At 71.1% G+C, this 56,704-nt stretch carries 48 protein-coding genes and 1 pseudogene (1 of these 49 cut by a window edge); 23 read left to right on the forward strand and 26 right to left on the reverse strand.

Going from position 1 to position 56,704, the window contains the following annotated elements; genetic code table 11:
* Window positions 1–1,408 precede the first annotated feature (1,408 nt).
* Entirely contained in the window at window positions 1,409–1,969 is a 561-nt protein-coding gene (locus ABZ876_RS34845; RefSeq protein WP_361789331.1) for a hypothetical protein, read from the reverse strand.
* Window positions 1,970–2,111: 142 nt separating this feature from the next.
* Window positions 2,112–2,618, reverse strand: coding sequence for a hypothetical protein (locus ABZ876_RS34850; protein ID WP_361789333.1), 507 nt, complete (start codon window positions 2,616–2,618; stop codon window positions 2,112–2,114).
* Between the two features lie 151 nt (window positions 2,619–2,769).
* Between ABZ876_RS34850 and ABZ876_RS34855 the strand changes: the two are divergent.
* Window positions 2,770–3,542: pseudogene (locus tag ABZ876_RS34855) on the forward strand (LysR family transcriptional regulator); the annotation flags it as partial.
* Window positions 3,543–3,820: 278 nt separating this feature from the next.
* Here ABZ876_RS34855 and ABZ876_RS34860 read toward each other — a convergent pair.
* The 5 genes from ABZ876_RS34860 to xylB all read right to left on the reverse strand — a co-directional run bounded on the left by ABZ876_RS34860 (window position 3,821) and on the right by xylB (window position 10,573).
* On the reverse strand, window positions 3,821–5,344 hold the full coding sequence (locus ABZ876_RS34860) for an aldehyde dehydrogenase family protein (protein ID WP_361789335.1): 1,524 nt from the start codon (window positions 5,342–5,344) through the stop codon (window positions 3,821–3,823).
* 126 nt (window positions 5,345–5,470) lie between these two features.
* Complete coding sequence (locus tag ABZ876_RS34865; protein WP_361789337.1) at window positions 5,471–6,787, reverse strand: GAF domain-containing protein; 1,317 nt, start codon at window positions 6,785–6,787, stop codon at window positions 5,471–5,473.
* A 93-nt stretch (window positions 6,788–6,880) separates the two neighbouring features.
* Window positions 6,881–7,495 (reverse strand): N-acetylmuramoyl-L-alanine amidase, encoded by a 615-nt coding sequence (locus ABZ876_RS34870; RefSeq protein ID WP_361789339.1) that lies wholly within the window; start codon window positions 7,493–7,495, stop codon window positions 6,881–6,883.
* Window positions 7,496–7,901: 406 nt separating this feature from the next.
* Window positions 7,902–9,110 carry an ROK family transcriptional regulator gene (locus ABZ876_RS34875; RefSeq protein ID WP_361789341.1) on the reverse strand — a complete coding sequence of 403 codons (1,209 nt, stop codon included), beginning with the start codon at window positions 9,108–9,110 and terminating at the stop codon, window positions 7,902–7,904.
* A gap of 17 nt (window positions 9,111–9,127) precedes the next feature.
* Window positions 9,128–10,573: a xylulokinase gene (gene xylB / locus ABZ876_RS34880; protein WP_361789343.1), complete on the reverse strand. Its 1,446-nt coding sequence runs from the start codon at window positions 10,571–10,573 to the stop codon at window positions 9,128–9,130.
* A 198-nt stretch (window positions 10,574–10,771) separates the two neighbouring features.
* Here xylB and xylA point away from each other — a divergent pair, with 198 nt between their 5' ends.
* The gene (gene xylA / locus ABZ876_RS34885; protein ID WP_361789345.1) at window positions 10,772–11,938 is read left to right on the forward strand and encodes a xylose isomerase; all 1,167 of its coding nucleotides are present in this window, start codon (window positions 10,772–10,774) and stop codon (window positions 11,936–11,938) included.
* A 308-nt stretch (window positions 11,939–12,246) separates the two neighbouring features.
* Window positions 12,247–12,591: a hypothetical protein gene (locus ABZ876_RS34890; protein ID WP_361789347.1), complete on the forward strand. Its 345-nt coding sequence runs from the start codon at window positions 12,247–12,249 to the stop codon at window positions 12,589–12,591.
* 105 nt (window positions 12,592–12,696) lie between these two features.
* Here the strand turns inward: ABZ876_RS34890 and ABZ876_RS34895 are convergent, their stop codons facing one another.
* Complete coding sequence (locus tag ABZ876_RS34895) at window positions 12,697–14,034, reverse strand: esterase-like activity of phytase family protein (protein WP_361789349.1); 1,338 nt, start codon at window positions 14,032–14,034, stop codon at window positions 12,697–12,699.
* A gap of 423 nt (window positions 14,035–14,457) precedes the next feature.
* On the opposite strand from ABZ876_RS34895, the gene ABZ876_RS34900 reads away from it, so the two are divergent.
* The gene (locus tag ABZ876_RS34900) at window positions 14,458–14,640 is read left to right on the forward strand and encodes a hypothetical protein (RefSeq protein ID WP_361789351.1); all 183 of its coding nucleotides are present in this window, start codon (window positions 14,458–14,460) and stop codon (window positions 14,638–14,640) included.
* A gap of 3 nt (window positions 14,641–14,643) precedes the next feature.
* Here the strand turns inward: ABZ876_RS34900 and ABZ876_RS34905 are convergent, their stop codons facing one another.
* Window positions 14,644–16,020, reverse strand: coding sequence for a tannase/feruloyl esterase family alpha/beta hydrolase (locus tag ABZ876_RS34905; protein WP_361789353.1), 1,377 nt, complete (start codon window positions 16,018–16,020; stop codon window positions 14,644–14,646).
* Between the two features lie 289 nt (window positions 16,021–16,309).
* Window positions 16,310–17,152, reverse strand: a complete 843-nt coding sequence (locus ABZ876_RS34910; RefSeq protein WP_361789355.1) for a hypothetical protein — start codon at window positions 17,150–17,152, stop codon at window positions 16,310–16,312.
* A gap of 277 nt (window positions 17,153–17,429) precedes the next feature.
* Between ABZ876_RS34910 and ABZ876_RS34915 the strand changes: the two genes are divergently transcribed.
* Complete coding sequence (locus tag ABZ876_RS34915; RefSeq protein ID WP_361789357.1) at window positions 17,430–18,335, forward strand: oxygenase MpaB family protein; 906 nt, start codon at window positions 17,430–17,432, stop codon at window positions 18,333–18,335.
* Window positions 18,336–18,435: 100 nt separating this feature from the next.
* On the opposite strand, the gene ABZ876_RS34920 is transcribed toward ABZ876_RS34915, so the two are convergent.
* Window positions 18,436–19,035, reverse strand: coding sequence for a class I SAM-dependent methyltransferase (locus ABZ876_RS34920; RefSeq protein ID WP_361789359.1), 600 nt, complete (start codon window positions 19,033–19,035; stop codon window positions 18,436–18,438).
* A 151-nt stretch (window positions 19,036–19,186) separates the two neighbouring features.
* Between ABZ876_RS34920 and ABZ876_RS34925 the strand changes: the two genes are divergently transcribed.
* The 5 genes from ABZ876_RS34925 (at window position 19,187) to ABZ876_RS34945 (ending at window position 24,182) form a co-directional block, all read left to right on the forward strand.
* Window positions 19,187–19,960: an MHYT domain-containing protein gene (locus tag ABZ876_RS34925; protein ID WP_361789361.1), complete on the forward strand. Its 774-nt coding sequence runs from the start codon at window positions 19,187–19,189 to the stop codon at window positions 19,958–19,960.
* A gap of 49 nt (window positions 19,961–20,009) precedes the next feature.
* Window positions 20,010–22,514 (forward strand): nitrate- and nitrite sensing domain-containing protein, encoded by a 2,505-nt coding sequence (locus ABZ876_RS34930; RefSeq protein ID WP_361789363.1) that lies wholly within the window; start codon window positions 20,010–20,012, stop codon window positions 22,512–22,514.
* Window positions 22,511–22,948 carry a roadblock/LC7 domain-containing protein gene (locus ABZ876_RS34935; protein WP_361789365.1) on the forward strand — a complete coding sequence of 146 codons (438 nt, stop codon included), beginning with the start codon at window positions 22,511–22,513 and terminating at the stop codon, window positions 22,946–22,948. The genes ABZ876_RS34930 and ABZ876_RS34935 overlap by 4 nt, the downstream gene beginning before the upstream one ends.
* Before the next feature lie 19 nt (window positions 22,949–22,967).
* Window positions 22,968–23,381 carry a DUF742 domain-containing protein gene (locus tag ABZ876_RS34940; RefSeq protein WP_361789367.1) on the forward strand — a complete coding sequence of 138 codons (414 nt, stop codon included), beginning with the start codon at window positions 22,968–22,970 and terminating at the stop codon, window positions 23,379–23,381.
* A 195-nt stretch (window positions 23,382–23,576) separates the two neighbouring features.
* A complete protein-coding gene (locus tag ABZ876_RS34945) occupies window positions 23,577–24,182 on the forward strand; it encodes an ATP/GTP-binding protein (protein WP_361789369.1) in 606 nt (201 codons plus the stop codon).
* Window positions 24,183–24,186: 4 nt separating this feature from the next.
* Here ABZ876_RS34945 and ABZ876_RS34950 read toward each other — a convergent pair whose 3' ends face one another.
* Window positions 24,187–24,615 carry a PPOX class F420-dependent oxidoreductase gene (locus ABZ876_RS34950; protein WP_361789371.1) on the reverse strand — a complete coding sequence of 143 codons (429 nt, stop codon included), beginning with the start codon at window positions 24,613–24,615 and terminating at the stop codon, window positions 24,187–24,189.
* Between the two features lie 94 nt (window positions 24,616–24,709).
* Here ABZ876_RS34950 and ABZ876_RS34955 point away from each other — a divergent pair, with 94 nt between their 5' ends.
* Together ABZ876_RS34955 and ABZ876_RS34960 are read left to right on the forward strand one after the other, a co-directional pair.
* Window positions 24,710–25,123, forward strand: a complete 414-nt coding sequence (locus tag ABZ876_RS34955) for a roadblock/LC7 domain-containing protein (RefSeq protein ID WP_361789373.1) — start codon at window positions 24,710–24,712, stop codon at window positions 25,121–25,123.
* Window positions 25,124–25,317: 194 nt separating this feature from the next.
* On the forward strand, window positions 25,318–26,307 hold the full coding sequence (locus tag ABZ876_RS34960; protein ID WP_361789375.1) for a DUF6397 family protein: 990 nt from the start codon (window positions 25,318–25,320) through the stop codon (window positions 26,305–26,307).
* 48 nt (window positions 26,308–26,355) lie between these two features.
* Here the strand turns inward: ABZ876_RS34960 and ABZ876_RS34965 are convergent, their stop codons facing one another.
* On the reverse strand, window positions 26,356–27,228 hold the full coding sequence (locus tag ABZ876_RS34965; RefSeq protein ID WP_361789377.1) for an acyl-CoA thioesterase II: 873 nt from the start codon (window positions 27,226–27,228) through the stop codon (window positions 26,356–26,358).
* Between the two features lie 19 nt (window positions 27,229–27,247).
* Window positions 27,248–29,761, reverse strand: coding sequence for a DUF3516 domain-containing protein (locus ABZ876_RS34970; protein WP_361789379.1), 2,514 nt, complete (start codon window positions 29,759–29,761; stop codon window positions 27,248–27,250).
* A 145-nt stretch (window positions 29,762–29,906) separates the two neighbouring features.
* Between ABZ876_RS34970 and ABZ876_RS34975 the strand changes: the two genes are divergently transcribed.
* Window positions 29,907–30,701 (forward strand): metal-dependent hydrolase, encoded by a 795-nt coding sequence (locus ABZ876_RS34975; protein ID WP_361789381.1) that lies wholly within the window; start codon window positions 29,907–29,909, stop codon window positions 30,699–30,701.
* Window positions 30,702–30,944: 243 nt separating this feature from the next.
* Here ABZ876_RS34975 and ABZ876_RS34980 read toward each other — a convergent pair whose 3' ends face one another.
* The 4 genes from ABZ876_RS34980 to ABZ876_RS34995 all read right to left on the reverse strand — a co-directional run bounded on the left by ABZ876_RS34980 (window position 30,945) and on the right by ABZ876_RS34995 (window position 35,580).
* Window positions 30,945–31,220 carry a type B 50S ribosomal protein L31 gene (locus ABZ876_RS34980; RefSeq protein WP_361789383.1) on the reverse strand — a complete coding sequence of 92 codons (276 nt, stop codon included), beginning with the start codon at window positions 31,218–31,220 and terminating at the stop codon, window positions 30,945–30,947.
* Window positions 31,221–31,253: 33 nt separating this feature from the next.
* Window positions 31,254–31,718, reverse strand: coding sequence for a DUF5709 domain-containing protein (locus tag ABZ876_RS34985; RefSeq protein WP_361789385.1), 465 nt, complete (start codon window positions 31,716–31,718; stop codon window positions 31,254–31,256).
* A 266-nt stretch (window positions 31,719–31,984) separates the two neighbouring features.
* Window positions 31,985–33,766: an ABC transporter ATP-binding protein gene (locus tag ABZ876_RS34990; protein ID WP_361789387.1), complete on the reverse strand. Its 1,782-nt coding sequence runs from the start codon at window positions 33,764–33,766 to the stop codon at window positions 31,985–31,987.
* Window positions 33,763–35,580: an ABC transporter ATP-binding protein gene (locus ABZ876_RS34995; RefSeq protein ID WP_361789389.1), complete on the reverse strand. Its 1,818-nt coding sequence runs from the start codon at window positions 35,578–35,580 to the stop codon at window positions 33,763–33,765. Before ABZ876_RS34995 ends, ABZ876_RS34990 begins: the two co-directional genes overlap by 4 nt.
* 607 nt (window positions 35,581–36,187) lie before the next feature.
* Here ABZ876_RS34995 and ABZ876_RS35000 point away from each other — a divergent pair.
* Window positions 36,188–36,862: a hypothetical protein gene (locus ABZ876_RS35000; RefSeq protein WP_361789391.1), complete on the forward strand. Its 675-nt coding sequence runs from the start codon at window positions 36,188–36,190 to the stop codon at window positions 36,860–36,862.
* A 98-nt stretch (window positions 36,863–36,960) separates the two neighbouring features.
* Complete coding sequence (locus ABZ876_RS35005; RefSeq protein ID WP_361789393.1) at window positions 36,961–38,568, forward strand: peptide-N4-asparagine amidase; 1,608 nt, start codon at window positions 36,961–36,963, stop codon at window positions 38,566–38,568.
* 89 nt (window positions 38,569–38,657) lie between these two features.
* Here ABZ876_RS35005 and ABZ876_RS35010 read toward each other — a convergent pair whose 3' ends face one another.
* A complete protein-coding gene (locus ABZ876_RS35010) occupies window positions 38,658–39,128 on the reverse strand; it encodes a MarR family transcriptional regulator (RefSeq protein ID WP_361789395.1) in 471 nt (156 codons plus the stop codon).
* A 161-nt stretch (window positions 39,129–39,289) separates the two neighbouring features.
* On the opposite strand from ABZ876_RS35010, the gene ABZ876_RS35015 reads away from it, so the two are divergent.
* Complete coding sequence (locus tag ABZ876_RS35015; RefSeq protein ID WP_361789397.1) at window positions 39,290–41,092, forward strand: ABC transporter ATP-binding protein; 1,803 nt, start codon at window positions 39,290–39,292, stop codon at window positions 41,090–41,092.
* A 43-nt stretch (window positions 41,093–41,135) separates the two neighbouring features.
* The gene (mltG, locus tag ABZ876_RS35020; protein ID WP_361789399.1) at window positions 41,136–41,963 is read left to right on the forward strand and encodes an endolytic transglycosylase MltG; all 828 of its coding nucleotides are present in this window, start codon (window positions 41,136–41,138) and stop codon (window positions 41,961–41,963) included.
* Between the two features lie 69 nt (window positions 41,964–42,032).
* Here mltG and ABZ876_RS35025 read toward each other — a convergent pair whose 3' ends face one another.
* On the reverse strand, window positions 42,033–43,118 hold the full coding sequence (locus tag ABZ876_RS35025; protein WP_361789401.1) for an NAD(P)-binding domain-containing protein: 1,086 nt from the start codon (window positions 43,116–43,118) through the stop codon (window positions 42,033–42,035).
* Window positions 43,119–43,347: 229 nt separating this feature from the next.
* Here ABZ876_RS35025 and ABZ876_RS35030 point away from each other — a divergent pair, with 229 nt between their 5' ends.
* Window positions 43,348–43,770, forward strand: coding sequence for a YjbQ family protein (locus tag ABZ876_RS35030; protein WP_361789403.1), 423 nt, complete (start codon window positions 43,348–43,350; stop codon window positions 43,768–43,770).
* A gap of 320 nt (window positions 43,771–44,090) precedes the next feature.
* Here the strand turns inward: ABZ876_RS35030 and ABZ876_RS35035 are convergent, their stop codons facing one another.
* From ABZ876_RS35035 to ABZ876_RS35045, 3 genes are all read right to left on the reverse strand, one after another.
* The gene (locus tag ABZ876_RS35035; protein ID WP_361789405.1) at window positions 44,091–45,797 is read right to left on the reverse strand and encodes a DEAD/DEAH box helicase; all 1,707 of its coding nucleotides are present in this window, start codon (window positions 45,795–45,797) and stop codon (window positions 44,091–44,093) included.
* Window positions 45,798–45,884: 87 nt separating this feature from the next.
* Entirely contained in the window at window positions 45,885–46,088 is a 204-nt protein-coding gene (locus ABZ876_RS35040) for a cold-shock protein (RefSeq protein WP_361789406.1), read from the reverse strand.
* A gap of 153 nt (window positions 46,089–46,241) precedes the next feature.
* The gene (locus tag ABZ876_RS35045) at window positions 46,242–46,463 is read right to left on the reverse strand and encodes a hypothetical protein (protein ID WP_361789408.1); all 222 of its coding nucleotides are present in this window, start codon (window positions 46,461–46,463) and stop codon (window positions 46,242–46,244) included.
* Between the two features lie 60 nt (window positions 46,464–46,523).
* Here ABZ876_RS35045 and ABZ876_RS35050 point away from each other — a divergent pair, with 60 nt between their 5' ends.
* Window positions 46,524–47,975, forward strand: a complete 1,452-nt coding sequence (locus ABZ876_RS35050) for an SMI1/KNR4 family protein (protein WP_361789410.1) — start codon at window positions 46,524–46,526, stop codon at window positions 47,973–47,975.
* Window positions 47,976–48,051: 76 nt separating this feature from the next.
* Here ABZ876_RS35050 and ABZ876_RS35055 read toward each other — a convergent pair whose 3' ends face one another.
* The gene (locus ABZ876_RS35055; protein ID WP_361789412.1) at window positions 48,052–48,789 is read right to left on the reverse strand and encodes a class I SAM-dependent methyltransferase; all 738 of its coding nucleotides are present in this window, start codon (window positions 48,787–48,789) and stop codon (window positions 48,052–48,054) included.
* Between the two features lie 79 nt (window positions 48,790–48,868).
* Window positions 48,869–49,447: a TetR/AcrR family transcriptional regulator gene (locus ABZ876_RS35060; protein WP_361789414.1), complete on the reverse strand. Its 579-nt coding sequence runs from the start codon at window positions 49,445–49,447 to the stop codon at window positions 48,869–48,871.
* A 289-nt stretch (window positions 49,448–49,736) separates the two neighbouring features.
* Between ABZ876_RS35060 and ABZ876_RS35065 the strand changes: the two genes are divergently transcribed.
* Genes ABZ876_RS35065 through ABZ876_RS35080 form a run of 4 tightly spaced genes read left to right on the forward strand, consistent with a single transcriptional unit; the run spans window position 49,737 to window position 54,568 of the window.
* The gene (locus tag ABZ876_RS35065) at window positions 49,737–50,309 is read left to right on the forward strand and encodes a 2Fe-2S iron-sulfur cluster-binding protein (protein ID WP_361789415.1); all 573 of its coding nucleotides are present in this window, start codon (window positions 49,737–49,739) and stop codon (window positions 50,307–50,309) included.
* Window positions 50,306–51,298 (forward strand): xanthine dehydrogenase family protein subunit M, encoded by a 993-nt coding sequence (locus ABZ876_RS35070; protein WP_361789417.1) that lies wholly within the window; start codon window positions 50,306–50,308, stop codon window positions 51,296–51,298. Before ABZ876_RS35065 ends, ABZ876_RS35070 begins: the two co-directional genes overlap by 4 nt.
* Entirely contained in the window at window positions 51,295–53,433 is a 2,139-nt protein-coding gene (locus tag ABZ876_RS35075) for a xanthine dehydrogenase family protein molybdopterin-binding subunit (protein ID WP_361789419.1), read from the forward strand. The genes ABZ876_RS35070 and ABZ876_RS35075 overlap by 4 nt, the downstream gene beginning before the upstream one ends.
* Complete coding sequence (locus ABZ876_RS35080) at window positions 53,426–54,568, forward strand: XdhC/CoxI family protein (protein ID WP_361789421.1); 1,143 nt, start codon at window positions 53,426–53,428, stop codon at window positions 54,566–54,568. Before ABZ876_RS35075 ends, ABZ876_RS35080 begins: the two co-directional genes overlap by 8 nt.
* Before the next feature lie 109 nt (window positions 54,569–54,677).
* Here the strand turns inward: ABZ876_RS35080 and ABZ876_RS35085 are convergent, their stop codons facing one another.
* A protein-coding gene (locus ABZ876_RS35085) for a hypothetical protein (protein WP_361789423.1) crosses the window boundary here: on the reverse strand, window positions 54,678–56,704 show its 3' portion. The gene runs 145 nt beyond the window's last position; the window shows 2,027 of its 2,172 coding nt (coding positions 146–2,172); the start codon falls outside the window, past its right edge; its stop codon occupies window positions 54,678–54,680.

Consider the following 56,704-nt stretch of genomic DNA (forward strand, 5'->3'; position numbering starts at 1 on the left):
GCCCACCTTCGGCAAGGGGCGGCGCGGCTTTCAGCTCGGGATGCGGATGACTCATACCCTGACGGTACCCGGAGAGCGGGACAGGGTGATCCACTGCCTGTGTGACCTCCTTTTCCGGACGGAGCGGGATACCCGCAGCGGGTGCCTCGGCATGATCGGATCACGCCGGCGGCCGGAACAGGCAGGGGTGAACGCGGTACCACCTTCCGTGGCCGAACCGTTCGCCCGGTGCTGGAGAAGATCTCGTGCACCCTGTCGTGTTTTCCGGCGTTCGCCACCTCCCGGTGGGCCTCGGCACTGGTCCACTCGAAGTAGTCGGGACGCAGGTGCCCTCGGCGCTCAGGACCAAGTGGGCCGAGAGCGCCCCGAGGCAGCTTCCTTCGCCGGGCAGACAGTTGGCGGTGTCCCCGAAGCGCTCGCCGCCCCCGCCAGCCATGCCGGAACCCGATGTGGTGCCCCATGAACTCGACGACGAGGTCGGGCGGGGCGGCTCGGCCGTGGTCTCGAGCCGGTCCCGGGAAGTCGAAGGTGACGTCCGTGACCGCGAGGAGCAGCCCCGCACGACGTCCGGGTGGCGTGGGACTGCGGCGCAGCCGCAGCGATACGCGAAGCCCCCGTCCGCGATCACACAGAAGAAACACGTCACCCGCTGAGAGCCAATGCGACGGTCGGTGCGCGAGTGATGGGACGCACGCCCGGCATTCGATCTGATGCGGTGCCAGGAGGCGTTCTCATGGACTCGCGGCGCTCATGAGCGGCTCGTGGGGTGATGTCGTTCGGCGCCGTCTGGTCCACGACTGGTCCGGGAGAGACTCCCTTGGGTGTCAGACAGTAGCGCGAAGGCTCCAGTTAATCACAGAGTGTAGGCGTTATTTCGGGTTGCCTGGAGCACAACGATGCCTCCAGGCAACCCGGCTTCAGGCTCTAGAAGAAGCCAGGCTTCTGAGGGCTGTAGGAACAAAGAATGTTCTTCGTCTCATGCTGGTACACGAGCAGTACCCACGCTGACCTGCGGTGACGGCACGCCGTCGGCGGGCGGCTGACAGCGTGGTCCGGGAATGGCCCGGATCTTGGTCTCGGACATGTGGCCGGGACTACCCCTCGACCTCCTCCGTACGAGCGTTGACCGCGCAGCTGCCGCCGGCCGGGGGTGCGGGGAGCACTTGACGACTTCGACGACCGTCGTCGTCCTCCAGGGGCCATCCCCGCGACCGTGGAGGCGGAACTGGCCGACGGCGAGGAGGCCAAGCTGATGCGCTTGCGCCAGACGTGGCCATCAGCAAGTGCTTCGGCGGCCCCGAAGGCGCCCTCGACTGAAGATTCCCCGTGATCTCGGAGCCGGTTCTGTCACGCGGCGAGGGCATCCGTGGCCTTCACACACCTCGTCGGCGTCCGGTTCGCCGCACCCTCAGATGCGGGCGAAGACGTTGACTACCACTCCGATGTAGAGAATGACGAGGATGGTCCAGAAGGTGTAGACGATGCCGGGATACCGGATGTAGAGAGGTATCCGGATAGTCGGGTAACGCTTACGAAGTTCACGTGGGGTCGGCGTACCTCCGAACTGCTGCTGAAGAGCCGCCTTACGCCACACCTTGTCGAGTTCGGCCTCACGCCACTGGCGGGGATTGATCATGACGGCGGCGCGGTCGTCACCAACGACGAGCACCGCGCCGGCGATGCCGCTGGACTTGATATGGGTCCGGGCCACGAAGCCGGGCCCTTCGATGACGGTCAGCCGGCGCGCCCAGTCACGCACCAGGACGGCGCCGTCCACGAGTGCCACATACGTGTTCAGGGTGTGCAGGACCGCATAGGCCACATACCACAGGAAGGGGAGAGCGACGAGGGCCATGGCCGCGGGTACCGCCATCGGCCCGAGCCCCTCACTGGTGCCGCGCCCGCCCGCGAACATGCGCGCCATGCTTATACCCGGCACGATGACCGCCGGTACGATTGCCAGTGCCACGCGCCCGAACCGGCTCTTGTCCGGGGATACGAAAAGCTCTGTACGGCGGTCACTCACAGCTGCTCTCCGGTCTCTCCACATGCAGCGACAAAACGAAGGTCGTCACAGACATCATCCGCCCCCAACTCCGTTCCACTCCTGTTCACTTCTGCGCTCCTTCAGTGAATCCCGGTGCCCCCGGTAGGCACAACTGCCTTCGCTGCAGGTCGGATTCAGACCGCAGAGGGCTGAGATCCCTCATCTCGAACACCGGCTCCGGCAGGCGCTCGAACCGCTCGAACCTCGCCTGTAAACGAGCCGTGAGGTGAGGTGAGGTGAGGGGCCAGGGCAGGGTTCCTTGCGCTTGGCGGTGATGCCGGTGGCACGGACCGTAGGTCGTCTTCCGCCACTCCTGGACCGCGTCCCACGCCTGCTGGGCCTGGGCGCGGCCGTTGGCCTCGGCCATCAGGGGCAGCCAGGTCCCGAAGTCGGCGTCGAAGGAGTTCGAGATCTCGACCTCGGCGCCACCGGGAGCCACCAGGGTGGAGGTGTGCGAGCTCCACGAAGCGATATGCGCACCCACGTGACTGACCACTTGCGTGACGGTCGCCTGGTAATGGCCTGCCTGGTCCCACGCGACCGCGAACAGCTGTCCGGCGCCGAGGCCCACGAGCAGACCCTTTTCGAAGAACTACAGGCACTGGCCGCCCGGTTTCTGACGGAAGTTCGGCCAGCCGTACAGGGCACCGGCGCCAACGGCGACGACCAGGGGGAAGGATGGAGATCGGCGGAGGGGGGTGAGGGATCTCCGTGGGAGGAACGTGTTCGAGATCGACGCGCTGTGGCTGCTGGTGGCAGTGGCGAGACAGGGTCGTTCACGAAAGCGGCGGTCCGGCTCAGCTACACACAGTCCGCGGTGTCCCGGCGGATCGCCGCGCTGGAACAGCAGGTCGGCGGGCCTCTGTTCGAACGCCTACCTCGGGGCGTACGGCTCAATTCCGCGGGCCGTACGCTGCACCGGCACGCCCTGGAGGTGCTCGACCGGCTGTCGCGGGCGGAGCGGGAGCCGGCCGTGCTGCATGCGGGGCGTGGCGGTCTGCTGCGCGTGGGCGCGTTCGCGACCGCCAACATCTCGCTGACGCCCACCGCCCTGCGGGCACTCCGGGACGTCAGGCCGGATGTCGAGGTCGTCTCGGTCGAGGGCTGGACCGACACGCTGATGGAGCGCCTCGCGGACGGGGCGCTGGACCTGGCCGTGGTGAGCGACTACCTGTCCGGTCTGCCGTCGGCCGACGGTGTCACGACGAACGTGCTGTGCGAGGACGAGTTGTTCGTGGCTCTCCCACGCGAGCACCGCCTGGCCGGAGCCGAGGCGGTCGACCTGCGTGAACTGCACGACGAGGCGAGGCTCCACAGCGCGTACGGCGATCGTCCCACGATGCTCGCCGACGCCTGCGCGCGGGCGGGCTTCAGGCCCAGGAAGATCATCCGGATCGCGGAGTGGACGGCGAAGTTCGGCTACGTGGCCGCCGGGTTGGGAGCGGCGCTGGTTCCCTCGCCGGCCGCACGGGCGGTCCCCGACGAACTCGTCCTGTGCCGCCACGGCACCCAAGATATCGACACCAGGGAGGCGGGCATGCCCACTCCAGACAAGCGCGCGTGCCGGCCGAAGCCCGGAGTGTCCGTTCCTCAAGAAGTAGCGACAATCCGGGCACCGGCCGGATAAATGCCCTGTTCGCGGCCTGTGGTCCTTACGCCTGCGGGTGTGGTGTGTGGGTTGCTTCCCTCTTTTTCTGGATGTTCACAGGCCGTGACTCCGAGTCCCAGGTGCCTGGAGGTCGAAAGCTCCCGCCGGGCATGCGACTTGTGGCTCTAGAAGAACCCGAGCCTCTTCGGACTGTATGAAACCAGAAGGTTCTTCGTCTGCTGATAGTGCTCCAGCATCATCTTGTGGGTCTCGCGGCCGATGCCCGAGCCCTTGTAGCCGCCGAACGCGGCGTGTGCCGGGTACGCGTGGTAGCAGTTGGTCCAGACGCGGCCCGCCTGGATGGCGCGGCCCGCGCGGTACGCGGTGTTGACGTCCCGAGTCCACACGCCGGCCCCGAGCCCGTACAGCGTGTCGTTGGCGATCTTGATGGCGTCGTCGAAGTCGTCGAAGGACGTGACCGACACGACCGGCCCGAAGATCTCCTCCTGGAAGATCCGCATCCGGTTGTCACCCTCGAAGATCGTCGGCTGGACGTAGTAGCCGCCCTTCAACTCACCGTCATGCTCGATGCGTTCCCCGCCCGTGAGAACCTTCGCGCCTTCCTGCTTGCCGATGTCCAGATAGGAGAGGATCTTCTCCAACTGGTCGTTCGAGGCCTGGGCGCCGATCATCGTGTCCGTGTCCAGCGGGTGCCCGGTCTTGATCAGCTCGGTGCGGGCGACGGCCGCCTCCATGAACTCGGCGTACTGCCCTCGCTGCACCAGGGCCCGCGACGGACATGTGCACACCTCACCCTGGTTGAGCGCGAACATCGTGAAGCCTTCCAGCGCCTTGTCGCGGAAGTCGTCGTTCGCCGACCAGACGTCGTCGAAGAAGATGTTCGGGGACTTGCCGCCCAGTTCCAGCGTGACCGGGGTGATGTTCTCGGAGGCGTACTGCATGATGAGCCGCCCTGTCGTGGTCTCGCCCGTGAACGCCACCTTGGCGACGCGCGGACTGGAGGCCAGCGGCTTGCCCGCCTCCACGCCGAACCCGTTCACGATGTTCACCACGCCCGGCGGCAGCAGGTCGGCGACCAGGCTCAGCCAGTAGTGGATGGACGCCGGGGTCTGCTCGGCCGGCTTGAGGATGACGGCGTTGCCGGCCGCCAGGGCCGGCGCGAGCTTCCACGTTGCCATGAGGATGGGGAAGTTCCAGGGAATGATCTGCGCGACCACACCGAGCGGCTCGTGGAAGTGGTACGCCACCGTGTCGTCGTCGACCTCGCCCAGCGAACCCTCCTGCGCCCGGATCGCGCCCGCGAAGTAGCGGAAGTGGTCGATGGCGAGCGGGATGTCCGCGGCCAGGGTCTCCCGAACGGGCTTGCCGTTCTCCCAGCTCTCGGCCACTGCGAGCCGCTCCAGGTTGGCCTCCATCCGGTCGGCGATCTTCCGGAGGATGTCGGAGCGCTCGGTCACCGACGTACGGCCCCAGGCGGGCGCCGCGGCGTGTGCCGCGTCCAGCGCGCGTTCCACGTCCACGGCGGTGCCCCGGGCGATCTCCGTGAACGGCTGCCCGCTCACCGGCGTCGGATTCTCGAAGTACTGGCCGCGGGCCGGCGGCACGTACTCGCCGCCGATGAAGTGGTCGTAGCGGGCCTGGTAGGAGACGATCGCGCCCTCGGTGCCGGGCGCTGTGTAACGGGTCATGCGGGTCGGCCTCCCGGGAAAGCGCTGCCCGCCGTTGGGCAGCTCTCGGCGCGAGGCTAGGCGCGCGGACGTTGCGAGTACGTTGCGCCACCCCCTTCGGGCCCCTGGGCGCTGCCGCCCGACCCCTCAGCGAGGTCCCGCCGGACGTGCCCATCCCGCCGGTGCCGCGAGCTCCGACTCCAGCTCGTCGAGCCGCGCCCGTACGTCCGCCGTCGGCCGCACTGCCACGAGCGCCCGCCAGACGTCGAGGTCGTCCTCTGCCCACGGCGCGTGAGCCCAGTCCGCCAGCAGATCGGGGTCGCGGCGGGCGATGAGCGCCATCCGCAGACCGTCGGCCAGCCTGCGCCGTAGCAGTGCCACCGCCGGCGCCTGCGAACCCGGCAGCAACGGCCCCGGGTACGCGGCCACGGCCTCCGCGAGTGCCCCCGCCGCCAACCGGCGCTCGACCACAACGACATCGGAGTCGACCGGGGCCGTGAGCCGGTAGGGACGTGAGGCCAGCAGCCCGGGGCCGAGTATCCGGCGCAGCCGTGCCAGCTCGGCGCGCAGCGTAACCGGTGTCACCGACTCGTCCTCGTACAGCGCGCACAGCAGTTCGTCCCCGCTCAGACCTTCGGGATGCCGGGCCAGCAGCACCACGATCTCGCTGTGGCGGCGACTGAGCCGTACCTGCCGGCCACGAATGCGAAGCCGCGCCTCATCGCGGCCCAGCGCGGTCAGCTCCAGCGTGTCCGCCGGGGCCTTGGCCGGTGAAAGCAGCGCCAGCTGGGACTCGGCGGCCCGCGCCACCGCCTGGACGAACCCCAGACTGTGCGGGTGCGCGAGCCCGTCCCCACCGGTGATGTCCAGCGCGCCGAGCACCCGCCCGTTCCGCGGATCGTGCACGGGCGCCGCCGCGCACGTCCACGGCTGGACACGCCGTATGAAGTGCTCGGCCGCGAACACCTGTACCGGCCGGTCCACCGCTACGGCCGTCCCCGGTGCGTTCGTGCCCACCGCCGACTCCGCCCAGCGGGCCCCCGGTACGAAGTTCATCCGGTCGGCCCGCCGCCGTGTCGCCGGATCACCCTCGACCCAGAGCAGCCTGCCCTGCGCGTCGCACACCGCCAGCAGATGCTCGCCGTCCGCCGCGAACGGGCCCATCAGCTCGCGGATCAGCGGCATCACGCGTGCCAGCGGGTGCTCCGCCCGGTAGCAGCCGAGATCACCGTCCGACAGCTCCACCCGAGCGGTGCCGTCCGGCCCCACGCCCGCCCGAGCCGAGCGCCGCCACGAGTCGGCCACCACAGGACGTACCTTGCGCGCGACCGTCCCCGCCGCCGTGAACGACTCATGGGCGCGGCGCAGCTCCCGCACCCGCTCGACGGGATCGGCCCCCGGCTGCAGGGCCACCCACGGATCGGTCAATGCGGCCTCCCGGGACGGCGATGTGGTCGGGGACATCGTCACTCCCGGCGGGGGCGCCGACAACCGTCCGGACAGCCATCCACACGAACGAGACGCAACGAACCACCCCGGGCCCGAACTCAGGCACTGTCAGGCGACGTGGACGAGTCTCATATAGCGCGCCCAGTCCCAGTTCGGACCTGGATCCGTGTGGTCCGTCCCGGGAACCTCGTAGTGCCCGATGATGTGCGCCCTGTCCTTGGGGATGCCGTACCGCGTGCAGATGGCCGCCGTGAGCCTTGCCGACTCCTCGTACAGTGCGTCCGTGAAGTACCCGGGCCGTTCCACCCACCCTTCGTGCTCGATACCGATGCTGCGTGTGTTGTAGTCCCAGTTACCCGCGTGCCAGGCGATGTCGTGCTCGCGGACGCACTGGGCGATGTGCCCGTCCGCCGACCGGACGACATAGTGCGCGGACACTTTCTTCCGAGGGTTCTGGAAGATGCCGAGCGTGGTGGTGTATGTCGCTTGCGTCACATGGATGACGACATGGTCCAGCGGCTGGCTCGCGGGCCGGTCCGCGGACGTGTAGTTGGCGGAGTCCGCCGAGAGCCAGTCGGCGGAGGGGTGGTCGACCATCCGGGGCCGGGCGCGCGCAGGAGCCGTCGGGAGCAGAACGTAGGGGATCGCGCCGAGGGCAGCGCCCTTCAGCAACCGCCGTCTACTGGTCAAGGAGCTGGCTCGCTGCGACTCGGCTCGTTTCATGGGGACAGCGCCTTCCGTACCCGAAGTTCCGAAATGTGTGAATCTCGTCTCTCGTGTACTCAACGCCCCCGTGCGGCCGTCGTTTCGCGTGTCCGGGTGTGGATCTCGCGTCGCCTCGCGTGTGCGCGCGGCGATTCCCCGACCACCGCGGCTCGCGCAGGTACGGTCGCCGTCGTGAAGGCGACCCCTCTCGCCCGTCATGTGAACCCCCCCGATTCGACTCGCACGCAACCGCCGCCCGACGGCTGCGTCTTGTGTGCATCACGTTACGGTGCCCGGCGGTCGCGCCGGGGGAGGCCGGTGTCTTCGGTGGACAACGCGGGAACTGTGGACAACTCCGCCACCCGTGGGAGGGAGGGCGGCCCGTCCCCTCGAGGCCCCGAGCGGTATCGGCCCGGGAGTCCCCTCATCTCCGCCCGGCCACCGCCGCCGGATCGTCGAGCACCGCTCGCACCACCGAGTGCGCGGCGCCGAGCAGCGGGCCTTCGGGTCCCAGCCGCGAGACGGTCACGGCGCACGCCGGACCGGCAGTTCGGCGCGCCAACTCCCCTTCCAGGGAGGGCAGGAGCCAGGGTGCGAGCGCGGCCAGCGCTCCGCCGAGCACCACGGCCTGCGGGTCCAGCAGGTTCACCGCACCGGTCAGCGCGATGCCGAGTGCGGTCCCGGCCCCGCGCAGGGCACGGCGTACGTCCTGGTCGCCCTGCGCGGCGAGTTCGGCCAGAAGTGCCACGCGGTCCTCGCCGGGCGACAGTCCGGCCGCACGCAGCACCGCCTCCTCGCCGGCGTACTGCTCCAGGCAGCCACGCCCGCCGCACATGCACAGCGGTCCCTCCGGGCGTACGGGCACATGGCCCAGCTCGCCCGCGAAACCGCGGGTGCCCCGCAGCAGCCGCCCGTCCACCACGACGGCGCCGCCGATGCCGATCTCCGCCGAGACATGCAGGAAGTCACGTGGTGTGTCGTCGCCGAGCCAGAGTTCCGCCAGGGAGCCGAAGTTGGCCTCGTTGTCCACGGTCAGGGGCAGTTCGGACGGCAGGAGCGGGCCCAGGTCGACGTCGTGCCAGTCGAGATTGGGGGCGCGGACCACGGTTCGGGCGTCGCGCGCCACCAGACCCGGCACCGCGACCGCCAGTCCCGCAGGCCACAGCCCTTCCCGCTCCGCCTCGGTGACGACCTGCCGCACCAGGCCGGTCAGTTCGACGAGTACCGGCTGCGGGGCGCGGCCCCGGTTCGTGCCGTGCCGCACCGCCCGCACCCGTATGACCCCTCGCAGATCCACCGCACACACCGCCAGGTGGTCCACCCCGATCTCCGCGCCGATCCCCGCCGGGCCCTGTCCGCTGACGGCCAGGGCGGAACCCGGGCGTCCCACCCGTCCGGGACGTTCCGGCCCCAGCTCCTCGAGCAGCCCCGCCCCGATCAGCTCGTCCACCAGGGTGGAGACCGCTGCCCGGGTCAGTCCGATCTGTGAGGCGACCGCGGCGCGCGAGAGGGGTCCCTCGGCGCTCACGGTGTGCATGACCCGCGCCAGATTGCGGCGGCGCATGCCCTGCTGGGTGTCGGGCAGCCGACGGCCGGGGCTGGACGGATGGGTCTCGTGCAGCGGTGGGGTCATGCCTCCCTCGGATCCCGTCAGTGCCGTTCCGGTTCCCGCTCCAGCAGCGGCTCCGCGTCGGAGAGTACTCCGGCGATCCTGGCGAGGGTCGCCTCGTCCCGTTCCACGGCCTCCAGCACCGGGCCGCGGGCGGTGTCCCAGCGCCGGGCGACGGCGGCAGGGTCCTCACCGGTCAGCAGTCCGGCGGCCTGTGCGGCGGCGCCCAGGGCGACGAGTTCCCTGGCCTCGGGCACCTGCACGGGACGCCCGGAGAGACGTCGCACGGTCCCCTGCCACGCCGCCCCCCGCGCACCGCCACCGATGAGCAGCAGCGGAGCCGTGCGGTCCGCGTCCGTGTCGAGCACCAGGTCGAGAGCGCCGAGCAGCGAGTGCACGGCGCCGTCGTAGGCGGCCTGGAGCAGCTGCCCCGCGGTCGTGTCGTGGCGCAGCCCGTGCAGCAGGCCCGACGCATGCGGGAGGGCGGGGGTGCGCTCACCGTCGAGGTAGGGCAGCAGTGTCACTCCCGTAGCCGGCTCGACGGCCTCACGGTCCAGGCCCAGCAGGGCGGCGATCCGGTCGACGGCGAGCGTGCAGTTCAGGGTGCAGGCCAACGGCAGCCAGTCGCGGTGTGCGTCCGCGAAGCCCGTCACGGTCCCGGTCGGGTCGGCGGGGCGTCGATTCGAGAGGGCGTAGACCGTGCCCGAGGTGCCGAGGCTCAGTACCGCGGTCCCGGGGCAGAGCCCGAGGCCCAGCGCGGCCGCGGCGTTGTCACCGGTGCCCGGAGCGACCAGGGTGCCCTTCGAAAAGGGCAGGTCATGGGCGTCGCGCACGGTGCCGGCCACCTCTCCGGGCCGGACCACGCGTGGCAGCAGGGCCGGGTCCAGGCCCACATGGGCGAGAATCTCCTCGTCGTACGCCTCGGTCGCCGTCGCCCACCAGCCCGTGCCGGACGCGTCACCACGGTCCGTCGTGCCCCGCCCGGTGAGGCGTTCGGTCAGATAGTCGTGGGGCAGCCGTACGGCCGCCGTCGCGCGGACGGCCTCGGGCTCGTGTTCGGCCAGCCACGCCCACTTCGTGACCGTGAAGGACGGGCCGGGAACGCTTCCGGTGCGTTCCGCCCAGACCTTCGGGCCGCCCAGCTCCTCGACCAGCCGGCGGGCCTGCGGAGCGGACCGTACGTCGTTCCACAGCAGGGCCGGACGCACCGGGTCGCCTTGTGCGTCCAGGGTGACCAGGCCGTGCTGCTGGCCGCCGATCGACACCGCGGCGGCCTCGTGGGCCGGTTCGCCGCACTGGTGCAGAGCCTCGCACAGGGCCTCCCACCACTGGCGGGGGTCGCTTTCGCGGCCCGCCCCCGTCGAGACGGTGTGCGGTGCCTGCCCGCTCGCCACCACCCGTCCGGTCGATGCGTCGACGACCAGGGCCTTGGTGGACTGGGTGGATGAGTCCACCCCGACGACGAGCGGACCCTCGGCTGCTGACATCGGGCTCTCCCTTTTCCGCGGCTAGCGGGATCCGGCCTGCCGGCGGGGCGTGCCGGGGCGGGCGCGGCGCGTGGTCCGCCCCTTGTCACCGTACGCAGCCCCCTTACGAGGACACACCGTCTCTTCCCAGAGATGCCACCGCATACTAATTTGTTAAGCGCCATGACGAAATAGTCTCAGCGAGCAAGGAGCCGCGGCATGAGCCACCAGCCCACCCCCGAGGACAGGTTCACCTTCGGCCTGTGGACCGTCGGCTGGCAGGGAAGGGACCCGTTCGGCGACGCCACCCGGCGCGCCCTGGACCCGGTCGAGACGGTGCAGCGGCTCGCCGAGCTCGGGGCCTACGGCGTGACCTTCCACGACGACGACCTGATCCCCTTCGGGTCCTCGGACAGCGCGCGTGAGGCGCACATCAAGCGCTTCCGTCAGGCGCTCGACACGACCGGGATGGCCGTGCCGATGGCCACCACCAACCTCTTCACCCACCCCGTCTTCAAGGACGGCGCCTTCACCGCCAACGACCGCGACGTCCGCCGCTACGCTTTGCGCAAGACCATCCGCAACATCGACCTGGCGGTGGAACTCGGCGCCAGGACCTACGTCGCCTGGGGCGGCCGGGAAGGCGCCGAGTCCGGGGCGGCCAAGGATGTGCGCGTCGCGCTGGACCGCATGAAGGAGGCCTTCGACCTCCTCGGTGAGTACGTCACCACCCAGGGCTACGACCTGCGCTTCGCCATCGAACCCAAGCCGAACGAGCCGCGCGGTGACATCCTGCTGCCGACGGTGGGTCATGCTCTCGCCTTCATCGAACGCCTGGAGCGCCCGGAGCTGTACGGCGTCAACCCCGAGGTGGGGCACGAACAGATGGCCGGACTCAACTTCCCGCACGGCATCGCCCAGGCACTGTGGGCGGGCAAGCTCTTCCACATCGACCTCAACGGCCAGTCCGGCATCAAGTACGACCAGGACCTGCGCTTCGGAGCCGGCGATCTTCGGGCCGCTTTCTGGCTGGTCGACCTCCTGGAGAGCGCCGGTTACAGCGGACCCCGCCACTTCGATTTCAAGCCGCCGCGGACCGAGGACCTCGATGGGGTATGGGCGTCGGCGGCGGGGTGCATGCGCAACTACCTCGTCCTGAAGGAGCGTTCGGCTGCCTTTCGTGCGGACCCGGAGGTCCGGGAGGCCCTGCGCGCGTCCCGTCTGGACCAGCTGGCGCAGCCGACCGCCGCGGACGGGCTGGAGTCGCTGCTCGCGGACCGTGGTGCCTTCGAGGAGTTCGACGTGGAGGCGGCCGCCGCGCGCGGAATGGCCTTCGAGCGCCTGGACCAGCTGGCCATGGACCATCTGCTCGGAGCCCGCGGCTGATCACCGCGGCTCGTCCCCGTCTGCCGGGCCCCGCACGGAATGCCGCGGAACCATGTCATCAGTGAGATGAGTGCGTATCAACTTCTGCGCGTGGGTCGCGCCATGGCGGGTTCGAGGCGATTCTTGACGGTATGGCTATGCCGCCGATGCCACCCGGTCCGCCGGGAGACACGCCACCCTGGCACGACGACGGGTTCGGTCCGCCGCCCGGAGGACATGGACTCCCTCCCGGGGGTTACGGACCGCCGCCTGGCGGAGGTCACGGATCGTCGGGTGGCGGCCGGTCGTCGTGGGGCGGCGGTGACGGGATGCCGCCGGACCCGCCGCCGGGCGGACCGCGCCGCCCGGCCCTCTTCCTCGTACTCGCCGTGATCGTGGCGCTGGGGATCATCGCCGTGGTCCTGGTGGTGCACAGCGGTGACGGATCCCCGAAGCAGAAGCCGAGCCCCGGGAGCGACGGGAGCACGAGCCGCTCGGCCGCTCCGTCCCTGGGCATCCCGTCCGCATTTCCGACCGCACTGCCCTCACGGCTGCCCTCGGGCCTGCCGACCACGCTGCCATCGGGGTTCCCCACCAAGCTGCCCAGCGGCTTTCCGACTGCCGTCCCGAGCGGTATCGAGTCGCTCTTCGCGGACCCGGCGGCGACGCCGTGACCAAGCCCGTTCCGGGCGGGTGGGGAGCGGCGGAACCGCCGCGTACGCCACACGCGCGTGCGCCCCGATGAGCGGAGCACACGCGCGTGGCGGTCGGCGACGCGCTCAGACCCCCTGCGGCAGCCGCACGTACACGACCGTCGTCTCGATGCCGCTGTCGACCAGCCGGCCCTGCGCGTCGAACGCACCGGGACCGTCCGTCATCCCGAAGTCGTTGTCGTTGACGAGCGCGAGGGTGTGGTGATCCACGCGCGCGATGCCCTCGATCTTCCCGGGCACGCCCTCGACCTTGCCGAGATCGACGACCAGTCGCTTGTCCAGTACCGGAACACCGGAGGCGGCCGGGTCGTCCAGCTGCTCCAGGGACGGGGAGGTGGTGTCGTCGTCGTAGCGGCCACCCAGGATGTCCGCGCTCCGCGTGAGCCGGACCAGCTGGATCCGCGCCGCCTTGTCGGTGCGCTCCTCGACGAGGAGCTTGTCACCTCCGACGGCCACCACGGAGGAGATCTTCAGCTCCGAGGTGTCGTCCTCGCTCGGGTCCACGACGTTCACCGGGTCGAACCGGTACGCGTACTCCGCGGTCACGGCCCGCTTCCGCGGGGAGAAGCGCAGCAGACGTGTGGTGCGCGAGGCGTCCCCCACGTCGCCGTCGGGCAGGGACAACGGGCTCTGCAGGGCCATCACCAGATCGCCGTCGGGGAGTTGAGCGAGTCCTTCGAAGCCACGGTTGACCTTCCGGTGCAGGAGGACGGACGGCAGCGCCTCGACGACCGGGTAGTCGGTGCCGCTCAGGTTCAGGCCCTTGGGCACGTACCTCGTGAGGACCTTCCCGCGCGCGGAGACATGGATCAGCGACGGTCCGTACTCGTCGATGAGCCAGAAGCTGCCGTCCTCGGCCCGCACAATGCCCTCGGTGTCGAGACCGTTCGGGTTGTACGCGAGGGCCTTCTGGGCGTTGTAGGTGTACGGCGCCTCGTCCCGGCCCTGCTGGTTGGACAGCCCTGTGACGGGCTTGCCGGAGGAGGTGGTGAGGGGGATCGCGGCGAGTACCTTCAGGCTGTCACCGCAGACGCGGATCTTCACGATCGCCGGGTCGAAGCCGGGTACCGGGAAGGTCCGGCGCTTCTTGCCGTCCACCTTGATCTGGCCGTTGGGCCCCCGGTCCGTCACGGTCCAGAACTCGCCCTTGCGGCCTGCCGGGTAGATGTCGCTGCCGATCCCGCCGAGCTCGATGCCGCGGTCGTCGTCCACCGTCCCGGGCAGCAACGCGTTGCTGAACGCGCCCAACGGGATCTCCCCGAGCGTGGCGGTGTGCGTCACCTCCGGCTGGTCGCTGTGTGCGCTCGCGGTGCCGGTGACCGCGAGGGCGGCCAGGACTGCGAGCGGTAGGCTCGCGGCGACAGAGCGGTGCACACGGCGTCGACCGGCTGCATGCGGGGACATCGAGCCTCCTGGGGCACAAGTTCGTTGACAGCGGCCAGAGTTGGCCCCGGTGCGGAACACCGCGCGACTGCCGGGTGAACGCAAGGCGTCGGCCATCGATCGGGTCGACGCCCGGCCCGGGAGCCACGCCGCGGACCTGCGCCGGCGCGCGTCGAACGGCCTGCGCGGGCGTGCGCCGAGCGGGCCTGTCGTGGATGATCGAGGTGGAGCTGTCAGGAGCCTGCCACGGGTCACGAGCACTTCCGTCAGGAGGCGGGCGGCCGTGCAGAGACGAGCGGGCCTGTCAGGGACGAGCGAGCTGGCTTCTCAGGGGTGAGTGGGGGATCCGTCTCAGGGTCCTCTCAGGGCCACGGCCCGGAACCGCGCGCAGGACGCACCCGTTCTCACAGCAGAGAGCGGCACTGACCGCGAAGGAGGCGACACATGTCGAAGAGCGCGAAGATCGCCACGGGGGGAGTGCTGGTCGGACTCCTGCTGTGGATATGGCTCCCCTGGTGGGCTGTCCTCCTGATCATCCTGGGAGTTCCCGCGGCCGCGTACCTCACCCTGGACCCGTCCCAGCGGCGCAGGCTGCGCCGCGTGACACGCAAGGAACTCGGCCGCTGAGGGCTAGCGGTCCGCCGCCTGCCCCGCCAATGCGCAGGAGTCGACCACGTCGCCACCCGCGGTCCTGCCGACGGTACGGTCCGCGGGCGGTCGCTCACCCCGCTCCACCCATGCGGTGAGCGCATCGAAGGCGGCGCGGTAGCAGGGCAGGATCGGCCGCAGCCGATCGGGAAAGGAGTCGTACAGCCCGTCGACGTGGGTGCCGCCCTGGACGGTGTAGAAGCGGTGCAGCGACCCCCGCCCGCTCTCCCGCACCATGCGTGCGTACACGTCCGAGTCCGTGGCCTTGGGCAGCAGCACATCCAGATCGCCGTGCAGCGTGATCAATGGCCTGCCGATCCGCCCGGTGAGCGCGACACGGGCCACCGCGCGGTGCACGGCCGCGGGCCGCGCCGCATAGTCGTACGCCGCGTCCGAGGGGCAGGGGGCAAGGATCTGCTCCGCCGTCGACCCGGCCGACGGACCGGGACATGCGGCGTCGTACGAGGGGTCGAACTCGGCGCGGTAGATCTTCTGGGTGACACCCCAGTACGCCCTCTCGTGGTAAGGCCAAAGGAATTCCGACCCACGCGGGTACCCCGCGGCGTACAGGTCCCCGTCCCGGGCCGAGCCCAGCGTGCGGGCCACGGCCACCGGCAGGGACGTCAGGAGGCCCTGACCCTCCACCGTCCACAGCGCGCCTTCCCAGTCCACCCCGCCGTCGTAGAGCTCGGGGTGGTGTTCCAGCTGCCAGCGCGTGAGGTAGCCGCCGTTGCTGATGCCGGTCATGTACGTGCGCCGGGGAGCGCGCCCGTAGCGCCCGGCCACCACACGCTTCGCGGCGAGCGTGAGCTGGGTCGTGCGACGGTTCCATTCGGCGACGGCATCGCCGGGCCGGGTCCCGTCGCGGTAGAAGTCCGGCCCGCTGTTGCCCTTGTCGGTCGCCGCATACGCGTAGCCCTGGGCGAGCACCCGGTCGGAGATCGCTGTGTCGGTCGCGTACTGCTTGCGCGTTCCGGGGGCTCCCGTCACGACGAGGCCGCCGTTCCACCGGTCGGGCAGGCGGATCACGAACTGGGCGTCGTGCCGCCAGCCGTGCGTGGTGTTGGTGTACGAGTCGTCCGGGAAGTACCCGTCGATCTGCAGTCCCGGAACGCCCGACGGATTGCGCGTCTCCCTGGCGGTCAGCCCGGCCTGGTCGGCCAGGTCCGTGTAGGGGGTTCCCGCGAGCCCGGATGTCGTCAGATCGTCCAGACAGGCGCTCCGCTGGAGCGCCGCACCCGGTACCCGCACCCGCTCCTGCCGCACGCAGTGGTCACCGCCGGCGGCCGCCGCGGGGCAGGTGACAGCCGAGGTCAGCAGAGCGGCGGCGCAGAGAGCGATGCTTCGGAACAGGCGCACGGAGGCCTCCGGGACACGACGGGAGTGGGACGGGTGCCCATGCTGCGACCACGGAAGCCCTTCGGCCATGGGCGCGGGCCACATGGAGCCCGACGGGCGTGTGGGGGCTGACGACGCATCTCCCGCCGGTCGCGCTATGTCGCGCTCGCCGTGCTCCGCCCGCCGCGCCGCGCTTTGTCCACGATGCTCTGCGCCCCGCCCACTGCGCTGCACGCGGCCGCGGCTTGGGCCCGGTCCGCGGCGTTGCGCCGGCCCACGGCGTCCCTCTGCCTGCCCCCGCCTCCGCCCCTCAGACCGGGCGGACGGCCAACTTGTCCAGCGCCTCGAGCAGCCCGGGCAACTTCGGGCCGCGGCCCACAGGGACAACCTCGCCGGGTTTCTCGTCGAGCAGCAAGAAGGCGATGTCGTCGGTTCTGGCCACCATGGACCAGCCGGGCCCGTCGGCGCGCAGGGTTCGGGCGTCGCCCGGTGCGAACGAGGAGCGAACGCGGCCGAGCGGCGGGGGAGTGTCCACGTAGGCATGTGCCTCCGCGAGGGCGCGGCGGATGTCGGTGCCGGCCTTGCCGCCACCGCTGTCCTCGGCGTTCTCCTCCTCTTCTCCGGCCGGTGCCGCAGGGTCCGCGGACGCGAAGAAGCCGTCGTCGAGCTGTTCTCGCCACACCGACCACTGGAGCGCGACCACGTCGGCCCCCAGGCGTCGTTGCGCCGGACCCCAGGTGTTGGTGTCCGGCGGGGAGAGCGGCTCGCGGTCGGTGAGTCCGGGAGCGGGGTCGTGCGGCGCGGGCAGACCCGGTGCCGCGACGGCCACCGCCAGGGGCCACCCCGGCAGTGCGGCGACGACCGTGCGCTCGTCCGGCGACAGCTCGTACTCCATGCCGCAGTCCCAGGACGCGATCGCCACAGCCACCAGCGACACGTCGTCGATGACCACGGTCCAGCGCGCACCATCGCCGTCCTGGCCGAGCACGAGGCCGTACCCGTCGGCCACGGGCGGCAGGTCTAGCGCCGCACAGGCCGCCGGATAGTCGTCGCCCAGCACGCTCGGGAACTGCGCGGGTGTCATCAGAGCCGCCGTCAGCACATACAGCGCGTCATCCTCGGCGGCGACGGCGTCCTCGTCCGTCCCGGCCATGCCGTCCTCCCTGTGGGTTCGTTCGTCGGCGCACCCTAATGCGCCCGCCGACCGGTTGTCACGAGTGCGAATCACATGAGGAACCGCAGTTCTCCGGCTGGAACGGGGCGAAACGGCCCAGTGCGACCCGGCTCAGGCGGTGGACAGTCCGAGCGGCGTGCGCTTGGCCGTCGACGGCGACTCGTCGCGCTCCCGTGCCGGCGCGTTTTTCTGGTCCATGTGCCTCTCGCGCTCTTCCACGTAGAGTTGGAATGCGGCCGCAGAAGGGGGACGGACGGTGAAGCGCTTCGAGCGGCTCGAACGGATCCGGCGCCTGGACCCCGAGAAGGACGCCCTGGAGATCTATCGGCTCAGTGCCGCCTACGAGTTCCCCTGGGACTACACGCGCGCCCTCGAGCTGGCCCTCTACCGCACGTACGCCGTCCCCTCCATCGGGCGGCTGCTCGCCGAGACCGCGGAGCTGACCGATCGTACGCAGAAGAGGTACGACGACACCTCGCTGCTCCTCGACACCGTCGTCGAGTACGGCTTCGACAGTGACGAGGGCCGGACCGCGATCCGCCGCATCAACCGGATGCACCGAAGCTACGACATCGGCAACGACGACATGCGGTATGTGCTCTGCACCTTCGTGGTGATGCCCAAGCGGTGGATCGACGCCTACGGATGGCGCAGGCTGTCCCGTCACGAGGCCGTCGCTTCCGCCGTTCACTACCGCACTCTGGGCCGGCACATGGGCATCAAGGGCATTCCGGAGACGTTCGAGGAGTTCGAAGCCTGTCTCGATGCCTACGAGGAGGCCCACTTCGCATGGGACCCGGCGGCCCGGCAGGTGTCGGACGCGACTTTGGACCTGATGGCCTCCTGGTATCCGAGCCCGCTCGCACCCCTGCTCCGCCGTACGACCCTCGCCCTGCTGGACGACTCACTCCTCGGCGCCTTCCGGTACGAGCCGCCGAGTGCGGCCACACGCGCGTTGGTGCGCCGTGCGGTCCGTGCCCGCGGCCGTGTCGTGCGCCTGATGCCCCCGCGCCGCGCTCCGCACTTCGCGCGGCAGAACTGGGAAATCAAGGGCTACCCCTCCGGCTATCGCATCGCCGACCTCGGCACCCATCCCGTCCCCGGTGTGAGAGGCTGCCCGGTCCGAAGGGAACAGGGCCCGGCGGCCACCCCCGCCGAGTGAGTCGGGTGCCGTCCATCGCCTCCGGGATCGGCCCAGCGGTGACCTCGACGGCGGTCGGGGCCCGGAAGACGGTGGCATCCGCTTCGTGATCCGTGTCGAGTCACGCCTCCCGCTCGGCAAGGGCGAGGAAGCGGGCGTGCTCGTCGACGTACGACGTCATGCACCAGCCGGAATCCGCCAGCAGAGGGCGCAGGTTGGACTCGGCGCGCAGGTCGCCGGGAGTGATCTGCCGGCCCTGACGGGCCGCGAGGGCCGCCCGGCCGATCGGATGGAAGAGCGCCAGCCGGCCGCCGGGCCGCACCACGCGGGCCAACTCCCGCAGGTTCCCGACCGGGTTCGGGAGATGGGCGATCAGACCCGCCGCGAACACCGCGTCGAGGGATTCCGCGCGCAGGGGCAGCGCGGCCACGTCGGCGAGCAGCAGCCGTCCGTCGCGGTGCCGTCCGGCCCGTACGGCGGCCTCCAGCATCGCCGGAGTGAGATCCGCCCCCAGGACCACTCCCGAGGGCCCGACGGCCGCGCGCAACGGTGGCAGAGCCCGGCCCGTGCCGCACCCGGCGTCGAGCACGCGGTCACCCTCGTGCAGCCCGAGAGCGGCGACCGCTGCGGCGTAGGCCGGGCCGTCGTCGGGGAACCGAGTGTCCCAGTCGGCCGCCCGCGCGGTGAAGAACTCCTGGACGTGTGTGTGGTCGTCGCTCATGTTCCGCATGATCCCTCACCTCCTTGAGGGACACCCTGCGCGCATGTGCGAGCGTGAGCCGATCGCTCCTGAACCTGTCCAGGTCAGATTCCAGCACTTTTCGAAATGCGCCCCCTTTGTGCTCCCTCGTCGGGACTAGCGTCCTCCGGCCATGGGACACCTGGACCACGCCACATTCGGCTGGCTGACCCCCGTTCTGTCGTATGTGATGGCATGCATGGGCGCCGCCCTCGGGCTGCGCTGCACCGTCCGAGCGCTCGGCGCCACCGGCAGGTCGCGTCGCAACTGGCTCCTCACCGCGGCCTCCGCGATCGGCACCGGCATCTGGACCATGCACTTCCTGGCCATGCTCGGTTTCGGCGTCAGCGGCACCGAGATCCGCTACGACGTGCCGCTGACCATCCTCAGTCTGCTCGTCGCCATGCTTGTCGTCGGCGCGGGCGTTTTCGCCGTCGGCTACAGCCGGGACCGGACCCGGGCGCTCCTCCTCGGCGGTCTGACCACCGGCCTCGGCGTGGCGAGCATGCATTACCTGGGCATGGCGGCGCTGCGGCTGCACGGGGCGGTCCGCTACGACCCGGTGCTGGTCGCGGCCTCCGTCCTGATCGCGGTGGTCGCGGCGACGGCGGCTCTGTGGGCGGGCCTCAACATCAAGTCGCCCGTCGCCGTCACCCTCGCCTCGCTCGTCATGGGGGCGGCGGTCAGCAGCATGCACTACACCGGGATGTTCGCGGTGAGCGTGCATGTCGCTCCGTCCCGGCAGCCTCTACCAGGGGCTGCGGCCATGCAGTTCATCTTCCCCCTCGCCGTCGGCCTCGGTTCCTATCTCTTCCTGACCTCGGCGTTCGTCGCACTGTCGCCGACCGTCGGCGAGCGCGAGGCCTCCGCGTCGGCCCAGCGACCGGTCGAGCGCGTCGCCCGCTGACACCGGACCCGCAACGGCAAGTCCCGACCCACTCCGAGCGAGGAGGCCCATGCGTACACCCCGTAGGACCCCCGCGGCCGCCGCCGAGGCGCCGACCCAGCCTCCCGTGAGGGGCCGGCGCGCACACGCCGGCCCCCCGGCCGACGAGCGCGTCGAGACCGATGGGACCGGTGGTGCCGAGCCGTCCGTCACCACCGTGCCTCCACGGGGTTGGCGCGTACGTCCCCGCACCGTCCGGGCGAAGATCGTCTGCCTGCTGATGGTGCCCGTGGTCTCCTTGCTCGCCCTCTGGGCGTACGCCACCGTCAGTACCGCCCAGGACGTCGCCCGGCTGCGCCGGCTGCAACAGGTGGACTCCACCGTGCGCGCCCCGCTCGCGGACGCCGTCACCGCCCTCCAGAGCGAACGTGCGGCCGCGGTGCGCTACGCGACCGACCCAGCGGCCGAACAGCGGGGCGACCTGAAGGATCTGGCGGCGCGGACCGACGAGGCGGTGGCCAGGCTGCGGCTCGGCCGCCACAACACCGTCGCGGACGGCACCGACCTCCCCTCCGGGGTGCCCGCCCGCCTCGAAGCCTTTCTCGTCCGAGTCGAACGCCTGCGCTCGCTGCGCAGCGACGTGCTCGCCCGCCGGAGCGGCTGGAACGAGACGTACGGGCAGTACACCGGCACCATCGCCACGGCCTTCTCGGTGGGCGGTGCCCTCACCGGTGTCCAGGACGCCGGCCTCGGCTCCGACGCGCGCGTACTGCTCGAGTTCTCCCGCGCGGGAGAGTCGCTCGCCCAAGAGGACGCGGTGCTCTCCAGCGCCCGTCTCGCGGGGGGCCTGGAGGGCGAACGTCTGCGGCTGTTCACCGGAGCCGTCGACACGCGCCGCACGCTGACCGCCTCCGCGGTCGCCGACCTGCGCGGCGGCGAACGCGCCGCCTGGCACCGGCTCGCGACGGGCGGCGCGTACGCCGAGGTCGGCGCTGCCGAGGACAAGGTCCTGGCCGTCCGGCCGGGCAGGGCGGCCGTCGACGCCTGTCCCGAAGGCCTCTGGAACCCCGCCCACGCGCGCGTGCAGGACGGCATGCGGACCATCGAGGCCGACGCGGGTCGGGGCGTGGCCCGGACGGCCGACCCGTTCACGCGCGGGCTGCTCAGCCCGGCCGGCGCCGCCGTCCTCCTGGGGCTCGTCGCCGTCGGGGCCTCGCTCGTCATCTCCGTGCGCATCGGACGCGGACTGGTCGTCGAACTGGTCAGCCTGCGCAACAGCGCACTGGAGATCGCCCGGCACAAACTCCCGCAGGCCATGCGGAAGCTGCGCACGGGCGAGGAGATCGACGTGGACGCCGAGGCGCCGCCCGGACCGCCCGCGGAGGACGAGACCGGACAGGTGGCCGAGGCCCTCGGTACCGTGCACCGTGCCGCCCTGCGCGCCGCCGCCGAACGCGCGGAACTCGCCAGCGGCATCTCCGGGGTCTTCGTCAACCTCGCCCGGCGCAGCCAGGTCCTGGTGCACCGCCAGCTCAGTCTGCTCGACAGCATGGAGCGCCGCTCCGAGGATCCGAACGAGTTGAGCGACCTGTTCCGTCTCGACCACCTGACCACGCGCATGCGCCGTCACGCCGAGAGTCTCATCATCCTCTCCGGAGCCGCACCGGGGCGGGCCTGGCGCATGCCCGTCTCACTGACCAACGTCGTCCGTGCGGCCGTCTCCGAAGTCGAGGACTACGCGCGCGTGGAGGTACGACAACTCCCCGAGACCTCGGTGACCGGCGCGGCGGTCGCCGACCTCACCCATCTCCTCGCCGAGATCATCGAGAACGCCGCGCAGTTCTCGCCGCCCCACACGCGTGTGCGCGTCAGCGGAGAGCCCGTCGGCAACGGATACGCCGTCGAGGTCGAGGACCGGGGACTCGGCATGGGCCAGGAGACGCTTGCCGAGGCCAACCGGCGCATCGAGCAGTCCGAGGCCCTGGACCTGTTCGACAGCGACCGGCTGGGTCTCTTCGTCGTGAGCAGGCTCGCCTCACGGCACGGCATCAAGGTGCATCTGCGAACCTCCCCTTACGGCGGCACGACCGCCGTCGTCCTCCTGCCGACCACCCTGCTGCACGGCGGCGCGACCGTACCCTCCCCGCCTGCCGCCGATGCCGAACCGCCCGAAGAGCGCGAGTACGCGCGCATGGCGGCGAACAAGGTGCACAAGGAGCCCGTCGAACAGGCCGTGGAACGGCCCGCGCCGGCCCAGGCCGGGAGGAAAGCGCCTGCCGGCACCCCGCCCGGGGTCGCCACCCTGCGGTTGCACCGGGTCTCGGACGACTCCGGTACCTCCGAGGACCTGCCGCGCCGGGTACGGCAGGCGAGCCTCGCTCCCCAACTGCGCGGACAGCGCCCCAAGGAGCAGACCCCCGGTGCACCCGGTGCACGGCGCGACGACGAGCGCACCCCCGAACTGGTAAGGGACCGCATGGCGGCCTATCGCGACGGATGGGCCCGTGGCGGCGGTCCGGCCCCCGGTCGCACGGCAGGCCCTCTCGGTGACAGCAGTGAAGGAGACCCCGCATGATCCAGGACCCGAGCATGAGGGCCGCCCAGCGGTCGGGTGAACTCGACTGGCTTTTGGACGACTTGGCGCTGCGCGTGGCCGAGGTGCGGCACGCCGTGGTGCTCTCGAACGACGGCCTGGCGGTCGGCGCGTCCAGCGGTCTCAACCGCGAGGACGCGGAGCATCTGGCCGCCGTCGCGTCGGGATTCCACAGCCTCGCCAAGGGCGCGGGACGCCACTTCGGTGTGGGCGGAGTGCGCCAGACCCTGGTGGAGATGGACGAGGGCTTCCTTTTCGTGGCTGCCGCGGGCGACGGGTCCTGCCTCGCCGTGCTCACTGCCGTCACCGCGGACATCGGCCTGGTGGCCTACGAGATGGCCCGGTTGGTCAAACGAGTCGGCGAACACCTCTACACACCGCCCCGGGTGGCCGCGCATCCGCCGGCCGCGGGATGAGAACCGAAGGCGGTCGGGGATGACCGAGGACTGGACAGGCGCCGAGCAGCGGCCGGGCAGCCAGTGGTACGACAACGAGGCAGGGCCGCTCGTCCGCCCCTATGCGATGACCGGCGGCCGCACCAGGCCGGGGCCCACGGGCGTGCGCTTCGACCTCATCGCCCTCGTCTCGCTGGAGGCAGGTGCGCCGGATGCCGACGATCCCGCCTCGCTGGGCCCCGAGCACCGCGCTCTGCTGGACCTGTGCCGCATCGAGACACAGTCCGTGGCCGAGCTCGCCGCGGGCGCGGACCTGCCCGTGGGCGTCGTCAGGGTGCTCGTCGGGGATCTGCTGGAACTGGGGTGTGTCAGGGTCAGCCGCCCCGTACCGCCGGCCCAACTGCCCGACGAACGGATTCTGCGGGAGGTCATCGCGGGACTGAGGGCGCTGTGAAGCGATGAACCGCAACCACAGGGTCCGGGTGCGTGCCGAGTTGACCATCTGTTCGAGCACCGAATGAACGAGAACCGGTCAGATCGGTCAATTAGTGGTCCAACCCCTCGAAGGCCGAGCGTAGTTGTCATGATGCTGAACCCGCACGGATGTACTGACGTCGACCGTTGTCGGCACTCCCGAGAGAAGTGATCGATGGTCTCCGAGTTTTCCGACGCCCCCGAGGCCGAGACGGCCGCCCTGGCGTTGAAGATCCTGGTCGCCGGTGGATTCGGCGTGGGCAAGACGACCCTGGTGGGCGCGGTCAGTGAAATCAGGCCCTTGCGCACCGAGGAGCTGCTGAGTGAAGCCGGCCAGTCCGTGGACGACACCGACGGTGTGGACCAGAAGGTCACGACGACGGTCGCCATGGACTTCGGACGTATCACCATCCGGTCCGGGCTCTCGCTCTACCTCTTCGGCACGCCGGGCCAGGATCGCTTCTGGTTCCTGTGGGACGAACTCTCCCAGGGTGCCCTCGGCGCCGTCGTCCTGGCGGACACCCGGCGGCTCGAGGACTGCTTTCCCGCGGTCGACTACTTCGAGCACCGGCGCATCCCGTTCGTGGTTGCCGTCAACTGCTTCGCCGGAGCCCGCAGCTACGGCGCCCACGACGTGTCGCGCGCCCTCGACCTCGACCAGGGCACGCCCGTGGTGCTCTGCGACGCGCGGGACCGCGACTCCGGCAAGGAGGTGCTGATCCGCCTTGTCGAGTACGCCGGGCGGATGCACACGGCCCGGCTGCTCGACTCCGTGAGCTGACCGGCTACTCGGTGATCGCCGCGTACGCCAGCACCTTCTCGATCCGCACGCGGACGACGAGTTCTCCCGGGACTCCGTTGCGAGCGCCGAACTCCTCGGCCCGCTCCTCGCCCATGTACCGGGCGCCGATCCGGGTCGCCCAGTGCCGCACCTCGTCGAGTTCCTCCGACAAGCGGGCCGGCCCCTGCAACACGACGAAGCCGTACGGGGGGCGGTCGTCGTCCACACAGAGGGCGACCCGGCCGTCCCTGGCCAGATTCCGCCCCTTCACCGTCTCCTTTCCGGTGTTGAAGACCAGATCGTCGCCGTCCAGCAGAAACCAGATCGGTGCCACGTGCGGACTGCCATCGGCGCGGACCGTGGAGAGTTTCCCGGTGCGGGTGCCTTGGGAGACGAAGGCCCGCCACTGTTCGTCGGTCATCTTATGTGCCATGTGTCCATCCTCCTTGCCGCGAGGGCGCCTGTGGTGAAGGCTGGCTGACCGGAACCTCCGGCCAGGGGGAGCGACAACACGGGGAGAGAGGACCATGGCGCAGAACACCGGGCTCGGCTGGCTCCTGGACGACCTGACCGAGCGCGTGGAGCACATACGGCACGCGCTGGTGCTGTCCAACGACGGACTGGTGACCGGCACGAGCACCGGCCTCCGGCGCGAGGACGCCGAACATCTCGCGGCGGTGTCGTCGGGGCTGCACAGCCTGGCCAAGGGCTCGGGTCGCCATTTCGGTGCGGGCCAGGTTCGCCAGACCATGATCGAGTTCGATGACGCGATCCTGTTCGTCACCGCGGCCGGTGCCGGAAGCTGTCTGTGTGTACTCAGTGCCGCCGAGGCCGACATCGGGCAGATCGCGTACGAGATGACGCTGCTCGTGAACCAAGTCGGCGAGCACCTGGCCGTGGACGAGCGGCAGCGGGACCAGAAACCGACCGTGGACCTCTGACCGCGAGGCACCCGCCGCCGGTGACGTTGGGCAACCGACGCCTGCAAGCAGCATCCGTGTGGCGCTTGACCTGCGGCAACGAGCGCTCGGCGGAGTTGTCCACAGGCGGTCTCCGAGATCTGGCGATCCGGCTACGGTTTTTTCCGAGGCGGATACGCAGGGTGTCCGCGACGGATTCCACGGGGGAGACCGCCATGTCCGGAAACACCATCACACCCGCTCGCGCCGAAGCTGCCGGCACCTTCACAGGGCGCACCGCCCGCCGCTCCACGCTGGCGCCGAGCCGCGCGGCACGGGAACTGGACCTCAGGCGGGGCGAATTCGACCTCGCCGTGCGGCTCGGGCGCGTACGCACCGTTCCGGACGAGGGAGGAGGGGGCCGCAGGGTCACCCGCGCGGAGATCGACCGTGTGCGTGCGGAGGACGGGTTCCCCGAGGTGCTGCGCGGGCGGGTCGAGACGGTGGGCACCAGGGACGCAGCGGCGCTGATGGGAGTCACGCCCGGCAGGTTCACCCGGTTCGCCCGCCTGGGCCTGGTGATCCCGGTGAACTGGTACGTGAACCGCTACCGGGCCGTGGTCTGGCTGTATCTCGCGGAGGAGGTACGGCAGTTCGCCGCCGCACAGGAGAACGCCCGGCTGCTGACCGGCCGGACACCTGAGGGGCTGCGCGGCCAGCTGGAGGAGGGAGTGGACCTGCGGCCCCGCAACTGGCGCGGACGCCACATCGGGTTCGAGCTGCGCCAGGCCGGGGACCCATGGGCGAAGGCCGCCGTCGTGGCGTCCCTGCTGGACACGGTCCGGATGGCAGAGGTCGTCCCCGATCCACACGAGCGGGCACATCTGGACCGCCTGCGGCCCGCCCGGCCCGGCCACCCGGCGCCCGAGTCGTCGGCGGCCCCTATCGCCGCACGGATCATGACGGCACAGGATCCCGACGAGATCGAATGGCTCCGGGCCGAGCTGGCGCAGGCGCTGGCCGAGGCCCGACGGCACCGGCCCGCACCGAGGACGGCGTCGTTGCCGCCGGGCGGACGGCTCACCATGCCTGCGTGCTCGCCCGCGCCCGCCGGCGAGGATGTGAACCTCCCCCAGACCGACCCGCCCGATCCAGGATCGGCCACGCGACTGGAAGCGACGCGGTCGCGAGGCATGCTCGGGTGGCTGCGTCGCAGAGACATCTGACCGGTACGGCGGGCACGATCGACCGGACACCCGGGACGCCTCACGGCGTCACTGCTCGTGTCTGCGGAACAGTCCCTCCTGGACGACCGAGACGAGCAGGCGCCCGTGGCGGTCGTAGATACGGCCCCGGGCCAGACCGCGGCCGCCCACCGCGATCGGGGACTCCTGGTCGTACAGGAACCACTCGTCCGCGCGGAACGGCCGATGGAACCACATGGCATGGTCCAGCGACGCCATGTCGAAACCACGCGGCCCCCACAGGGGTTCGACGGGAAGACGGACGGCGTCCAGGAGCGTCATGTCGCTCGCGTACGTCAGCGCGCAGGTGTGCACGAGCGGGTCGTCCCCCAGCGGACCCACGGCGCGCATCCAGACGGCGCTGCGCGGCTCGGCACCCTTGACCTCCTCGGCGGTCCAGCGCAGCCGGTCCGCATAGCGGATGTCGAAGGGCTGACGCCGGGCCATCCGCTCCAGCGTCTCGGGCAGCGCGCCCAGATGCTCCTTCACCTCCTGCACCAGCGTCGGCAGCGACTCCGGGTCCGGGACCTGGCGGGCCGGCGGCAACTGGTGCTCGAAGCTCCCCTCTTCAGGCTTGTGGAAGGAGGCGGTCAGATTGAAGATCGTCCGGCCCTGCTGTACGGCCGTGACCCGGCGCGTCGTGAAGGACCTCCCGTCACGGATCCGTTCGACCTGGTACACGATGGGCACGCCCGGGATGCCCGGGCGCAGGAAGTACGCGTGCAGGGAGTGCACCGGCCGTTCGCAATCCGTCGTGCGGCCGGCCGCGACCAGTGCCTGGCCGGCCACCTGGCCGCCGAAGACCCGTTGCAGGGACTCCTGCGGGCTGCGACCGCGGAAGATGTTCACCTCGATCTGCTCGAGGTCGAGCAGATCGACGAGCCTTTCGGCTGGGTTCGTCATGGGTGGCACTCTCCTGTGCTCACAGCTGGCCGACGTCGGTCACACGGACGACGGCGCGACCCTCCGCATCGGAGGCCGCGAGGTCGATCTCGGCGCTGATGCCCCAGTCGTGATCGCCGTTGGGGTCGGCGAAGGTCTGGCGGACTCGCCACAGACCGTTCTCCGGCTCTTCCTCGATCATCAGCAGCTTCGGGCCGCGGGCGTCGGGGCCGGTGCCGAGTTCGTCGTACTCGTCCCAGTACTTGTCCATGGCCGTGCCCCATGCCTCGGCATCCCATCCGGCTTCGGCGTCCATCTCGCCGAGTTCCTCGACCTGGTCGAGGGCGGCGAGCTCCACACGGCGGAACATGGCGTTGCGGACCAGGACGCGGAAGGCGCGCGCGTTCGCGGTGACCGGCTTGACCTGGTCGGCCTTCTCCTGGGCCTCCTCAGCCGTCATCTCCTCCGGGTTGGCCAGCTGCTCCCACTCGTCCAGGAGGCTGGAGTCGACCTGGCGCACCATCTCGCCGAGCCAGGCGATCAGGTCCTCCAGGTCGTCCGACTTCAGGTCGTCCGGGACGGTGTGGTCGAGGGCCTTGTAGGCGCTGGCCAGGTAGCGCAGCACGATGCCCTCGGTGCGGGCGAGCTCATAGAAGGAGATGAACTCCGTGAAGGACAGCGCCCGTTCGTACATGTTGCGGATCACCGACTTCGGCGACAGCGGATGGTCGCCGACCCACGGGTGACTCTTGCGGTACGTGTTGTACGCCTGGAAGAGCAGCTCCTCCAGTGGCTTGGGGTACGTCACGTCCTGGAGCCGCTCCATGCGCTCCTCGTACTCGACGCCGTCCGCCTTCATCGCGGCCACGGCCTCACCACGCGCCCGGTTCTGCTGGGCGACCAGGATCTGCCGCGGGTCGTCCAGCGTGGACTCGACGACGGAGACCATGTCGAGAGCGTAGGAGGGGGACTCCGGGTCGAGAAGTTCGAACGCGGCCAGAGCGAAGGTCGACAGCGGCTGGTTGAGCGCGAAGTCCTGCTGGAGATCGACGGTGAGGCGCACGATACGGCCGGTGGCGTCCGGCTCGTCGAGCTTCTCCACGATTCCGCCGTCCAGCAGCGAGCGGTAGATCGCGATCGCGCGCCGGATGTGCCGCAGCTGCTGCTTGCGCGGCTCGTGGTTGTCCTCCAGCAGATGGCGCATGGCCTCGAAGGCGTTGCCGGGCCGGGCGATCACCGACAGCAGCATGGTGTGGGTGACCCGGAAGCGGGACGTGAGCGGTTCCGGCTCGGACTCGATGAGCTTGTCGAAGGTGTTGTCCGTCCAGCCGACGAAGCCCTCCGGGGCCTTCTTGCGCACCACCTTGCGGCGCTTCTTCGGGTCGTCGCCCGCCTTGGCGAGCGCCTTCTCGTTCTCGATGACATGCTCCGGCGCCTGGGCCACGACGAGGCCCGCCGTGTCGAAGCCCGCACGCCCGGCGCGGCCCGCGATCTGGTGGAACTCACGGGCGCGCAGGGTGCGCACGCGATTCCCGTCGTACTTGGTCAATGCCGTGAACAGCACGGTCCGGATGGGGACATTCACGCCGACGCCCAGGGTGTCCGTGCCGCAGATGACCTTCAGCAGACCGGCCTGAGCCAGCTTCTCCACCAGGCGGCGGTACTTGGGCAGCATGCCTGCGTGATGCACGCCGATGCCGTGCCGCACATAACGGGAGAGGTTGCGACCGAACTTGGTGGTGAAGCGGAAGTTGCCGATCAGCCCGGCGATCTGGTCCTTCTCCTCCCGCGAGCACATGTTGATGCTCATCAGCGCTTGGGCCCGCTCCACTGCCTGCGCCTGGGTGAAGTGGACGATGTAGACGGGGGCCTGCCGGGTGTCGAGCAGTTCGGTGAGCGTCTCGGTGAGCGGGGTGCGCCGGTACTCGTACGACAGCGGCACCGGACGGGTCGCCGAGCGGACCACCGCCGTGGGGCGGCCGGTGCGGCGGGTCAGGTCCTTCTCGAACATCGAGACGTCGCCGAGCGTCGCCGACATCAGGATGAACTGCGCCTGGGGCAGCTCGAGGATCGGGATCTGCCAGGCCCAGCCGCGGTCCCCCTCGGCGTAGAAGTGGAACTCGTCCATGACGACCTGGCCGACGTCGGCCTGCCTGCCGTCGCGAAGCGCGATGGACGCGAGGACCTCGGCCGTGCAGCAGATCACCGGGGCGTCGGCGTTGACGGAGGCGTCGCCGGTGAGCATGCCGACGTTCTCGGTGCCGAAGAGCTTGCACAGCTCGAAGAACTTCTCCGAGACGAGCGCCTTGATCGGCGCGGTGTAGAACGTGACCTCGTCCCGGGCGAGCGCCGCGAAGTGGGCGCCCGCGGCGATCATGCTCTTGCCGGAGCCGGTGGGAGTCGACACGATCACGTTCGCTCCCGAGACCACCTCGATCAGCGCCTCCTCCTGGTGCGGATAGAGGGTGAGGCCGCGCTCCCCGGCCCACGACTCGAAGGCTTCGTAGAGGGCGTCGGGGTCTGCGGTCTTGGGGAGCTGATCGATGAGGGTCACGCCCCCATCTTGCCTGGCCTCCCACCCGATGGGGGAATCGGATGTCCTGCCGAAGATCACGAACGCTACGCTGTGGCGCCGATGACACGTCAGCGCACGGGAGTAATCGGGCAGCGCTGCAAGAGGAATGGGGCGGGAAGCGGCCATGATGGGACCAGCACACTCACTGTCGGGGGCCGCGGCCTGGCTCGGGGTGGGGGCGGCAGCCGCGGCGGCCGGTCACCCGATGCCCTGGCCGGTCCTCCTCGTAGGCGCGCTGATCTGCGCGGGTGCCGCGCTGGCTCCGGATCTGGACCACAAGGCGGCCACCATCTCGCGGTCCTTCGGACCCGTCTCCCGCTGGCTGTGCGAGATCGTCGACAAGCTGTCGTACGCCGTGTACAAGTCGACCAGGAAGCCGGGCGACGCGCGCCGGTCCGGCGGTCACCGCACGCTGACCCACACCTGGCTGTGGGCGGTGCTGATCGGTGGGGGCACCTCGGTCGCGGCCGTCACCGGCGGACGGTGGACGGTCCTGGCCATCCTCTTCGTGCACATGGTGCTGGCCATCGAGGGGCTGCTGTGGCGGGCGGCACGCGGTTCGAGCAGCGATGTGCTGGTGTGGCTGCTGGCCGCGACGAGTGCCTGGATCCTTGCGGGCATACTCGACCAGCCGGGCAAGGGGTCGGACTGGCTGTTCACCGCGCCGGGTCAGCAGTACCTCTGGCTCGGCCTGCCGATCGTCCTGGGCGCGCTGGTGCACGACATCGGGGACGCGCTGACGGTCTCGGGCTGCCCGATCCTCTGGCCTATACCGGTGGGCCGCAAGCGCTGGTACCCGGTGGGCCCGCCCAGGGTGATGCGGTTCCGGGCCGGCAGCTGGGTCGAGCTGAAGGTGCTGATGCCGGCGTTCATGCTGCTCGGCGGGGTCGGCTGCGCGGCGGCGCTCAACGTCATCTGAGAGCGGCCCCGGCATGGCGGTGTCCCGGCCCGTCGTCGCGGCCTGGCAGCCGACCGTCCTGGTCTGCCGGCCTGCCGGCGTGGTCTGCCGGTCCGGCCCCGGCGCCTGTCGGCCCGGCCCGGGGGCCCGCCCCTCCTGCCCCGGCCCTCCGGCTGCCGGGGCAGGAGGGGCGACACTACAGGCGCGTCCGCGCGGGCCCACCGGCTGCCGAGCCGGTGCGCCCGGGCGACTCACCGGGCCGGCTCAGCCCGCTTCGTCCGCGTCGGCCCTCCGTTCCGCGCCGCCGTACCGCCGCTCGAACCGCGCGACCCGCCCCTCCGAGTCCACCGTCCGTGCCTTGCCCGTGTAGAAGGGATGGCTCTCGGAAGAGATCTCGACGTCCACGACCGGATAGGTCTCGCCGTCGTCCCACTCGATGGTCTGGTCGCTGGTCGCGGTGGACCGGGTGAGGAAGGCGTATCCGGCGGAGCGGTCGCGGAAGACGACAGGGTGGTAGAGGGGGTGCTTGTCCTGCTGCATGGCTGCTCCTCGCGTGGGGCGGACGCCGACGGGTCAGCCGTACTCCTCGTCGACGATGTGCACGGCTGCCTCCTCCGCCGAGGCCGCGGCGCCGTCGATGCCGACATCGCTGGCGATCAGCCCGCTCTCCTCGTCCTGGTGCGCCCCTTCGTCGGGGGCGACGAGACGGCCGGAGCGGGGGCCGCCGACCTCGTTGTCCAGGGGTTCGCCGTCCCCGTCGGCCCAGTCCCCGATGTCGTCGCCGTCCGGGACCGCGATGTCGGGGACCTCCTCGGCGAGGCGCTGGTCCAGCGTTTCCCCGGTGTGCCCCTCGGCCGCGGTCACGCCGACATGGTCCACCGCCCACGGCCGCTCCGGTGGCGACCAGCCACGATCGAGCGGGTTGTTCACTCCGTCGTTCTCCAGGGTGTCCTCGGCGTCGAGCAGCCCCGCGTCGTCCTGCACCTCGGACCCGTCGGGCTGGTAGACGTCGTCACCCCAACCGTCGGTGCTGTCCACGGGTTACCTCCAGGTGTCGGGACGGGCCGGGCGCCCCCGCAAGGGCGGCGGACACGGGTGACTGCTGGGCGCGGGCCCGCCGTACGGAACCGGAAGGTTCGGGCACGGCCCCCCGCCGCTGCCGAGATCCAGCCTTCCACCCCCCTTCGCCACTGCGCAACGGCAGGGGTGACCGGGCGGTGCGGGGCGTGGAAGGAGGCCCTGGACGGCCGGTCGGGAACCGGCACCAGGGCCGCTTTCCGCCAACCGGGGCGGTGGGGCCGAGGTCAGCCGTGCCAGGACCGCCACAGCGCCGCGTACGCCCCGTCCGCGGCGACCAGATCGTCGTGGCTGCCCAGCTCGCTGATCCGTCCGTCCTCGACCACGGCGATCACATCGGCGTCGTGGGCCGTGTGCAGCCGGTGGGCGATCGCGACGACTGTGCGGCCGTCCAGGACCCGGGCCAGGGAGCGCTCCAGGTGGCGGGCCGCGCGCGGGTCCAGCAGGGAGGTCGCCTCGTCCAGGACCAGGGTATGCGGGTCCGCGAGCACCAGGCGGGCCAGAGCGATCTGCTGCGCCTGAGCAGGGGTGAGCGCCAGGCCGCCCGAGCCCACCTCGGTGTCCAGGCCGTCGTCCAGGGCGCGTGCCCAGCCGTCCGCGTCCACCGCGCCCAGCGCGGCCCACAGCTCGGCGTCGACGGCGTCGGTGCGCGCCAGGAGCAGGTTGTCGCGCAGGGAGCCCACGAAGACGTGGTGCTCCTGATTGACGAGGGCCACGTGCGAGCGCACGCGCTCCGCCGGCATCCGGGACAGTTCGGCGCCACCGAGGGTGATCCGGCCCTCCCGCGGCGCATAGATCCCGGCGAGCAGGCGGCCCAGTGTGGACTTGCCGGCGCCGGAGGGGCCGACCAGGGCGAGCCGGGTGCCGGGGGCGACGTTCAGGGAGACACGGTGCAGTACGTCGACTCCCGCGAGGTAGCCGAAGCGGACCTCGTCCGCCTTGACGTCGCGCCCCTCGGGGGCCACCGACGCGTCGCCCGCTTCCGGCTCGATGTCACGCACGCCGACCAGCCGCGCCAGCGACACCTGGGCGACCTGTAGCTCGTCGTACCAGCGAAGGATCAGGCCGACCGGATCGACGAGCATCTGCGCGATGAGCGCGCCTGTCGTCAGCTGGCCGACGTCGATCCAGCCGCGCAGGACGAACACCCCGCCGATCATCAGAACCGAGCACAGGACCGTGACATGCGTGATGTTGATGACGGGGAAGAGCACCGACCGCAGCCAGAGGGTGTACCGCTCCCAGGCCGTCCACTCCCTGATCCGCCGGTTCGACAGCTCGATGCGCCGGGCGTCGAGCCGGTGGGCCTCCACGGTGCGTCCGGCGTCCACGGTCTCGGCGAGGACGGCGGCCACCGCTGCGTATCCGGCGGCCTCCGAGCGGTAGGCCGAGGGGGCGCGCCTGAAGTACCACCGGCAGCCGATCACCAGCATGGGCACCGCGACGAGCACGGCCGGGGCGAGCGGGGGAGCCGTGACGGTCAGACCGCCGAGCAGCAGTGCCGCCCACACCACGCCGATGGCCAGTTGCGGCACGGCCTCGCGCATCGCGTTGGCCAGCCGGTCGATGTCGGTGGTGATCCGGGACAGCAGATCGCCGGTCCCGGCCCGCTCCAGGACCCCCGGCGGCAGCCCCACCGCCCGCACCAGGAAGTCCTCACGCAGATCGGCGAGCATGTGCTCGCCGAGCACGGCCCCGCGCAGGCGTACCAGCCGTACGAACACGGTCTGGATCACAAGGGCGAGGACGAAGAGCGCGGCGGTGCGCTCCAGGTGGAGTTCCCGCGCGCCGTCCGACAGGCGTTCCACGAGGCCGCCCAGCAGATAGGGGCCCGCCATCGACGCGACGACGGAGACCGTGTTGACGGCGATCAGGAGCAGGAAGGCCCGGCGGTGCCGGCGGAACAGTTCGGCCACATAGGCGCGTACGGTCGCGGGGGCGCCGACCGGCAGAGTGCTCGCCGCCGTCTGGGCCGCCGGGTCGTACGCGGGGGGCGCCACGCCGATCATGCGCTCTCCTCGATCCCTTCCAGTTCTTCCAGCTCTTCCAGTTCGGCGAGCACGGCGCTGCCTGCCGCGGCCTCGGCGTCGGTCTCCCGGGTCACGACCGCGCGGTACCGGGGCTCGTCGCGCACCAGGTCACGGTGCAGACCGACCGCCGATACCTCGCCCTCGTGCACCAGCACGACGTGGTCCGCGTGGTCCAGGAGCAGCGGCGACGAGGTGAACACGACCGTCGTACGGCCCGCCCGCAGCTTCCGGATCCCTTCGGCGATCCGCGCCTCGGTGTGCGAGTCGACGGCCGACGTCGGTTCGTCCAGGACGAGAACCTGCGGGTCGGTGATCAGCGACCGGGCCAGGGCGAGCCGCTGGCGCTGGCCTCCGGACAGCGACCGGCCGCGCTCGGTGATCCGCGCCTCCATCGGGTCCGCGGCCCCCGGCGACCCCTGTACGAGGGCGTCCAGAACATCGCCGCACTGCGCTGCGGCCAGCGCCTCCCGGGCGCCGACCGCACCCGAGGCCGGTACGTCGAGCAGTTCGCGCAGGGAGCCCGACAACAGCACCGGGTCCTTGTCCTGGACGAGGACCGCGGTGCGTGCGGAGTCGAGCGGCAGCTGGTCCAGCGGCACACCGCCGAGAAGCACCGAGACGTGCGTCTCCGCGCTCTCCGCAGGGTGCCCGCCCAGCCGCTCGGCCAGCACTCCCGCCGCGTCCGGGTCGCCGCAGACCACGGCCGTGAGCCGCCCCGCGGGCGCGAGCAGCCCGGTCCGTGGGTCGTACAGGTCCCCGTCCGGTACGCCGGCCTCATGGGAACCCGCGGGTTCGGTGGCCCGTCGCAGCGACAGCACCCCGGCCGCACGCCGGGCGGACGGACGTGAGAAGGAGTACGCCATGGCGATCTCCTCGAAGTGCCGCAGCGGGTAGGTGAGCAGCATGACGGCGCTGTACACGGTGACCAGCTCACCCACGGCGATCCGGCCCTCGTGTGCCAGCTGCACACCGCGCCAGACGACCGCGATCATCAGCAGCCCCGGGAGCAGCACCTGGATCGCCGAGATCAGCGACCACATCCTGGCGCTGCGCACGGCCGCGGCGCGGACCTCCTGAGAGGCCCTGCGGTAGCGCTCCAGGAACAGTTCCTCGCCGCCGATACCTCGCAGCACCCTCAGACCCGCGACGGTGTCCGAGGCCAGTTCGGTGGCCCGGCCCGCCTTCTCGCGCTGGGTGTCGGCCCGCCGGGTCGCCCGGGGCAGCAGCGGCAGCACGGCGAGCGCCAGCACCGGCACGCCCACGGCCACGACGACTCCGAGCGCGGGCTGGTATACGACGAGCCCGACGCATACCGCCACGATGGTGAGGGCCGCTGCGCTGAAGCGGGAGACGGCCTCCACGAACCAGCCGATCCTCTCCACGTCGCCGGTGGATACGGCCACGACCTCACCGGCCGCGACGCGTCGGGTCAGTGCGGAACCGAGCTGGGCCGTCCGGCGGGCCAGGAGCTGCTGGACCCGTGCGGCCGCGGTGATCCAGTTGGTGACCGCGGTGCGGTGCAGCATGGTGTCGCCCAGCGTGATGCCCGCGCCGCACAGCAGGAGCAGCCCTCCGGTCAGAGCGAGCCGGGTGCCCGAGTGATCGACGACCGCCTGGACGGCGAGACCGACACAGAACGGCATGCCGGAGACGGACAGGAAGTGCAGCAGCCCCCAGGCGAGGGCCTTGAGCTGTCCGCCGAGTTGGTTCCGGCCGAGCCACCACAGGAATCGGGGACCCGAGCGGGCGTCCGGCACACCCGGGTCCGGATACGGAAGATCTTGAATCTGCATGGCGTCCCAGTGGCTCGTGTCAGGGATTGGACGGGGCTGCGGTGCGGTGCACGGGTCGGCGCGTGTCCCCGCACGTCGACCAGGCCCGTGACAAGCCGTGACAGAGTCGCCTCGGACGGTGGGTGAAGGCAAACGGTTTTCCGGCTCGGACGACCGGATCCGGCCCCTGCGGCAGGCGGGTGAAAAGCTGGGACAGGAAAGCCCTTATTAAGCAGATAATGTGACGATATGTCGCATGGGTACGGGTGAGGTGTGCGGTGCGGTGCGCACGCGAGCCGTGGCGGCGGCCTGCGGCGTGCTGGTGATGTCCCTGTCGGCGTGCGGCGGTTGGGAAGCCGGTGGCCACGCCGCGGCGGGTGGTGGCCCGGGAAACAGTGCCGGCGGTGCGTCCGTCCGGACGGCGGATCCGGGGCGCCCCGGGGGAGGCGCGGCGTCGGCGGACCCGGGGGCTGGGGGTGGCGTAACGCCGTCGGCGGGCCAGGGGCGTGCGGGCGGAGTGGGGCCGTCGGCGGATCCGGGGCCTGCGGGGGGCGTCACGCCGTCGGCGGACCCGGGGCGTGCGGGCGGAGTGGGGCCGTCGGCGGATCCGGGGGCTGCCGGGGGAGGTGTGCCGTCGTCGGACGAGGGATTCACCGGACGAACGTCGCCGTACCGGGCGGATCCGAGTCCCACGGCGACATCCGACTCCACAGCCGACCCGGGGCGTGTCCCGGGCGTCGGCGACCGGCTGTACCGGCTAGTCCCCGACGCGTCGAGCCAGGTTCTGGCGGTCTACGGCGACGACGAGGACTCGCCGGAGTCCACCCTCGTGCTCTTTGAGAAGGACGATGGCGACACCTGGTACGAGGCCGGGCGGTGGCGGGGCCACAACGGCCGGAAGGGCTGGACGACGGACCACCACGAGGACGATCTGCGCACCCCTGTGGGTGTGTTCACGCTCAGCGATGCCGGCGGGGTCCTGGACGACCCGGGCACCCGGCTTCCGTACGACCAGGGAAAGTCCTACGAGGTGCCGCAGAACTGGGGCGAGGCGCACCGGCACGACTTCGACTACGTCATCGCCATCGACTACAACCGGCTCAGAGGCACTCCGCCGAACGATCCGACCCGGCCCGAGGGCGCCGAAAGGGGCGGCGGCATCTGGCTGCATGTGGACCACGGTGACGGTACGTCGGCATGCGTCACCTTGCCCGAATCCGGGATGGAGTACCTGCTGCGGACGCTCGACCCGGACCGGCATCCCGTGGTGGTGATGGGGGACAGGGAGGCCCTGAAGGCCTAGTCGGTCCGCCGGATGAGGGTGCACCGCGATCGAGTGTTCCGGGGTGCTCGTCGCGGCCTCATTGCGGGCTGAGTCGACTCCCCGTAGAAACACGGGACATGAGAAGCCGGATAATCATGTCCATGCTCACCGGCGTGGCTCTGACGGTGAGTCTCCTCCTCGGAGCGGACCCAGCATCGGCCGCAAACCCCTCGGCCGCCGCGACCCCGCCCGCCGAATTCGGAACCGACTGGCACGACCCGCTGACCGCGGCCCCGCCGGTCGCGCGGCCGGACTCCCCTTCCTGCGAGGTCACCCTCGCCGAGACGCAGTTCCGGGACTTCACTCCGTACCGGGGCACGTACACCCCGCCGAGCGGTTGCGGCGACCGCTGGAGCAAGGTCGTGCTGCGCCTCGACGGCAAGGTGAAGGGACGGCAGTTCGACCGCCTCGGTCATCTGCACGTCGGCGGTGTCGAGATCTTCCGTACGTCCACGCCGGAGCCGTCGCCGGACGGGATCGAGTGGTCCGTCGAGAAGGACGTCACCCGCTACAGCGACACGTTCCGCAAGAGCCGTGACGTGGAGATGCTCATCGGCAACGTCGTCGACGACACCTACACCGGGGTCATCGACGTCAAGGTCACGCTCACGTTCTACAAGGGCAGGCCCGCCCGCACCCCCGACCGTGTCCTCACCCTCCAGGACGGCACCCTGACCACGCCCCGCAACAGCGAACGCATCGTCGCCGAGGTGTACGCCACCGGCTCGGGCGGTGGCTGCGAGGAGTTCTGGTATCTCACCGTGCCCGACTCGGCGCCGTACTCCTGCAAGGCGACGGGCGGCCCCTACCGGGAGGTGCAGATCACGGTCGACGGCCGACTCGCCGGTATCGCGGCGCCCTTCCCGACCGTGTGGACCGGAGGCTGGTCCAATCCCTTCCTCTGGTACGTGATCCCGGGGCCGCGCGCCTTCGACGTCAAGCCGATCACCTATGACCTGACGCCGTTCGCCGGGATCCTCGACGACGGCCGACCGCACCGGGTCGAGGTCTCCGTCGTGGGTGTGCCCGCCGGGCAGACCGGCTGGAGCACCCCCGTGAACATCCTGGTCTGGCAGGACGCGAAGAGCACGCGCGTCACCGGGAGGCTCACCGTCCATCAGGCGGGCGATCCCGTCGGCTCCCCGGTCTACACCCCGGGCACGGAGAACCGGCTGGATGCCGAGGGCGGTCACCGGCTCACGATCGCGGGATATCTCGACACCTCGCACGGCCGGGTGGCCACCACCGTCGGCCGGGCACTGGCGAACACCTCCGTGCACCGCTGGACCGGCGGCGAGGACATGGACAGCCTCGACGCCACCTGGACGGACGACGAGTCGGTCACCGTCGCCGGACCCGGCCCGGCCCGCACCACACGAACGCACCGTACGTACACGATGAACGGTGCCACGGCCGTCGGCGCGGACGGCCGGCTGCGCACCGTCCTGACGCTCGGGGACCGGGCCGCGGCCGTCGAGACCCGAGACGGCCGCCGCGGCGCGTGGTCCCGGCTCGACGACACCTACACCGGGGACGCCACCTACACCACCAATGTGCCGCGTGACCAGCGGTACGCGGTCGGTACTACGAGCGAGCGCTACCGGCTGTACGGCTCGCGGGGCTGCTACGACCGGCGGCTGACGACGGTTCAGGGAGTGCTCACCGAGGACCGCTACGACGGCTGAACGAAGTGGGCGCTCCCGCTCCGGCGGTACGGAGCGGGAGCGCCGCCCGTCGCATGCGGTGCGCGAGGTTCAGGCGTCTGCGCGGGCGGTCAGCAGTGCCGCTCCCCTCCGGGTACGGAGGGAGCGTCACCGCCGTCGATCAGCGTGTCCAGCAGACCTCCGAGCACCTCGCGCTGCTCCTCCGTCAGGGGGGCCAGGATCTCCTCCGCCGCGGATCTGCGTGCGCCGCGCAGTGCGCGCAGCGCCTCTCGGCCCCGGTCCGTGACCTCGATCCGGATCACCCGCCGATTGCTGGGGTCGGGTACCCGGCGCACCCTGCCGCTCGCCTCCAGGCCGTCGACCAGGGTGGTAACCGCCCGGGGCACGACCTCCAGACGCTCGGCCAGATCCGCCATGCGGGGCGGCGAACCGAAGTGGGCGAGCGTGCGCAGCAGCCGGGACTGGGCCGGAGTGATACCCAGGCCGCACCGCTCCAGATGACGCTTCTGGATGCGGTGCACGCGGCGGGTGAGCCGCAGCAGTTGCTCGGCGAGCAGGCCGTCGGGGTCGGCGATGGTCATACGGGAACAATATCAGGACCTCATTCATTGTGAATATAGGTAACAATGAGCTAAGATCCGTTATCGATCGTCCGCACTGCCGTCGTACCGATCCCGCATCACCGTCCCGACGCCTGCAGCGTCGCCGCACCCCGAGCGCTGCCCGACCTCCGTAGGAGCCCATGCATCCCGATCAACCCGCCTGGAGCCCGTCCTCTGACGGCTCGTCCGAACGGCCGCGGCAGGTGCGCCGCGTCCTCAGGCTCTTCAAGCCGTACAGCGGCCGCCTCGCCGTCGTGGGCCTGCTGGTCGGCGCCGCTTCGCTGGTCTCCGTCGCCACGCCGTTCCTGCTCAAGGAAATCCTGGACGTAGCGATTCCGCAGGGCCGGACCGGACTGCTGAGTCTGCTCGCCCTCGGCATGATCCTGAGCGCCGTCGTCACCAGCGTCTTCGGCGTGCTGCAGACCCTCATCTCCACGACGGTCGGCCAGCGCGTCATGCACGATCTGCGCACCGCCGTCTACGGACGGCTTCAGCGCATGTCGCTCGCCTTCTTCACCCGCACCCGCACGGGCGAGGTCCAGTCCCGCATCGCCAACGACATCGGTGGCATGCAGGCGACCGTCACCTCCACCGCGACCTCCCTGGTCTCGAACCTCACCAGCGTGGTCGCGACCATCGTCGCGATGGTCGCCCTCGACTGGCGGCTCACCGTCGTCTCGCTGCTCCTGCTGCCGCTGTTCGTCTGGATCAGCCGCCGCGTCGGAAACGAACGCAAGAAGATCGCCACCCAGCGTCAGAAGCAGATGGCCGCGATGGCCGCCACCGTCACCGAGTCGCTCTCCGTCAGCGGCATCCTGCTCGGCCGCACCATGGGCCGCGCCGACTCGCTCACCGAGTCCTTCGCGAGCGAGTCGGAGGGTCTGGTCGACCTCGAGGTGAAGTCGAACATGGCGGGCCGCTGGCGCATGGCCGTGATCGCCATCGTGATGGCCGCCATGCCGGCCGTCATCTACTGGACCGCGGGCATCGCGCTCCGGGTCGGCGGTCCGTCCATCTCGATCGGCACGCTGGTGGCGTTCGTCTCGCTCCAGCAGGGCCTGTTCCGGCCGACCGTGAGCCTGCTGTCCACCGGTGTGCAGATCCAGACCTCGCTCGCGCTCTTCCAGCGCATCTTCGAGTACCTCGACCTGCCCATCGACATCAGCGAGCCCGACGACCCGGTCCGTCTCGACCAGATCAAGGGCGAGATCCGCTTCGAGGGCGTCGAGTTCCACTACGACGACAAGAGCGGCCCGATCCTCAAGGACATCGGCATCACCGTTCCGGCGGGCACCGGCCTCGCCGTCGTCGGCCCCACCGGGTCCGGAAAGTCCACGCTCAGCTATCTGGTGCCGCGGCTGTACGACGTGACGGGCGGGCGGGTCACGCTCGACGGAGTCGACGTCCGGGACCTGGACTTCGACACGCTCGCTCGGGCGGTCGGTGTCGTCTCCCAGGAGACGTACCTCTTCCACGCCTCGGTCGCCGACAACCTGCGCTTCGCGAAGCCGGACGCGACCGACGAGGAGCTGTACGCCGCGGCGAAGGCCGCCCAGATCCACGACCACATCGCGGCACTGCCCGACGGGTACGACACGATCGTCGGTGAGCGCGGACATCGCTTCTCGGGCGGCGAGAAGCAGCGGCTCGCCATCGCCCGCACGATCCTGCGCGATCCGCCGGTCCTCATTCTCGACGAGGCGACCAGTGCCCTCGACACCCGGACCGAGCACGCGGTTCAGGAAGCCATCGACGCCCTGTCGGCCGACCGGACCACGCTGACCATCGCCCACCGGCTGTCCACCATCCGGGATGCCGACCAGATCGTGGTCCTCGACTCCGGGCGCACGGTCGAACGGGGCACGCACGAGGAGCTGCTGGAGCTCGACGGCCGGTATGCGGCCCTTGTCCGGCGGGACGCCCGACTGGAGTCGACTAGGTGACGATATGCCAGGTTTTTGACAGTTGTCGGGATACTGTGCGGCCATGCAGACGACCACTCCGCCACGCAAGCAGACGGGACTGACGCGGGGGAGCCGGGCCGCCCTCGTCGCGACCGGGCTCGCCGTGGCGGCCGCCGCCGTGACCGTGCCGCTGGTGACTCCGCTCAGCGACGGAAAGGCCCCGGGCCGCAGCCTCGTGATCCCGGAGGGCTGGCGTGCGGGCCAGATCTACGCGGCGCTCGACAAGGCCCTGCGGCTGCCGCCTGGTTCGACGAGGAAGTCCCTGCCCGAAGCACACCTGAAGCTGCCGCGGGCCGCTCGGGGCAACCCCGAGGGCTACCTCTTCCCGGCCTCGTATCCGCTCCCCGAGGGGGCGACCCCCGAGTCCGTACTGCGGTACATGGTCGACTTGGCGAACAAGAGGCTCGGCCGCAGTACGATCACCGCAGGTGCCCCGCGCCGCGCCCTGACCGGCTATCAGACCGTGACCGTGGCCAGCATCGTGCAGGCCGAGGCGGCGACCAAGGCCGATATGGCCAAGGTGGCCCGCGTGATCTTCAACCGCCTGGAGCGGGGCATGCCGCTCCAGATGGACTCCACCCTCAACTACGCGCTGAAGCGCTCCACGCTCAAAACCACCCTGAGCGACACGAGGATCAACAGCCCCTACAACTCGTATCGCAGCATGGGCCTGCCGCCGACACCGATCTCCAATCCGGGCGAGGCCGCGATGCGTGCCACGCTCAACCCCGCGCCGGGCAACTGGCTGTACTTCGTCACGGTCAAGCCGGGCGACACACGGTTCACGGCGAGCTACGAGGAGCAGCAGCGGAACGTCGCCGAATTCAACCGGTTGCGCGCCGGGAAGTAGGTGCCGCGTGGGGTGAACCCGCGGCCACCCGGCAGGTGCCGGACGGTGCCGGCCGCCACCGCTGCTCTTTCAGGCCACGGCGGCCGCTTCGCCCGCCAGCAGTCGCCTGATGTCCCGTACGGCCGCGCGTCCCGTGCGGTTGGCACCGATCGTGCTCGCCGATGGCCCGTAACCGACCAGGTGGATCCGAGGGTCGGAGACCGCGCGGGTGCCGTCCACCCGGATGCCGCCGCCCGGCTCACGCAGCCGCAGCGGGGCGAGATGGTCGATTGCCGCCCGGAAGCCGGTCGCCCACAGGATCACATCCGCGTCCACGTGCCGCCCGTCGTCCCACTCCACCCCGTCCGGCACGATCCGCTCGAACACCGGTTGCCGGTCCAGGATCCCGTCCTCGATCGCCTGCCGGATCGCATCGTTGAGGGGCAGCCCGGTGACCGACACCACACTCCTCGGCGGCAGCCCCTGCCGCACCCGCTCCTCCACGAGCGCGACGGCCGCCCGCCCCACCTCTTCGGTGAACTGACCCTCCCGGAACACCGGGACGCGCCGGGTCACCCAGGTGGTCGCGGCGGCATACGGGGCGATCTCCATCAGATGCTGGGTACCGGACGCGCCGCCACCGACGACGACCACCCGCCGTCCGGCGAACTCCTGCGGGCCGGGGTACTGGGCGGTGTGCAACTGCCGCCCGCGGAAGGTCTCCTGCCCGGGACAGCGTGGCCAGAAGGGCCGGTCCCAGGTCCCCGTCGCGTTGATCAGCGCACGCGGCGCCCAGGTCCCGGCCGACGTCTCGACCAGCAGCCGCCCGCCCGTGCCCTCGCGCACGGCCCGGACGTCGACTGGCCGCCGTACGCGCAGGCCGAAGGCGCGCTCATAGCGGTCGAAGTACTCGCTGACGACCTCGGACGACGGCCGCGCCGGGTCCGCGTCCGTCAGCTCCATGCCCGGCAGCGCGTGCATCCCGTGGACCTCGGCGAACGTCAGCGAAGGCCAGCGGAACTGCCAGGCGCCGCCCGGCCCGGGAGCGTGGTCGAGCACGACGAAGTCGCGGTCCGGCTCGAAACCGGTGCGCCGCAGGTGATAGGCGCTGGACAGTCCGGCCTGACCGGCGCCTATGACGACCACGTCGAGTTCGTGCACCTCGATGTTGTTCACGGTTCTACCAACCGTGCCGGGGGTGGAGATCTTCCCTGGCGCCCGGCAGCCGTTACCGGGACGGGGCCATGGGCCTGGCGCAGGCGGCGGGGCCGGCGCACGCGGCGGGGCACGCGGGTGCGGCGCGCGGAGTCGGGGTGTGCCACTGGACGGATGATCGACCCGGTGCGGACTCGGTGACATGGGTGAGACCAGGTATGGACCCGGTGACATGGGTGAGGATGAAGACATGCCCGATGCCTTCAGCACCCGCGTCCTGAACATCGCCTCCGGTTCCGGTGAGACGGTCGTCGATCTCACCCGGGACTGCGAGGCCTTCCTGCGTGAGGCGGCGGCGGGCCGCGACGGTCTTCTGAACGTCTTCGTGCCGCACGCCACCGCCGGCGTCGCGATCATCGAGACCGGCTCCGGCAGCGACGACGACCTCCTCGCCGCACTCCATGCGCTGCTCCCGGCCGACGACCGCTGGCAGCACCGCCACGGCAGCCCCGGCCACGGCCGTGACCATGTCGTGCCGGCCTTCGTCCCGCCCCACGCGACCCTCCCGGTCGTCGGCGGCCGGCTGGAGCTCGGAACCTGGCAGTCGGTGTGCCTGGTGGACACGAACAGGGACAACCCCGACCGTCAGGTGCGGCTGAGCTTCCTTGGCTGATGCGTGTGACCAGACGGTAGCGGCGACTTCCGGCCGCGCCGAATGTGTTGATGGGGTGATTGCGCCGGTGTGACACGTTTCCGTACCCGTGCCCGCCAAGTCGGCGAAGCACCTGGACGTGATCAACTCCGGCGGAAGCTCGGCACGTACGACGAGTACGAGGCGCACGTCCGGCTCCGTCTGGCGCCCATGCTCGGCGCGAAGCGGCTGGAAGAGCGAGAGCGGCGAGCGCACGATCAAGCTGGGTGCCGCCCTGCGCCAGTACGCGCCGGACGGCACCGATCATGCCGGCCACAAGGGGCAGGCTGGCGTGATCCGAGCTAGGGCGCGGAGGTGCCGCGGCCGCCTCGGCGGCCGGGGACGCGGTCGCCCATAGCGCCGCGGGCCGCTGCCCGCCCGCCGGATCCGCGGACAACCTTGCCGGAGGCGGCGCCGCTCGCCGCCCCGCCCCCGGCCCGGCGGTCGGAACTGCGGCGGCCCGAGCCGGCATCACCCTCCGTGGCCCTGTCGGCCCCCGTGCGGCGAGCGGAGCCGTGTCGGCTGCTTGCGGAAGGACCGCCGGCTACTGCTGCCCCGGCCGCGGTCCGGCGGTTCGATCCCCGGTCCCTCGTGCTGGTGGCAGCATCTGTCGCCGCTGCGTTGCCGCCCTTTCGCCGGCGGCCGGACCGCTTGCCGGGCTCGGTGCCGGCCTTCCGCTCCGGGCGGGACGCCGTCGGTGTCGCAGGCTGGGGGACCTCGATGGTGACGGGCACGCCGGAGGGCTCGCGAGCGCCGGTGATGGTGGCCAGTTCCGCGTCGCTCGACGTGATGCGGGCCGTTCGGGGGCGGATGCCCGCGTCCGACATCAGCCGGGTGACGTCCCGCTTCTGGTCGGGCAGGACCAATGTGACCACACTGCCGGAGCCGCCGGCGCGGGCCGTGCGTCCTCCCCGGTGCAGGTAGTCCTTGTGGTCGGTGGGGGGATCGACGTTCACGACGAGGTCGAGGTCGTCGACGTGTATGCCCCGGGCCGCGACGTTCGTCGCCACCAGCGCGGTGACCTGGCCATTCTTGAACTGTTCCAGGGTGCGGTTCCGCTGCGGCTGGGAGCGGCCTCCGTGCAGTGCCGCCGCCCGGACACCGACGGCCAGGAGCCGTTTGGCGAGCCGGTCGGCGGACCTCTTGGTGTCGAGGAACAGGATGACCCGGCCGTCACGGGCCGCGATGCGCGTGGTGACGGCCTTCTTGTCGGTCTCGTCCAGGACGTGGAGCACGTGGTGCGCCATGGTGGTCACCGCCCCCGCGGACGGGTCCACGGAGTGCACCACGGGGTCGGTCAGGAACCGCTGCACCAGGCGGTCGATGTTGCGGTCCAGGGTGGCCGAGAAGAGCATGCGCTGTCCGTCGGGCCGTGCTTGCTGGATCAGCTTGGTGATCTGCGGCAGGAAGCCCATGTCGGTCATCTGGTCGGCTTCGTCCAGCACTGTGACGCGTACGCTGCCGAGCACGCAGTCCCCGCGTTCCACGAGGTCGTTGAGCCTGCCGGGAGTCGCCACGAGCACTTCCGCGCCGCGCCGGAGCGCTGCGGCCTGCTTGGTGATGGACAGCCCGCCGACCACGGTGGCCAGGCGGAGGTTGACCGCCGTCGCGTAGGGAGTCAGCGCGTCGGTCACCTGCTGGGCGAGTTCACGGGTGGGCACCAGCACGAGGGCGAGGGGTGCCTTGGGCTCCGCGCACAGTCCGGCCGTGCGGGCCAGGAGCGCAAGCCCGAACGCGAGGGTCTTGCCGGAGCCGGTGCGTCCCCGTCCCAGCAGATCACGGCCGGCGAGCGAGTTGGGCAGCGTGGCGGCCTGGATGGGGAAGGGCGTGGTGACGCCTTGCGCGGTGAGGGTCTTCAGCAGCCCCGCGGGCATGTCCAGACCGGCGAAGTCCTCGACGGCGGGGAGCGCGGGTGTCGTGCTTTCCGGCAGCCGGAATTCCCTTGGCGGCGACGCGGACGGTGGGGGTGACGAGGGGCGCCGGTTCGGCTTCTGGGGCCTGCGGGACATGCAGTTATCTGCCTTCCTGAAAACAGCACAAACCGGGGTCCGCACCATGACGGTGCGGACCCCGGTGAGCGGATACGCGTCCGGCGATCAGGCGGGGAGGATGTTCTCCGCCTGGGGGCCCTTCTGGCCCTGCGTGACGTCGAAGGAGACCCGCTGGCCCTCCTGGAGCTCACGGAAGCCCTGGGTCGCGATGTTCGAGTAGTGGGCGAAGACGTCGGGCCCGCCGCCGTCCTGCGCGATGAAGCCGAAACCCTTTTCAGCGTTGAACCACTTCACGGTTCCCTGTGCCATGACCTTCTCCGTTCTGTAGGCAGAGGCCCCATCCGGAGATGCCGGAAAAACAAATAATGCGCCTGCAGGGGAAACATTCCTGTCAGGCGCACATAGGTTCATGGGTACCACAACTGCAACGCTGCAACGATAGCACAGCTCGCTGCGGGTTCCTCACAGCCTTCGATCATCGTGCTGGGTGCGGACGTCGGTGCGCAGTCCCTCGACCCTTCTGCTGCTCCGCCGCCGTATGCCGCCGCCCCGCCGGCCGACCCCGTCGGCGGCGGCGGTTGTCAGCGGTGCCTGCCAGGATGGCCGCCGCAGTCGACGGAACGGGAGCAGCAGCACATGATCGAGCAGGCCGCCCGCGGCATGGCCGAACAGATCGTCACGCACGCGCCGAAGGGGTGGACACGGGCCCTGCTCTCAGGGCGCGCAGGCCGTGGCGGAAGCGGAATGACAGGCGGCTACACCGTCCCCGGGACGCGCGCCCCCATGGGCCTGCCCGAGATGCACTCCCGCCTGATGCAGCTTGCGGAGGTGATACGCGACGAGCGTGGCTGGGACCCCGTCAGCTGGGAGATCGACTGCCGGCCCTCCGGTGAGTACCGGCTCGTCCTCTTCAGGGACGCCGTGGGCCGCGTGACCGGATCGGGCGGCGGGTACGAGGTCGTCCTGGACCCCGGCTACCGGTTGCCGCAGCCAGGCCTGCGCCAGCAGGCCGGCACCGCCGCCCCGGCCGGCGACCCGGAGCGGGCCGCGACGGGGTTCCGTGCCTACCTCGAGCGGCGCGCCGCCATCCTCGGACAGGCCGAGGAACTGCCCCCGCCCGTCACCGTGGCCGCGCTCGACGAAGCCGAACGCCGCATCGGGCGCCCGCTGCCCGCCGACCTGCGGGCGCTGTACCTGATCGCCGACGGCGACGGTATCGGGTACCGGCACCGCTGCCTGATCGAGAACAACGCCTGGCTTTCCCTTCAGAGCCTGGTCGCCGAGTACACCGACGGTCGCGAGTGGCAGGACCGGCCCTGGTTCGGCTGGGACCTGGAATGGGACGCCGTGGTCTTCGAGACCACCCCCGCGGACACCGTCCGCCGCTGCGGAGGGCACCCTGGATGGATCCGCTTCGCCACCAGCGAGGACGGCAACTACCTCGCCGTCGACATGGACCCGGCCCGCGACGGGCGACCCGGCCAGATCATCGCCACGGGCCGCGACTACGACGACGGCCCCGTGTACATCGCCGACTCCATCACCTCGCTGCTCCAGCAGCACCTCGAAATGCTGGAGCAGGGCTCCTACGAGAAGTACGAAGACCACATCTCCCTGCGCCGAGCCGCCTGCGGCGTCGGCACCCAGCAGATCATCGGCGGCATCCCCGACGAGGTTCCGCCCACCCTCCAGGCCATCCATGTCAACGACGCGACCGGCATCGTCGACCTCAGCCCGCTCACCGCCGCGCCCGGCCTGCTCCGCCTGCACCTCAACCGCTCCGTCACGGCCGACCTGACGCCTGTGCGCGATCTGCCCGTCGAGTCCCTCCGTGTCACCCTCGACGGCGGTGCCCTCACTCCGCTCGCAGGCCACCGTCACCTGGCCTCCCTCGACCTGAGCGCCACCGCGCCGGTCGACCTCACTCCGTTGCGTACCGCCCCCAATCTGCACGGGCTCGACCTGTCCGGCGCCGAAATCCCCGATCTGACCGTCCTCGCGGGCCTGGCGAACCTGCGCTACCTCGCTCTTACCCAGCGGCAGTGGGCCACGCTGCTCGACCAGGGCAGGGTCCCGCCCACCCTGGCCGCCGTCCGTCTGGCCGGAAAGGACGTCACCTTCGAGGATGCTCTCGTCCTGGCCTCCCGCGTCGGCCTGGACACCGGCGACGCGCTGCGCGTCGACGGCAGCCTCTGAGCGGCACAGGAGGTCCACGGGCGCGAAGACGGCACCGCCGGTCTACTGGGACGGCACGGCCGGTGGTGGAAGGCCCTCAGGCCGGCTTGCGCCACACGGAGATGTGCTTCGTGGAGTCCTGGGTGAACGGCGCCCCGTCCCAGTCCGCGACGCGCCGTTCCCGCTCCAGCCCCGCGAGCCGTGCCATCAGGTCGAGTTCCGCCGGCCAGGCGTACCGGTGCCGGGAGTTGTCGCGGCGGTAGTCGCCGTCGCCGTCGCGGGTGAGGTGATGGGAGACAAGAATCTGCTCGACCAGGTCGAAGGTGTCGAAGCCCAGATGCCGCTCGGAGACGTCGAACGGCACCGCGACCTGGCCGGGCGGCAGCAGCCGCAGCGGCGGCACGCCCAGTTCGATGACGAATCGGCCGCCGGGCGTCAGATGACGTGCGGCGTTGCGGAAGCACTCGACCTGCTCGTCCTGGGTGAGCAGGTTCGAGATGGTGTTGTAGACGAGATAGACCAGGGTGAACTCGCCCGGGACGACGGTCGTGGCCATGTCCCCGATGGCGACCGGAAGCGTGTGCTCGTCCATCTTGCGCCGCAGGACGGCCGCCATGTGCTCGGACAGTTCGATGCCCACCACCGGCACGCCGCGTTCCCGGAGCGGGACGCCGACTCGCCCGGTTCCGATGGCGAACTCCAGTGCCCGGCCGTCTCCGGCGAGTTCGGCGAGGAAGGCGAGAGTCGGTTCGAGAACGGCAGCCGAGGACATCTCGTTCTCCTCGGCGTCGTAGCGCTCGGCGTCCGCACGGGTCCACAGCTCACTGCTCGTCACGGGCGTCCACTCTGCCGGGCGCGGAGGGGGCTGTCGACGCAATTGCCGTCGGGCGGCTCCGATCACTCGCGAGAGCCGCTCACCTCCCCGGCGCCCCCGCGCGCAGCCCGTCCATGACGAGGTCCAGGAGCCGGGTGACCCGCGGCTGCCAGTCCCCGCAGGGGTCGATCTGCCAGAGGCCGGCGATGGCCAGGAGGAAGTCGTCCGCGGTGACGCCCGGGCGGATCGTGCCCGCCTCCTCGTTGGCGCGGAGCAGGAGCTGCGCCGCGGCGGTGACCGGGGCGTGTCCCGGTTTCGTCAGGCCCCCCGGGGTGCTGGTGGCCTGGCGGATCGCGTCCGCCAGGCCGGCCTTGGCCATGGCGAACTCCGCGAGGCGGTCCATCCACTCGCGCAGGGCCCGGTCGGGCTCCAGGCTCCCGAGCAACTGGGCCGCTCTGTCGGCGACTTGCTGCATCTCATAGCGGTAGAGCTCGAGGACGAGCGCCTCGCGACTGGGGAAGTTGCGGTAGAACGTGGCCTGTCCGACGCCCGCCTTCTTGGCTATCACGCTCAGCGGGACCTCCGCGGAGTGGGTCAGCTCGGCCAGGGCCACGTCCAGGATGCGTTCGCGATTGCGTTGCGCGTCCGAGCGCTGAGGTGTGTCCTTCTTCTGCTGCACTCGTCCTCCTCCCAGGCTCCCGGCCGAACCCGGTCTTGCTAAGCGGACAGCTGTCCGTTACGTTTCTCCATGTAGCGGACAGCTGTCCGGTTGGCTCCACCATAGCGGCGAAGCGGTCGGCGGCACCGGCTCAGGCCGTCGCCGCCGGAACTCCTGCCGTGCCTCGCGCATGTTCCCGAAGTGCACCGCCCCGTACAAGCGCCATCTCCCCGTCTCCTGAATCGTCTGCCTGCCGGACCGCCCCCCTCGAACGCGTTCCGGGTACCGCATATGCGAAAGAAGGCTGATCATGGGCCCAGCCCCCGCGCCGACGCACAGCGCCGTCACCTTGAACGTCAACGGCGAGAAGTACACGCTGACCGTCGACCACCGCACCACCCTGCTCGACGCCCTGCGCGAGCGCCTCGATCTCACGGGTACCAAAAAGGGCTGTGACCAGGGACAGTGCGGTGCGTGCACGGTCCTGCTCGACGGGCGCCGGGCGGTCTCCTGTCTGCACCTCGCGGTGGCTGCCGAGGGACGCGAGATCACCACCATCGAGGGCGTTGCCGACGGCGAGCGGCTGCACCCGGTCCAGCAGGCGTTCCTCGACTTCGACGGCTACCAGTGCGGCTACTGCACACCGGGGCAGATCTGCTCGGCCATCGCGGTGGTCGAGGAGCACGCTGCGGGCTGGCCCAGTGCCGTCACCGACGACGTACGCCCCGAAGCGGGCCCGCCGCCCCTGACGGCCGAGGAGATCCGGGAACGGATGAGCGGCAACCTGTGCCGGTGCGGCGCCTATGTGTCGATCGTCCAGGCCGTCACCCGGGCAGCCGCGGTGCAGGCGGAGGCCGACGAGGCCACGGAGGCGGTCGCATGAGGGAGTTCGGCTATCAGAGGGCGTCCGACGTCGCCGGTGCGGTCGCACTGCTCGGCGCCGATCCGGACGCGCGGTTCCTCGCCGGCGGCACCAACCTCGTCGACCTGATGAAGACCGGGGTCGAGCGGCCCGCCCGCCTCGTCGACGTGCGTGAACTTCCGCTGGACCGGGTCGAGCCGACGCCGGACGGCGGCCTGCGCATCGGCGCGACCGTCACCAACAGCGACCTCGCGGCCCACCCCGAAGTCCGCCGCCGCTACCCGGCGCTCGCGCAGGCGGTGCTGGCCGGCGCCTCCGGGCAGCTGCGCAACATGGCCACGGTCGGCGGCAACCTGCTCCAGCGGACCCGCTGCGGCTACTTCACCGACGTGACCGGCCCCTGCAACAAGCGGCATCCCGGCAGCGGTTGCCCCGCCCTCGTCGGCGAGCACCACAACCACGCCGTCCTGGGCGCCTCCGACCACTGCGTGGCCGTCCATCCCTCGGACATGGGCGTGGCGCTGACGGCCTTCGACGCCGTGGTCTCGTACGAGACCACGGACGGGCCGGGCCAGGTGCCGCTCACCGACTTCTATCTGCCCGTGGACGACACCCCGCACCGGGAGACCGCCCTGCCGGCCGGCGCGCTGATCACCGGAGTCACGCTGCCGCCCGCCCCGGTCGCCGCCCGCTCCCGTTACCGCAAGGTGCGGGAGCGTGCCTCGTACGCGTTCGCGATCGGTTCCCTCGCCGCCGCGCTCGACGTCCGCGACGGCGTGGTGCACGAGGCGCGCCTGGCCCTCGGAGCGGTCGCGTCCCGGCCGTGGCGGGCCCGGGCCGCCGAGCGGGTGCTGACCGGGGCACCGGCCGGCGCAGAGACGTTCGCCGCCGCCGCGGACGCCGAACTGGCGGCGGCCAGGCCGCTGCCCCACAACGGATACAAGGTGACGCTGATGCGCAATCTCGTGGTGGCCGTGCTGACCGAGCTCGCCGAGGAGGCCACCCGATGACCACCGCCACGACCGGCACCACGACGGCGCGGGGCTCCGTCGGTACGGCGCACACCCGGGTGGAGGGCAGGGACAAGGTCACCGGGGCCGCCCGCTACGCGGGGGAGATCCCCTTCGCCGGACTCGCCCACGGCTGGCTGGTGCTGTCCACCGTCACCCGCGGCCGCGTCCGCTCCGTCGAGACCGCCCCCGTCCTCGACATGCCGGGCGTCCTCACCGTCCTGCACCACGAGAACGCCCCCCGCCTCGACAACGACTACGTCGGTCTGCTCGGAGTCCCGCCGGACCCGACCGCGGCCCTCTTCCAGCACGACCGGGTGCCGCACCGGGGCTGGCCGGTCGCGCTGGTCGTCGCCGAGACGTCCGAGCAGGCCAGGGAGGCCGCCGAAGCGCTCGTGGTGCACTACGAGCAGGAACCGCACGACGTCGCCTTCTCCGCCGGACGTGCGGACGCCTACCCGGTGGACGGTCATATGCCGGCGGTGGCCGAGAAGGGCGACCTGGAATCCGCGCTCGCGGCGTCCACCGTCGTCGTGGACGCCGAGTACACCACCCCCGAAGAGCACCACAACCCGATGGAGCCCCACGCGGCGACGGCCCACTGGGACGGCGGCCGGCTCGAAGTCGTCGACTCCAACCAGGGCACCACCTGGGTCGCGGGCGACCTCGCGAAATTGTTCTCGCTGGACCCGGCCTCGGTGCGGGTGCGGTCCGAGCACGTCGGCGGTGGCTTCGGCAGCAAGGGCGTCCGCGCCCACCAAGTGGGCGCCGTGATGGCCGCGACCGTCCTCCAGCGTCCGGTCCGGGTGGTCATGACCCGCCGTCAGATGTTCTCCCTGGCGGGCTACCGCAGTCCCACGACGCAGCGGGTCCGGCTCGGCGCCGACGCCCAGGGGCGGCTGCGCGCGCTGGAACACCGCTGCCTGAACCTCACCTCGACCGTGCACGAGTTCGTCGAGCCGGGCGCCGCACCGGCGCGGGTCATGTACGACGCCGACGCCCATCACACGGCCAACCGGGTCGTACGGCTCGACGTGCCGACCCCGACCTGGATGCGGGCGCCGGGCGAGGCACCGGGGTCGTTCGCGCTGGAGGCGGCGCTCGACGAACTCGCCGAGAAATGCGGGATCGACCCGATCGAGCTGCGCGCACGCAACGAGCCCGAGCGCGGTCCCGTGTCCGGACTGCCGTTCAGCAGCCGCAACCTGCTCGCCTGCTTCCGCGAGGGCGCCTCCCGGTTCGGCTGGGCGGACCGGGATCCGCGCCCCGGGCTGCGGCGCGACGGGCGCTGGCTGCTCGGCACCGGCACCGCGGCCGCCTCCTTCCCGGCCGGGGCCGCACCGTCCACAGCGGCCCTCACGGCCGAGCCGGACGGCACCTTCACCGTGCGCATCGCCGCCGCGGACATCGGAACGGGCGCGCGGACCGCGCTCACCCTGGTCGCCGCCGACGCGCTCGACGTGGCGCCGGACCGCGTGCGGGTGCGGATCGGGGACAGCGACTTCGGACCGGCGATGATCGCCGGCGGCTCGATGGGCACCCGCTCCTGGGCCTGGGCCGTCACGATCGCGGCCGGTGAGCTGCGGGAACGGCTCGCCCTCGGGGCGGACATCCCCCCGGAGGGGATCACGGCACGGTCGGACACCGCCGAGGCCGTCGGGGCCCTCGCGAAGAGGGAACGGCACTCCTTCGGGGCGCAGTTCGCCGAGGTCGCGGTGGACGTCACCACCGGCGAGGTACGGGTGCGGCGCATGCTCGGGGTCTTCGCGGCAGGCCGCGTGGTCAACCCCCTCACCGCGCGCAGCCAGTTCCTCGGGGGCATGATCTGGGGCATCTCCATGGCCCTGCACGAGGAGGCGGTCCGGGACCCGGCCACGGGCGGCCACGTGGGTGCCGACCTCGCGGGCTATCACGTCGCCACGCACGCGGACGTCCCGCTCATCGAGGCGGACTGGATCGACGACCCGGACCCGGACGACCCGGTAGGGATCAAGGGCATCGGCGAGATCGGCATCGTCGGCGCCGCGGCCGCGATCGCAAACGCGGTCTGGCACGCGACCGGCGTCCGCCACCGGAGCCTGCCCATCCGGCCCGACCGCGTCCTGTCGGCCGATACCGGAGCGGCGCATGCTTGACCTCGCCGAGGAGCTGAACCGCTGGGCCCAGGAGGGCCGGTCCTTCGCCGTGGCCACCGTCGTGGCCGTCGGCGGGAGCGCGCCGCGCGACCCCGGCGCCGCCCTTGCCGTCGACAGCGGCGGAAGGGCCCTCGGCTCGGTCTCCGGCGGCTGTGTCGAGGGAGCGGTGTACGAGCTGTGCCGCCAGGCGCTGAGGGACGGCGACACCGTCCTCGAACGGTTCGGCTACAGCGACGAGGACGCCTTCGCCGTCGGACTGACCTGCGGCGGCGTCATCGAGGTCCTGGTCACCCCGATCGACGCGCGATCGCCCGCCGCGGCGGTGTTCCGCTCGGCGCTGTCGGCCGCCGTACGGGACGAGCCGGTGGCCGTCGCCCGGATCGCCCGGGGCCCGGCCGAACTCCTCGGCAGGGCCCTGCTGGTCCGTTCCGACGGATCCCGCGAGGGCGGTCTCGGGGGCCACCCGGAGCTGGACCGGACGGCGGCGGCCGAGGCCCGGGCCCTGCTGGACACCGGCCGCACCGGTACGGTCGATCTGTCGGAGGACGGTTCGCACTGCCCCGGCGGTCTCACCCTGTTCGTCGAGTCGAGCGTGGTGCGTCCCCGCATGATCGTCTTCGGTGCGATCGACTTCGCCGCGGCGCTCGTGCGGGTGGGCAGTTTCCTCGGCTACCACGTGACCGTGTGCGACGCCCGCCCCGTCTTCGCCACCCGAGCACGCTTCCCCGAGGCCGACGACATCGTGGTGGACTGGCCGCACCGCTATCTTCAGCGCACCACGACCGACGGACGCACGGTGCTCTGCGTGCTCACCCACGATCCCAAGTTCGACGTACCGCTGCTGAAGGCGGCGCTGCGGATGCCGGTCGCGTACGTCGGCGCCATGGGTTCGCGCCGCACTCACGAGGACCGGACCGGGCGGCTGCGTGAAGCGGGCGTGAGCGGACGGGAGCTTGCCCGGCTGAGGTCGCCGATCGGCCTCGATCTCGGTGCGCGTACGCCCGAGGAGACCGCCCTGTCGATAGCGGCGGAGATCGTGGCGGCCCGGCGAGGGGGCACCGGCGCCCCGCTGACCGGCTCGCAGACGCCGATCCACCGCGACCGAAGCGGGCAGGGCAGCGCCGTGGCCGCCTGAGGCACCGGGCCGGAAGTGCGAACGTCGAGGGCGAGGAGAGCGAAGGGACTGGTTTCAGGAGGAATGAGAAGGAAGCCCCTTCATGGCCTCGCCACGATCAACATAGCAGTCAGTCCGGGATCAGGTCGCGGAGATTTACGGGGGTGATGATCCGGGAGCCGGGGGGCAGTCCCTCGGGCTGTTCCAGTCCGATGTAGGTGACGGGACCGTCCGGGACCGTCTCGCCGTCCCAGGCCGTCACGCTCGCACCGCCCTCGGCCATCAGCTCGGTGAGATACCGGACCGTCAGCGGATCCTGCTCCACGATGCCGCGCACCAGCGTCGCGACCGACACCCGGTTCTCCTCCACCCGGTTGGCCGACGGATGGCCCTTGAGGTAGAGGTGCAGCCACCTGGCGTGCCACCGCCCGTCCCGGCCGCGGTGGAACGCCAGCGGCAGCGCGACCCGGCCCGGTCCGCGCAGCTCCGACTTCATGCGCACGGTGCGCGGCTCGAACGGCCGGCCCCGCTGTTCGGCATCGCGCAGCATGAAGCCGAAGAACGACTCCTCCGTCTCCTCGAAGCCCTCACCCGAGTAGATGTTGACCTGCGGCACGATGAAGGCGCCGCGCACGGCCCCCAGCCGCAGGTTGATGAACTCCGAGGCGCCGTCCGGGGCATCGGTGATGTCGCCCGAGTGCTCCCCCTCGACGTCCGTGAGGTTGGTGTACGACAGCCAGGACAGGGTGGCGTAGGCGGAGTCCAGCGTCAGCGCCGACAGGTCGTAGTCGGTGCTGCGGGACGTCTGCTTCCAGTGGACGAAGAAGCGCAGCAGTTCGCCGTCGACCCGGGAGAGGGAACCTCGGGGCAGGACGCCGAGGCCGGACGCGGTCGCCCTGCCGCTGAGCGGGAGCGCGACGTCCAGCACGTCGGGGTCCACCACCAGGTGGCCGGGGGCGGGGAGACGCCGGCGTATCTCCGCGTCGAGGGCGGCGACCAGACGTGTGCGCTCCGGCGCCCGCACAGCCGGCCGGGTGTCGGCAGTGACCCAGGCGCGGCCGTGCCGGTTGACGAAGACCCGGCTCTTGCCGGCTTCCGCGGCGCGGTTGTGCAGATGCTCTCGGACCGACAGCACCACCCGGCCGGAGACCAGCGGGGCCACCTGCTCGGCGGCGGCCACGACGGCGTCGCGCCCGGCCTGCGTGGACGCCGTGCGCAGCAGCCGGTCCAGGGCGCGGAACAGCTTGCCGGGCGCGGACTTGAGCAACTCCGCCGCCGCGGCGACGTCGCCGACGCCGAGCAGCTCCTCGACCCGGCTGTCGAAGGACCGCGCGGTCCGCTCGCCCCGGGCGACGGCGAACACCTCGGCGGCATGCGGCCGGCCCGGGTACTCGTGCGGATGGAGGCGCTCACCGAGGCGCTTCCAGGCCTCGCGGTGCGCGGCGACGTCGGCGAGCTTGGCCGGGGCCGCGGCGACAACGGCGTCGAGGCCCGCGATCAGGGCGCGCCGGACGGGCCGGGACAGCGCGCGAAACCGCGTCGGTGCTTGCAGGGTCACATCGCCGCCCGACAGCGCGCAGGCCAGCCGGAGCACATCGGTGACGGTGTCCAGAAGCAGGTCCGCGCCCACCTTCAGACGGGCCTGGTTGACGACGGCGCGGGTCTCCCGGACCGGTATCGCCTCGGGCTGGGGACCCCGCACGCAGTGCTTTGCGAGCATCCGCAGGTCGGCCAGCTCGGCGTCGCCGAGCGGTGTGGCGCTGCCGGCCAGCGCCAGATACAGGGCGGTGATCTCGTCCGCCAGGTCGCCGCCCCGCCGCAGCACCGTCATACGGTCGCCCGCCGCCGCGATCAGCTCGTCGTGGGCGGCGAGCATCTCCCCGTAGGTGTGGCGGTAGTTGCCGTAGGACGGGAGGGTGAGCAGATCCAGCACACCGCTGTCCAGCCGGGCCTTGGTGCGATCGCGTGAGGTGTCGTCGGCGAGCGCGTCGGCGATGCACCCCATCCAGAAGTCGAAGGTGTCGGGCACGTTGGCCGGGAAGTCGATGAAGTAGACGTTGTGCCGCACATGGTCGCCCACCATCTCCCGGACGGTGCCCAGGGTGCGCACGGCGATGTCGACGACCGTGTTCTCGGACAGGGCCGACAGGTGCTCCA

Source organism: Streptomyces sp. NPDC046931 (assembly GCF_040644655.1).
Lineage (GTDB): Bacteria > Actinomycetota > Actinomycetes > Streptomycetales > Streptomycetaceae > Streptomyces.

What these genes read in the sequence shown, in the direction of transcription:
- ABZ876_RS34860 (WP_361789335.1), bottom strand. Translation starts at nt 5,344, where the DNA reads ATGACCCGTTACACAGCGCCCGGCACCGAGGGCGCGATCGTCTCCTAC.
- ABZ876_RS34865 (WP_361789337.1), bottom strand. Translation starts at nt 6,787, where the DNA reads ATGTCCCCGACCACATCGCCGTCCCGGGAGGCCGCATTGACCGATCCG.
- ABZ876_RS34870 (WP_361789339.1), bottom strand. Translation starts at nt 7,495, where the DNA reads ATGAAACGAGCCGAGTCGCAGCGAGCCAGCTCCTTGACCAGTAGACGG.
- ABZ876_RS34875 (WP_361789341.1), bottom strand. Translation starts at nt 9,110, where the DNA reads ATGACCCCACCGCTGCACGAGACCCATCCGTCCAGCCCCGGCCGTCGG.
- xylB (WP_361789343.1), bottom strand. Translation starts at nt 10,573, where the DNA reads ATGTCAGCAGCCGAGGGTCCGCTCGTCGTCGGGGTGGACTCATCCACC.
- xylA (WP_361789345.1), top strand. Translation starts at nt 10,772, where the DNA reads ATGAGCCACCAGCCCACCCCCGAGGACAGGTTCACCTTCGGCCTGTGG.
- ABZ876_RS34890 (WP_361789347.1), top strand. Translation starts at nt 12,247, where the DNA reads ATGCCGCCGGACCCGCCGCCGGGCGGACCGCGCCGCCCGGCCCTCTTC.
- ABZ876_RS34895 (WP_361789349.1), bottom strand. Translation starts at nt 14,034, where the DNA reads ATGTCCCCGCATGCAGCCGGTCGACGCCGTGTGCACCGCTCTGTCGCC.
- ABZ876_RS34900 (WP_361789351.1), top strand. Translation starts at nt 14,458, where the DNA reads ATGTCGAAGAGCGCGAAGATCGCCACGGGGGGAGTGCTGGTCGGACTC.
- ABZ876_RS34910 (WP_361789355.1), bottom strand. Translation starts at nt 17,152, where the DNA reads ATGGCCGGGACGGACGAGGACGCCGTCGCCGCCGAGGATGACGCGCTG.
- ABZ876_RS34920 (WP_361789359.1), bottom strand. Translation starts at nt 19,035, where the DNA reads ATGAGCGACGACCACACACACGTCCAGGAGTTCTTCACCGCGCGGGCG.
- ABZ876_RS34925 (WP_361789361.1), top strand. Translation starts at nt 19,187, where the DNA reads ATGGGACACCTGGACCACGCCACATTCGGCTGGCTGACCCCCGTTCTG.
- ABZ876_RS34930 (WP_361789363.1), top strand. Translation starts at nt 20,010, where the DNA reads ATGCGTACACCCCGTAGGACCCCCGCGGCCGCCGCCGAGGCGCCGACC.
- ABZ876_RS34935 (WP_361789365.1), top strand. Translation starts at nt 22,511, where the DNA reads ATGATCCAGGACCCGAGCATGAGGGCCGCCCAGCGGTCGGGTGAACTC.
- ABZ876_RS34940 (WP_361789367.1), top strand. Translation starts at nt 22,968, where the DNA reads ATGACCGAGGACTGGACAGGCGCCGAGCAGCGGCCGGGCAGCCAGTGG.
- ABZ876_RS34945 (WP_361789369.1), top strand. Translation starts at nt 23,577, where the DNA reads ATGGTCTCCGAGTTTTCCGACGCCCCCGAGGCCGAGACGGCCGCCCTG.
- ABZ876_RS34950 (WP_361789371.1), bottom strand. Translation starts at nt 24,615, where the DNA reads ATGGCACATAAGATGACCGACGAACAGTGGCGGGCCTTCGTCTCCCAA.
- ABZ876_RS34955 (WP_361789373.1), top strand. Translation starts at nt 24,710, where the DNA reads ATGGCGCAGAACACCGGGCTCGGCTGGCTCCTGGACGACCTGACCGAG.
- ABZ876_RS34960 (WP_361789375.1), top strand. Translation starts at nt 25,318, where the DNA reads ATGTCCGGAAACACCATCACACCCGCTCGCGCCGAAGCTGCCGGCACC.
- ABZ876_RS34965 (WP_361789377.1), bottom strand. Translation starts at nt 27,228, where the DNA reads ATGACGAACCCAGCCGAAAGGCTCGTCGATCTGCTCGACCTCGAGCAG.
- ABZ876_RS34975 (WP_361789381.1), top strand. Translation starts at nt 29,907, where the DNA reads ATGATGGGACCAGCACACTCACTGTCGGGGGCCGCGGCCTGGCTCGGG.
- ABZ876_RS34980 (WP_361789383.1), bottom strand. Translation starts at nt 31,220, where the DNA reads ATGCAGCAGGACAAGCACCCCCTCTACCACCCTGTCGTCTTCCGCGAC.
- ABZ876_RS34990 (WP_361789387.1), bottom strand. Translation starts at nt 33,766, where the DNA reads ATGATCGGCGTGGCGCCCCCCGCGTACGACCCGGCGGCCCAGACGGCG.
- ABZ876_RS34995 (WP_361789389.1), bottom strand. Translation starts at nt 35,580, where the DNA reads ATGCAGATTCAAGATCTTCCGTATCCGGACCCGGGTGTGCCGGACGCC.
- ABZ876_RS35005 (WP_361789393.1), top strand. Translation starts at nt 36,961, where the DNA reads ATGAGAAGCCGGATAATCATGTCCATGCTCACCGGCGTGGCTCTGACG.
- ABZ876_RS35010 (WP_361789395.1), bottom strand. Translation starts at nt 39,128, where the DNA reads ATGACCATCGCCGACCCCGACGGCCTGCTCGCCGAGCAACTGCTGCGG.
- ABZ876_RS35015 (WP_361789397.1), top strand. Translation starts at nt 39,290, where the DNA reads ATGCATCCCGATCAACCCGCCTGGAGCCCGTCCTCTGACGGCTCGTCC.
- mltG (WP_361789399.1), top strand. Translation starts at nt 41,136, where the DNA reads ATGCAGACGACCACTCCGCCACGCAAGCAGACGGGACTGACGCGGGGG.
- ABZ876_RS35030 (WP_361789403.1), top strand. Translation starts at nt 43,348, where the DNA reads ATGCCCGATGCCTTCAGCACCCGCGTCCTGAACATCGCCTCCGGTTCC.
- ABZ876_RS35035 (WP_361789405.1), bottom strand. Translation starts at nt 45,797, where the DNA reads ATGTCCCGCAGGCCCCAGAAGCCGAACCGGCGCCCCTCGTCACCCCCA.
- ABZ876_RS35040 (WP_361789406.1), bottom strand. Translation starts at nt 46,088, where the DNA reads ATGGCACAGGGAACCGTGAAGTGGTTCAACGCTGAAAAGGGTTTCGGC.
- ABZ876_RS35050 (WP_361789410.1), top strand. Translation starts at nt 46,524, where the DNA reads ATGACAGGCGGCTACACCGTCCCCGGGACGCGCGCCCCCATGGGCCTG.
- ABZ876_RS35065 (WP_361789415.1), top strand. Translation starts at nt 49,737, where the DNA reads ATGGGCCCAGCCCCCGCGCCGACGCACAGCGCCGTCACCTTGAACGTC.
- ABZ876_RS35070 (WP_361789417.1), top strand. Translation starts at nt 50,306, where the DNA reads ATGAGGGAGTTCGGCTATCAGAGGGCGTCCGACGTCGCCGGTGCGGTC.
- ABZ876_RS35075 (WP_361789419.1), top strand. Translation starts at nt 51,295, where the DNA reads ATGACCACCGCCACGACCGGCACCACGACGGCGCGGGGCTCCGTCGGT.
- ABZ876_RS35080 (WP_361789421.1), top strand. Translation starts at nt 53,426, where the DNA reads ATGCTTGACCTCGCCGAGGAGCTGAACCGCTGGGCCCAGGAGGGCCGG.